Source organism: Candidatus Nitrospira nitrificans (genome assembly GCF_001458775.1).
In the GTDB taxonomy this organism is placed as follows: Bacteria; Nitrospirota; Nitrospiria; order Nitrospirales; family Nitrospiraceae; genus Nitrospira_D; species Nitrospira_D nitrificans.
On the sequence record NZ_CZPZ01000035.1, the window covers coordinates 1 to 56,421 of the forward strand.

At 55.1% G+C, this 56,421-nt stretch carries 61 protein-coding genes and 1 pseudogene; 27 read left to right on the plus strand and 35 right to left on the minus strand.

All coding sequences use genetic code 11. The annotated features are described in order from the left end of the window. On the minus strand, nt 1-182 hold a 182-nt coding region (locus COMA2_RS18005), incomplete at its 3' end, for a BACON domain-containing protein (RefSeq protein ID WP_139077482.1). 1,014 nt (nt 183-1,196) lie between these two features. On the opposite strand from COMA2_RS18005, the pseudogene COMA2_RS21465 reads away from it, so the two are divergent. Both COMA2_RS21465 and COMA2_RS18010 read left to right on the plus strand, forming a co-directional pair. Further along, nucleotides 1,197-1,403 (plus strand): annotated as a pseudogene (locus COMA2_RS21465) (IS3 family transposase); the annotation flags it as partial. Nucleotides 1,404-1,515: 112 nt separating this feature from the next. After that, nucleotides 1,516-2,811, plus strand: a complete 1,296-nt coding sequence (locus COMA2_RS18010; protein ID WP_090901731.1) for a nucleotide sugar dehydrogenase — start codon at nt 1,516-1,518, stop codon at nt 2,809-2,811. Between the two features lie 192 nt (nt 2,812-3,003). Here COMA2_RS18010 and COMA2_RS18015 read toward each other — a convergent pair whose 3' ends face one another. From COMA2_RS18015 to COMA2_RS20830, 4 genes are all read right to left on the minus strand, one after another. Then, nucleotides 3,004-3,540: a CBS domain-containing protein gene (locus COMA2_RS18015; RefSeq protein WP_090901734.1), complete on the minus strand. Its 537-nt coding sequence runs from the start codon at nt 3,538-3,540 to the stop codon at nt 3,004-3,006. A gap of 401 nt (nt 3,541-3,941) precedes the next feature. Beyond that, nucleotides 3,942-4,310: a hypothetical protein gene (locus tag COMA2_RS18020; protein WP_090901737.1), complete on the minus strand. Its 369-nt coding sequence runs from the start codon at nt 4,308-4,310 to the stop codon at nt 3,942-3,944. A 343-nt stretch (nt 4,311-4,653) separates the two neighbouring features. Next, nucleotides 4,654-5,298, minus strand: coding sequence for a DUF2238 domain-containing protein (locus COMA2_RS18025; RefSeq protein ID WP_245631109.1), 645 nt, complete (start codon nt 5,296-5,298; stop codon nt 4,654-4,656). A gap of 19 nt (nt 5,299-5,317) precedes the next feature. Next, a complete protein-coding gene (locus tag COMA2_RS20830; RefSeq protein WP_090901743.1) occupies nt 5,318-5,965 on the minus strand; it encodes a DUF2238 domain-containing protein in 648 nt (215 codons plus the stop codon). Nucleotides 5,966-6,417: 452 nt separating this feature from the next. Here COMA2_RS20830 and COMA2_RS18035 point away from each other — a divergent pair, with 452 nt between their 5' ends. Together COMA2_RS18035 and COMA2_RS18045 are read left to right on the plus strand one after the other, a co-directional pair. Next, nucleotides 6,418-6,663 carry a hypothetical protein gene (locus COMA2_RS18035; protein WP_090901746.1) on the plus strand — a complete coding sequence of 82 codons (246 nt, stop codon included), beginning with the start codon at nt 6,418-6,420 and terminating at the stop codon, nt 6,661-6,663. A 480-nt stretch (nt 6,664-7,143) separates the two neighbouring features. After that, nucleotides 7,144-7,806 (plus strand): response regulator, encoded by a 663-nt coding sequence (locus tag COMA2_RS18045; RefSeq protein ID WP_090901752.1) that lies wholly within the window; start codon nt 7,144-7,146, stop codon nt 7,804-7,806. A gap of 23 nt (nt 7,807-7,829) precedes the next feature. Here the strand turns inward: COMA2_RS18045 and COMA2_RS18050 are convergent, their stop codons facing one another. Next, on the minus strand, nt 7,830-8,471 hold the full coding sequence (locus tag COMA2_RS18050; protein ID WP_090901755.1) for a response regulator: 642 nt from the start codon (nt 8,469-8,471) through the stop codon (nt 7,830-7,832). Between the two features lie 607 nt (nt 8,472-9,078). Between COMA2_RS18050 and COMA2_RS18055 the strand changes: the two genes are divergently transcribed. Continuing rightward, a complete protein-coding gene (locus COMA2_RS18055) occupies nt 9,079-9,693 on the plus strand; it encodes an outer membrane protein (RefSeq protein WP_090901758.1) in 615 nt (204 codons plus the stop codon). A gap of 82 nt (nt 9,694-9,775) precedes the next feature. Then, nucleotides 9,776-9,943 (plus strand): DUF1328 domain-containing protein, encoded by a 168-nt coding sequence (locus COMA2_RS18060; protein WP_090901763.1) that lies wholly within the window; start codon nt 9,776-9,778, stop codon nt 9,941-9,943. An 85-nt stretch (nt 9,944-10,028) separates the two neighbouring features. Here COMA2_RS18060 and COMA2_RS18065 read toward each other — a convergent pair whose 3' ends face one another. From COMA2_RS18065 to COMA2_RS18095, 7 genes are all read right to left on the minus strand, one after another. Continuing rightward, entirely contained in the window at nt 10,029-11,687 is a 1,659-nt protein-coding gene (locus COMA2_RS18065) for a response regulator (RefSeq protein ID WP_090901766.1), read from the minus strand. A 45-nt stretch (nt 11,688-11,732) separates the two neighbouring features. Beyond that, on the minus strand, nt 11,733-12,182 hold the full coding sequence (locus tag COMA2_RS18070) for a response regulator (RefSeq protein ID WP_090901769.1): 450 nt from the start codon (nt 12,180-12,182) through the stop codon (nt 11,733-11,735). Continuing rightward, nucleotides 12,133-14,007 carry a sensor histidine kinase gene (locus tag COMA2_RS18075; RefSeq protein WP_090901779.1) on the minus strand — a complete coding sequence of 625 codons (1,875 nt, stop codon included), beginning with the start codon at nt 14,005-14,007 and terminating at the stop codon, nt 12,133-12,135. Before COMA2_RS18075 ends, COMA2_RS18070 begins: the two co-directional genes overlap by 50 nt. 164 nt (nt 14,008-14,171) lie before the next feature. Next, nucleotides 14,172-14,846 (minus strand): class I SAM-dependent methyltransferase, encoded by a 675-nt coding sequence (locus COMA2_RS18080; RefSeq protein ID WP_175304709.1) that lies wholly within the window; start codon nt 14,844-14,846, stop codon nt 14,172-14,174. Between the two features lie 54 nt (nt 14,847-14,900). Further along, complete coding sequence (locus COMA2_RS18085; RefSeq protein WP_090901786.1) at nt 14,901-15,857, minus strand: NAD(P)/FAD-dependent oxidoreductase; 957 nt, start codon at nt 15,855-15,857, stop codon at nt 14,901-14,903. A gap of 18 nt (nt 15,858-15,875) precedes the next feature. Then, the gene (locus COMA2_RS18090) at nt 15,876-16,094 is read right to left on the minus strand and encodes a hypothetical protein (RefSeq protein ID WP_090901788.1); all 219 of its coding nucleotides are present in this window, start codon (nt 16,092-16,094) and stop codon (nt 15,876-15,878) included. 132 nt (nt 16,095-16,226) lie between these two features. Beyond that, nucleotides 16,227-16,826, minus strand: coding sequence for a DUF1579 domain-containing protein (locus tag COMA2_RS18095; protein WP_090901789.1), 600 nt, complete (start codon nt 16,824-16,826; stop codon nt 16,227-16,229). A 648-nt stretch (nt 16,827-17,474) separates the two neighbouring features. Here COMA2_RS18095 and COMA2_RS18105 point away from each other — a divergent pair. After that, a complete protein-coding gene (locus COMA2_RS18105; protein ID WP_090901793.1) occupies nt 17,475-17,657 on the plus strand; it encodes a YHS domain-containing protein in 183 nt (60 codons plus the stop codon). Nucleotides 17,658-17,677: 20 nt separating this feature from the next. Here COMA2_RS18105 and COMA2_RS18110 read toward each other — a convergent pair whose 3' ends face one another. Both COMA2_RS18110 and COMA2_RS18115 read right to left on the minus strand, forming a co-directional pair. After that, nucleotides 17,678-18,232, minus strand: a complete 555-nt coding sequence (locus tag COMA2_RS18110; RefSeq protein ID WP_175304710.1) for a DUF4142 domain-containing protein — start codon at nt 18,230-18,232, stop codon at nt 17,678-17,680. Between the two features lie 134 nt (nt 18,233-18,366). After that, complete coding sequence (locus tag COMA2_RS18115; RefSeq protein WP_090901799.1) at nt 18,367-18,792, minus strand: OsmC family protein; 426 nt, start codon at nt 18,790-18,792, stop codon at nt 18,367-18,369. Between the two features lie 657 nt (nt 18,793-19,449). On the opposite strand from COMA2_RS18115, the gene COMA2_RS18120 reads away from it, so the two are divergent. Further along, a complete protein-coding gene (locus tag COMA2_RS18120) occupies nt 19,450-20,079 on the plus strand; it encodes an HAD-IIIA family hydrolase (RefSeq protein WP_090901801.1) in 630 nt (209 codons plus the stop codon). Between the two features lie 411 nt (nt 20,080-20,490). Here the strand turns inward: COMA2_RS18120 and COMA2_RS18125 are convergent, their stop codons facing one another. The 4 genes from COMA2_RS18125 to COMA2_RS18140 all read right to left on the minus strand — a co-directional run bounded on the left by COMA2_RS18125 (nt 20,491) and on the right by COMA2_RS18140 (nt 22,781). After that, nucleotides 20,491-21,039 carry a hemerythrin domain-containing protein gene (locus tag COMA2_RS18125; protein WP_090901804.1) on the minus strand — a complete coding sequence of 183 codons (549 nt, stop codon included), beginning with the start codon at nt 21,037-21,039 and terminating at the stop codon, nt 20,491-20,493. 140 nt (nt 21,040-21,179) lie between these two features. Next, on the minus strand, nt 21,180-21,419 hold the full coding sequence (locus tag COMA2_RS18130; protein WP_139077484.1) for a hypothetical protein: 240 nt from the start codon (nt 21,417-21,419) through the stop codon (nt 21,180-21,182). A 636-nt stretch (nt 21,420-22,055) separates the two neighbouring features. Further along, entirely contained in the window at nt 22,056-22,457 is a 402-nt protein-coding gene (locus COMA2_RS18135; RefSeq protein WP_090901809.1) for a hypothetical protein, read from the minus strand. Nucleotides 22,458-22,493: 36 nt separating this feature from the next. Next, entirely contained in the window at nt 22,494-22,781 is a 288-nt protein-coding gene (locus COMA2_RS18140; RefSeq protein WP_090901811.1) for a hypothetical protein, read from the minus strand. A 569-nt stretch (nt 22,782-23,350) separates the two neighbouring features. Here COMA2_RS18140 and COMA2_RS18145 point away from each other — a divergent pair. From COMA2_RS18145 to COMA2_RS18160, 4 genes are all read left to right on the plus strand, one after another. Further along, complete coding sequence (locus COMA2_RS18145; protein WP_245631110.1) at nt 23,351-24,166, plus strand: class I SAM-dependent methyltransferase; 816 nt, start codon at nt 23,351-23,353, stop codon at nt 24,164-24,166. 697 nt (nt 24,167-24,863) lie between these two features. Continuing rightward, a complete protein-coding gene (locus COMA2_RS18150) occupies nt 24,864-26,318 on the plus strand; it encodes a sigma-54-dependent transcriptional regulator (protein ID WP_090901817.1) in 1,455 nt (484 codons plus the stop codon). Nucleotides 26,319-26,418: 100 nt separating this feature from the next. Beyond that, the gene (locus tag COMA2_RS18155) at nt 26,419-26,847 is read left to right on the plus strand and encodes a response regulator (protein ID WP_175304712.1); all 429 of its coding nucleotides are present in this window, start codon (nt 26,419-26,421) and stop codon (nt 26,845-26,847) included. Between the two features lie 331 nt (nt 26,848-27,178). Then, complete coding sequence (locus COMA2_RS18160) at nt 27,179-29,518, plus strand: NAD-dependent epimerase/dehydratase family protein (RefSeq protein WP_090902154.1); 2,340 nt, start codon at nt 27,179-27,181, stop codon at nt 29,516-29,518. A gap of 52 nt (nt 29,519-29,570) precedes the next feature. Here the strand turns inward: COMA2_RS18160 and COMA2_RS18165 are convergent, their stop codons facing one another. The 4 genes from COMA2_RS18165 to COMA2_RS18180 form a co-directional block, all read right to left on the minus strand. Continuing rightward, nucleotides 29,571-31,292, minus strand: a complete 1,722-nt coding sequence (locus COMA2_RS18165) for an HAD family hydrolase (protein ID WP_090902156.1) — start codon at nt 31,290-31,292, stop codon at nt 29,571-29,573. A 229-nt stretch (nt 31,293-31,521) separates the two neighbouring features. After that, entirely contained in the window at nt 31,522-32,091 is a 570-nt protein-coding gene (locus COMA2_RS18170; protein WP_090901820.1) for a Slp family lipoprotein, read from the minus strand. Between the two features lie 71 nt (nt 32,092-32,162). Further along, a complete protein-coding gene (locus tag COMA2_RS18175) occupies nt 32,163-32,942 on the minus strand; it encodes a hypothetical protein (RefSeq protein ID WP_090901821.1) in 780 nt (259 codons plus the stop codon). Between the two features lie 123 nt (nt 32,943-33,065). Beyond that, nucleotides 33,066-33,623, minus strand: coding sequence for a PRC-barrel domain-containing protein (locus COMA2_RS18180; protein WP_090901823.1), 558 nt, complete (start codon nt 33,621-33,623; stop codon nt 33,066-33,068). Between the two features lie 375 nt (nt 33,624-33,998). Here COMA2_RS18180 and COMA2_RS18185 point away from each other — a divergent pair, with 375 nt between their 5' ends. From COMA2_RS18185 to COMA2_RS20370, 14 genes are all read left to right on the plus strand, one after another. Beyond that, complete coding sequence (locus COMA2_RS18185) at nt 33,999-34,376, plus strand: sensory rhodopsin transducer (RefSeq protein ID WP_090901825.1); 378 nt, start codon at nt 33,999-34,001, stop codon at nt 34,374-34,376. 71 nt (nt 34,377-34,447) lie between these two features. Then, complete coding sequence (locus tag COMA2_RS18190; protein ID WP_090901827.1) at nt 34,448-35,623, plus strand: AI-2E family transporter; 1,176 nt, start codon at nt 34,448-34,450, stop codon at nt 35,621-35,623. An 8-nt stretch (nt 35,624-35,631) separates the two neighbouring features. Beyond that, complete coding sequence (locus COMA2_RS18195; protein WP_217490818.1) at nt 35,632-36,684, plus strand: SDR family oxidoreductase; 1,053 nt, start codon at nt 35,632-35,634, stop codon at nt 36,682-36,684. Further along, on the plus strand, nt 36,681-37,139 hold the full coding sequence (locus COMA2_RS18200) for a hypothetical protein (protein WP_090901832.1): 459 nt from the start codon (nt 36,681-36,683) through the stop codon (nt 37,137-37,139). The genes COMA2_RS18195 and COMA2_RS18200 overlap by 4 nt, the downstream gene beginning before the upstream one ends. 72 nt (nt 37,140-37,211) lie before the next feature. Further along, complete coding sequence (locus tag COMA2_RS18205) at nt 37,212-38,561, plus strand: cytochrome ubiquinol oxidase subunit I (RefSeq protein WP_217490819.1); 1,350 nt, start codon at nt 37,212-37,214, stop codon at nt 38,559-38,561. Then, nucleotides 38,548-39,585, plus strand: coding sequence for a cytochrome d ubiquinol oxidase subunit II (locus COMA2_RS18210; protein WP_090901833.1), 1,038 nt, complete (start codon nt 38,548-38,550; stop codon nt 39,583-39,585). The genes COMA2_RS18205 and COMA2_RS18210 overlap by 14 nt, the downstream gene beginning before the upstream one ends. A gap of 159 nt (nt 39,586-39,744) precedes the next feature. After that, complete coding sequence (locus COMA2_RS18215) at nt 39,745-40,020, plus strand: hypothetical protein (protein WP_090901834.1); 276 nt, start codon at nt 39,745-39,747, stop codon at nt 40,018-40,020. An 88-nt stretch (nt 40,021-40,108) separates the two neighbouring features. Further along, on the plus strand, nt 40,109-40,567 hold the full coding sequence (locus COMA2_RS18220) for a DUF3015 family protein (RefSeq protein ID WP_175304713.1): 459 nt from the start codon (nt 40,109-40,111) through the stop codon (nt 40,565-40,567). 44 nt (nt 40,568-40,611) lie between these two features. Next, on the plus strand, nt 40,612-40,854 hold the full coding sequence (locus COMA2_RS18225) for a DUF6496 domain-containing protein (protein ID WP_139077486.1): 243 nt from the start codon (nt 40,612-40,614) through the stop codon (nt 40,852-40,854). A 174-nt stretch (nt 40,855-41,028) separates the two neighbouring features. Beyond that, nucleotides 41,029-41,310: a four-helix bundle copper-binding protein gene (locus tag COMA2_RS21200; protein WP_217490820.1), complete on the plus strand. Its 282-nt coding sequence runs from the start codon at nt 41,029-41,031 to the stop codon at nt 41,308-41,310. Between the two features lie 456 nt (nt 41,311-41,766). Then, nucleotides 41,767-42,132, plus strand: a complete 366-nt coding sequence (locus COMA2_RS18240; RefSeq protein ID WP_090901843.1) for a hypothetical protein — start codon at nt 41,767-41,769, stop codon at nt 42,130-42,132. An 8-nt stretch (nt 42,133-42,140) separates the two neighbouring features. Beyond that, complete coding sequence (locus COMA2_RS18245; protein ID WP_090901846.1) at nt 42,141-42,788, plus strand: superoxide dismutase; 648 nt, start codon at nt 42,141-42,143, stop codon at nt 42,786-42,788. Between the two features lie 58 nt (nt 42,789-42,846). After that, nucleotides 42,847-43,704, plus strand: a complete 858-nt coding sequence (locus tag COMA2_RS18250; RefSeq protein WP_090902168.1) for an SDR family oxidoreductase — start codon at nt 42,847-42,849, stop codon at nt 43,702-43,704. A gap of 279 nt (nt 43,705-43,983) precedes the next feature. Then, nucleotides 43,984-44,235, plus strand: a complete 252-nt coding sequence (locus tag COMA2_RS20370; protein WP_175304714.1) for a hypothetical protein — start codon at nt 43,984-43,986, stop codon at nt 44,233-44,235. A 353-nt stretch (nt 44,236-44,588) separates the two neighbouring features. Here COMA2_RS20370 and COMA2_RS18260 read toward each other — a convergent pair whose 3' ends face one another. The 11 genes from COMA2_RS18260 to COMA2_RS18310 form a co-directional block, all read right to left on the minus strand. Beyond that, nucleotides 44,589-45,026: a DoxX family protein gene (locus COMA2_RS18260; protein ID WP_090901851.1), complete on the minus strand. Its 438-nt coding sequence runs from the start codon at nt 45,024-45,026 to the stop codon at nt 44,589-44,591. A gap of 438 nt (nt 45,027-45,464) precedes the next feature. Then, nucleotides 45,465-45,800 (minus strand): BON domain-containing protein, encoded by a 336-nt coding sequence (locus COMA2_RS18265; protein WP_175304715.1) that lies wholly within the window; start codon nt 45,798-45,800, stop codon nt 45,465-45,467. Nucleotides 45,801-45,845: 45 nt separating this feature from the next. Beyond that, a complete protein-coding gene (locus tag COMA2_RS18270) occupies nt 45,846-46,178 on the minus strand; it encodes a YtxH domain-containing protein (RefSeq protein ID WP_090901854.1) in 333 nt (110 codons plus the stop codon). 32 nt (nt 46,179-46,210) lie between these two features. Then, complete coding sequence (locus COMA2_RS18275; RefSeq protein WP_090901855.1) at nt 46,211-46,657, minus strand: DUF2934 domain-containing protein; 447 nt, start codon at nt 46,655-46,657, stop codon at nt 46,211-46,213. Between the two features lie 24 nt (nt 46,658-46,681). Then, complete coding sequence (locus tag COMA2_RS18280; protein WP_090901856.1) at nt 46,682-47,398, minus strand: hypothetical protein; 717 nt, start codon at nt 47,396-47,398, stop codon at nt 46,682-46,684. A gap of 400 nt (nt 47,399-47,798) precedes the next feature. Beyond that, nucleotides 47,799-50,486, minus strand: coding sequence for a DNA ligase D (gene ligD, locus COMA2_RS18285; protein WP_090901859.1), 2,688 nt, complete (start codon nt 50,484-50,486; stop codon nt 47,799-47,801). Nucleotides 50,487-50,626: 140 nt separating this feature from the next. Beyond that, nucleotides 50,627-51,658, minus strand: a complete 1,032-nt coding sequence (gap, locus tag COMA2_RS18290) for a type I glyceraldehyde-3-phosphate dehydrogenase (RefSeq protein ID WP_090901862.1) — start codon at nt 51,656-51,658, stop codon at nt 50,627-50,629. Between the two features lie 40 nt (nt 51,659-51,698). After that, nucleotides 51,699-52,856 carry a transaldolase gene (gene tal / locus COMA2_RS18295; RefSeq protein ID WP_090901865.1) on the minus strand — a complete coding sequence of 386 codons (1,158 nt, stop codon included), beginning with the start codon at nt 52,854-52,856 and terminating at the stop codon, nt 51,699-51,701. Between the two features lie 18 nt (nt 52,857-52,874). After that, nucleotides 52,875-53,339 carry a DUF2892 domain-containing protein gene (locus COMA2_RS18300; protein ID WP_217490821.1) on the minus strand — a complete coding sequence of 155 codons (465 nt, stop codon included), beginning with the start codon at nt 53,337-53,339 and terminating at the stop codon, nt 52,875-52,877. A gap of 133 nt (nt 53,340-53,472) precedes the next feature. Then, nucleotides 53,473-54,084 carry an FKBP-type peptidyl-prolyl cis-trans isomerase gene (locus COMA2_RS18305; RefSeq protein WP_090901871.1) on the minus strand — a complete coding sequence of 204 codons (612 nt, stop codon included), beginning with the start codon at nt 54,082-54,084 and terminating at the stop codon, nt 53,473-53,475. A gap of 33 nt (nt 54,085-54,117) precedes the next feature. After that, nucleotides 54,118-54,615: a DUF6335 family protein gene (locus COMA2_RS18310; RefSeq protein ID WP_090901874.1), complete on the minus strand. Its 498-nt coding sequence runs from the start codon at nt 54,613-54,615 to the stop codon at nt 54,118-54,120. 494 nt (nt 54,616-55,109) lie between these two features. Between COMA2_RS18310 and COMA2_RS18315 the strand changes: the two genes are divergently transcribed. Further along, a complete protein-coding gene (locus COMA2_RS18315; RefSeq protein ID WP_090901877.1) occupies nt 55,110-55,703 on the plus strand; it encodes a hypothetical protein in 594 nt (197 codons plus the stop codon). 202 nt (nt 55,704-55,905) lie between these two features. On the opposite strand, the gene COMA2_RS18320 is transcribed toward COMA2_RS18315, so the two are convergent. Further along, a complete protein-coding gene (locus COMA2_RS18320; RefSeq protein ID WP_090902171.1) occupies nt 55,906-56,244 on the minus strand; it encodes a cupin domain-containing protein in 339 nt (112 codons plus the stop codon). Nucleotides 56,245-56,421 lie beyond the last annotated feature (177 nt).

A 56,421-nucleotide genomic window follows, 5' to 3' on the forward strand; every position in this document is an offset into this window, starting at 1 on the left:
ACGTTGGCGGCAATGGGGCCGTTGCCGATGCCGGCCCAGGGGCTGAGAGTCAGCCAGGGCGCACTGCTACTGGCCGCCCAATCGCCGTTCGAAGTGATCATCACATTCTGGCTCGCGGGATTCGCTCCGCCCTGCACTCCCGAGAACGTCACCGCGGCTGGGCTGACGGTAAGAGTTGGCATTGTCGGGCTGCTGTCTCCTTGCTGAACGCTTGGAGAACTCACTTTGATAACGGGCGTTTCTAGCCGAACGATGCCCCCTGATTGCGCGGGAGAAATAGTCGTGCTGGGGCTTGAAAATTGGGAAGGCATAACTCCTGACTGAGAATCGCCAGATCCGAACGATGTACTGGGTGAAGTCGACGGTGAAGACTGTAGTGATACATTATTGCTCATTTCGGTTTGCTTTTGAGGTGACGTAGTCTTCCCAATAAGACGATGTGGTGGAGTGGCTTCTCTCGTCAGCTCGCTCTTTTGTGCGCTTCCCCTCCGGTCGATCCGGCTAAAGTCTTGAGATTTCTCAGGAGAATTGTTCTGCTGAGCTGTAACCCTCTCCAAGCCGGTCGCCGCTAGTGCGGACTGTATCAATGGAACCATCGACTCACAAACGAACACAAGCGTGCTCATACCGACAGAGAAGAACAACAATCGCTGAATCTTCTGGCGCATTGTCGGAGTCCTCCATGAACGGGCATTACAACTTCTAGGCTCGTGCAGGCCATGAGCAAGTTAGGTGCCCTTTGCAAGTCGGAAAACAGTTTTACCCGGTGTATGTTCAAATGAAGAGATTCTTGTGGCTTTTGCTGAAAATCACCGCCCAAAGAGAGAGTTTCGAAGAAGGAGTCCTGGATGCGTGGAGAGGGTTCCGTATTTCCATGATGTACACATAAAGTGATTATTTATGTTTATACTCATAAACTTCGAAGGAGCCTATAATTGTGTTTACTTAGCAGACACGTGTACCCGGAGATCTCTTTGATATTATTGAGGCTGCTTGGGGACTTTCTTCTCCTGTCCTCTGAGAAGAGCGTCTGAAACAACAGTTACTGCCCTCTATTTCACAGACACCAAAGGAGCTTCATGAAATCGGAGGCAGCCTGACCAACAATACAAACGGCGATACACGGAAGAAATTAAAGCAAAAGCAGATCGATTCCTGAACGAGTCGGCACGGCCTGTTGCATGGCGCCCATCACGCATGGCATCACGGTCAGCATGAGCCGCAAGGGGAGCTGTTGAGACAATGCCAGTGTCGAAAGTTTTTTCGGGACACGCAAGCGCGAGTTCGTCTCCCATCGGCGTTACGTGACTCGTGACGAGGTGTTCTATGATCGACAGCGCCGTCAATCGATTCTCGACTATGACTCCTCGGCTGAGCGCGAAGTAAATGCGGCTGTGGCTTAGATATCTACGCGTCTACGAAATTGAGGAAGGTCAGCCTTTCCTTGACGGCCAAGGCGTCTTCTGCCATTGTTAGTCCCATTTGTACCATTTCGTCAGTCACCAGGGGGGCGGTATGAACAAGCAAGAATCGCGATCGATTGCTGTTGTAGGATTGGGCTACGTGGGCCTTCCAATTGCCGTGGCATTTGGGAAAATTGACCCCGTGATTGGTTTTGACATCAATAAAAGGAAAATTGAAGAATTACAAAAAGGAATCGATCGCACAGGAGAAGTATCACAAAATGATCTGGCTGCCACTCAAATAAGATATACATCCGAACCGTCTGACCTCAAAACAGCCAAGTTCATTATTGTTGCCGTTCCGACTCCCATTAATGAGGCATTGCAGCCGGATCTTACCGCCTTACAAAAATCCTCGGAGCTGATCGGGCAGAACCTCTCTCCAGGTACTATTGTGGTGTATGAGTCGACGGTTTACCCGGGTGCGACTGAGGAGGTTTGCCTGCCGATCCTGGAAAGAACGTCCGGAATGAAAGCGGGTGTAGAGTTCAAGGTAGGGTACTCGCCGGAACGAATAAATCCTGGAGATAAGGAACATACGCTTGAAAAGATTATCAAGGTCGTATCGGCACAGGACGCTGAATCTCTGGACATCATTGCGGACACATATGCGTTAGTTGTAAAAGCGGGGGTTCATCGAGCATCAAGCATCAAGGTGGCGGAGGCCGCCAAGGTCATCGAAAATACTCAACGAGACCTGAATATCGCATTGATGAACGAGCTCGCTTTGATTTTTCATCGCCTGGGAATCGATACTAAATCCGTCCTTGAAGCCGCAGGGACGAAGTGGAACTTCCTCAAGTTCTCTCCTGGTCTTGTCGGCGGCCATTGCATCGGAGTGGATCCTTATTATTTGACATCAAAAGCGGAATCTGTGGGCTATCATCCACAAGTGATTCTTTCTGGTCGTCGCATCAACAACGGCATGGGAAAGTTTGTGGCAGAACATACCATGAAGCTACTCAGCCACATGTCTCGCCCTGTGAACGAACTCAGGGTAGGAGTGCTCGGCTTGACGTTTAAGGAAAACGTGCCTGATCTTCGCAACAGCAAAGTGCCCGACATCATCTCCGAGCTTCGTGAATATGGAATCAAGGTATTCGTGTATGATCCGATTGCCGAGAGTGAGGAAGCCGTGGCAGAGTACGGCATTCACCTCGTCGGCTGGGAACAAATGAACGATCTTGATGGATTAGTCGTTGCCGTCGCGCATAAGAGGTTTTCCGATATGGGTATCGGAGATCTCCTCAAGCCTCTTCGCGATCAGAAACAAGCTGTCGTGATCGACGTCAAGGGCATCCTTGATCCAAGTCATATTCCTGCGTCGATAAAATATTGGCGGCTGTGAGGATGGGCTTGATTGTCACGTGGCCGGGCAAACTCATTTTTTTCTGACCCGTCATGTTCCAGATGATACCAAATAACGCCCACCCCTTTGACTGTCTCAGAGCCTGTTCATAATCTTTTGAGGACTTGGGGGACACGTCTTCTTTTTGGGAAGACGGCGTAACCCAATTCACTACCGGTTTTCGGCGAAGATCTATCCGTTCAGCATCGGAGATCGGTCCTTCGAACAGATTCGTCGCATCTTCGTTAGCCACTTGGCTGCGGCTTCCGGCGTCATGGCTCCCATTGCATCCATCAACGAGAGCGCTCCTACCGCATTGCCTTTTGCGTCCACTACCGGAATATGGCGAGCATGATGTTCCAGCATTGCCCTGACGGCATCCACAAGAAGAGCATCCTCATGACATCTGACCGCTTCGCGTTTTTTGATGATCTCATGAAAAGTAGCGAAAGCAGAATGCTCATCGGACTCTACCATGTTGAGCGCTATATCGTACTGAGTTACTGCTAAAACCGGCTCGTTTTTTAGGCAGATGATTAGTATGGATAGTTGTCTATCTTTTATTGTCCGGACTGCCTCTTTGAGACAAAGCGAAGCATCGCTGATTATGACGTCTCTCGTCATGATGTCCTTCACATAGCGATCTTCACCTTGAAGTACTCCATAGGCCTCATCATGGGTCGACTCCAAATAGATTCCAGAAGGACGTCGGGGAACTATTGTGATCATCGTATGCTAATAGCTGTCGAATTCACGCAAAATCTTAATCCAACTGTTTATGCGACCTTGGATTTTTAACTATACCCACGTGAGCGCTGACGACCGTAACACCACAGAGTCTGGGACTCGCCCTACCAGCGCGGCACCAGCGAACAGCCGACTGCGCGGCACTTGCCCACGTGCGCAAACATCTGTGCTGCACCCAGCACGCGTTGAACGCCACTGCCAATCCAATAGGCTGAACACACGCCCACGACAATGTCTCGACCTTGTGACGCCGCTGGAAGTCTTCACCGCGGCATCATGATTCACCCGTTGCATCTGGAACTTGACATACCTACATATTCAACCTGCACCACATCGGCTCGCTTCTAAAATACAAAGCGCTATGCCCAAGCCATGCAGCCCCGTTAGTGAGAGATGGGTTGGTCGGTCAAAAACGAAATGGCATGACCTTGACCGTCAACCTTTGCCTCAATATTGTCTCCGGGTTTTGCTTTCATGGACGACTTCGTATTCGTCGTGCGGTCAACGTGCATGCGCACTACTTTCCCGTCCTCATGTTGCTTGACGAAATAATTGTCTCCATCAACGCGCACCACCTCTCCCTTAACAGTTTTTCCAGGCTTCGAATCTCCGATCGAATCGCTGATCAGCATAGCTGAGGGAGCGATATTAAGCTGGTCGGAAGACCACGCCACAGTGGCCGGCGAGAACCCTGCCCACAACAGAAATCCGCATGAAAGATAACCGAATACTTTTTGAGATGATGTCATCATAAGTCTCTCCTGTGATGAATGAGTGTAAAGAAACAGAATGGTCTCTTCTGCCTCTGCTTCCTATCTTGGAGTATCCACAGCGTGCCTTGACCTAGGAATTGCCCTGGTTCAAAAAACGACTAAAAACCCAAGCGATCGTCGATTTGATCGGAACTTAGGCTCAGGCTCATTCTTTGAGGGAGAAGTGGCGGTTGCGGCACTGCAAATTTCCGAGAAGAAAATGTGCGCAGCGGACTGTAGCGCGTGGCGATGCGGCGTCTATCCTTGATACGGCCGAACATGATCTCGATTTTACGGCGCTGCTTATAGAACCGACGAATAAGGACGGAACAGAAGAAATCTGTCAGGAATGTTCTTGTAGACAAAGACTTTCTTTCTTGTCGATGCCGGGAAGCCAGTGATACCTCTCTCCAAGGCTCACGGCGACGATCGTGATAAGAGCCCCTGCCAGGGCAGAGCCCATATCCTTTTGCGCGTCCCACTCGTCACCCTGTGTGCCGAGATATGCACTCCCTAGTTCCGGGTTGACGATGTGAGCGACGACTGCTTCAATCAACTCAAAGAATCCGCTTTGTGCCACCACTCCACTGACGGAAAGATAATAAGACCACAAGCCTCGGACACCCGCTAGTCGTACCAGGAGTTCATGTAGGGGGTAGACCAAGAGCAGTCCATAAGAAAAATGGATCAGGCGATCGAACGGATTCCTTGTCAGATCGAACGTGCGTTGCAGCCAATGGCCGAACGGCACTTCCGCATAGGTGTAATGGGAACCGACGGCATGCAGCGTCAAAAAGCCGGTGAGGAGAACGTAAGAAGGAGTGGTAAATTCAAACCACCGATGGGACACCAGGAGCGCTATCACCGCTGCCAACGCCAGGAGATTCTCTAACAACCAATCCTGACGATCGTACGGAGAAATGGCCAATAGAGCCCAAAGAATCGTGTACCAAGCTCCCAGTCCTTGCAGCACTCTTGTCTTTGACACGGGATCCTCATGGAGAAGCTCAACGAGAAGAATCAGCGAGCCTGTCGACACCGGACCGTCGAGGCCAGGTTCGAATGCGACGCATGAGCAACAAAAGCGCCACACAAAACAAAGCCCCGTAAAGCGCGGCCGCCATGTCTCTCTGCGCATCCCACATATCGCCCTGCGAACCAAGATAGGTCATGCCTAACTCCGGATGGACGGCTTGCGCCACCCACGCTTCAATCATTTCCCACAATCCACTCAGGCCGAGGACCGTGATGACAGGGAGATAGTAGAGAAGCCACCCGCGCACTCCCGTCGAAAGACGCAACAGTTCCTCGAGAGGGTACGTCAATAAAAAACCGAAGCAAAAGTGTACGATTCGATCGTAATGATTCCGACTCACTGGCAAGACATATTCTATCCACCCACCTGCCGGCACTCGAGCGTAGGTATAGTGGACTCCAATGGCATGCATCGTTAAAAACACGGCGATTAAGATGTAAGAGGTGTGAGAGAGAGGAATCGCTCGATGCGTCACAATGAGGACGAATACAAAGACTGTCGGCAAAATACTCGCCAGCAACCAGAAATCCCGGTCGGCCGGTGCATAAGCCGTCCATAGAGACAGAACAACATACCAGCTGAATAGCGCGATCGGGACACCCATTTTCTGAAGATTCATCAGTTCTCACCGATCCGGTTCCGCAGTGAGTAGAGTACTTACTGTACCGGTCCAACGTCTGGCGTGCAACTCGGCGGGAATCCTCGTGAACCATGCCCCTGAAGTGGAAACTATCGGGAAACTCGACTGCGGCGAACGCCGTCATCTTTCCAATTTAAACGATCTGTGCAATGTGCCGAACCGGAGCCTAAAAGGTTTCCCCTCAATACGAATATCACTGAGGAGGGCCGACATCGGTTCACAAAAAGAGGGTGTACTGTAAGGCATTGAATAATGTCCATCTACTAGGAAGGTTCCTAGGCATTGACGGCTGAGAACTAGGTATGTCCCTAGGACGATTCGGCTTGGAACGTGACAATGATACAAACGATCACATGGATACAAACGGTCACATGCATGGCAGAAGATGATATAGAGTGGCAATCATGCCATTACGAACGAAGGAGCCGGCAATGGATAATTTAGCCTCATTTTTGGCTGGGGCACTTGTTGGATGTGGAGCCGTCTTGCTTCTGTCGCCTCAAAACAATGTTCCGATCCCCTTGGCCCTTGAGGAGTTGAAATCACAAGCCCAGGAGGGGTTCAACAAGCTCGAAGACAAGGGCTCGGCAGGATGGGGCATCGACGTAGGTCTAACGCAAGAGCACACCGTACGCGATGTAGAAATGAGTCGCGATGGTTCGCGCAGCGCTCTGTGAGTACGAAAGAGCGAACACGCACACACACTGCTCGACGTTGCGTGCTATGCCTAGAACAACCCGTTGCAAGCACCTATCCGGTCACTGGGTTGGGCAATCTCTTTCCCTGCCTCGTGTCTTGTCTTCATGATCTCTCGTTCTGTTCCATATCTTGGGACTCACTTTCACGAGCTTCGCTGAAAGTGGAGTCCATCCATGTTCCCGTTCGTGATCTTCGGCGTACTCTTCCCTGCGTTCCATCAGCTTTCTTTGGCATTCTGGTTGATCGTCTCTTGCCGCGTTGCCGCGGTTGCTTGTCCTGTTGCCCTTATGAGGCATGGTCGCTCCTTTCCAAGAAAGTTTTCATACGCTGTGAAAGAACTCTATCGAGAAATGCCACACAGCAGCGCTAGGGAATCCCCTCAATCAGCAGCCGATCGGACTTGTATCGTTGAAGCAGGAGGCGTTAGACTAATTTTTGCCGAAAGGAGCGACTCACCAATGGAGGCTAAATCAAAAATCTTGCTCGCGGACGACCATGTGTTAGTGGCGGAAGGTCTTCAAAAGCTCCTCGAAGCTGATTTCGAACTGACGGGAATCGCCGCAGATGGGCGCTCATTGCTGAAAGCCGTACAGGACAATCCCCCGGACGTGGCTGTAGTCGATATTTCTCTACCGCTTCTCAACGGATTAGATGCTTCGCGGCAGATCCTCAAACTCAATCCAGCCGTCAAGATTATTATTCTGACCATGCATTCTGAGTCGACCTTCGTGACAGAAGCGTTTCGTATCGGCGTGGCGGGCTATGTCTTGAAACAATCAGTCGGGTCCGAATTGGTATTGGCCATTCATGAAGTGCTCAAAGGCAATACGTATGTGTCTCCTGTTGTGGCTCAAGGTCTCGTCGAGCAAGCCGTTCATCCTTCGACGCCCGGTGTGTCTCACGAAGCGGTCGGTTTTGCGCAAGACCTCAGCTTACGCCAACGGGAAGTACTGCAACTGGTCGCGGAAGGCAAATCCATGAAAGAAGTGGCGGCCGTGCTGAATGTATCCATCAAAACCGTTGAATTTCACAAGACACGCATCATGCGGCAACTCGGTTTGCGAACCACCGCGGAATTGACGAAATACGCGATCACGAACGGATTGATCTCGATCCACTAACTGCGGGTTTTGGCGATGATCGATCAGAGCGAGGTCATCCCTTCCGCCAGCGCAAAGCGGATGAGATCGGAGGTGGTTCTAATACCCAGTTTATGGGTGATGTTGGCCTTGTGGAATTCCACTGTTTTCGTCGAAATGTTGAGATCCTCCGCAATGTGCTTCGTAGAACGACCATTGGCAAGCATGATCAAGATCTGCCGTTGACGTCCGGTCAAATTGCTCGAATATCCTTCCGGTCGTGACCATTCACATTCAATGGCGTCACGAACCTCCGGGTCAATTCCACTCGATAAAAAACGTCGATTGGCAAGCACGCTTTGAACGGCGGCATACAGTTCATCGGACGCTGATTGTTTGAGCACATAGCCCGAGGCGCCGGAACGAAACCCTTGGCTCACGGCGATCGCCTCCGCCAGCATGGTAAGAAACACGATTTTCACGCTTGGAAGCTTCAGATGAAGTTGCCGCGCCGCTTCGAAACCGCTCATCCCCGGCATGTTGACATCCAGTAAGACCACTTCAGGGCGAAGTTCCTTTGCCGCCGCCAACAATTCTTGCCCCGTTCCGACCGTCCCGACAACGCTGAACATCGGCTCTAACAATTGCCGGATGCTCTCGACAACGAGGGGATGGTCATCTGCAATGAGAATACGCGCACTATGCATTGGACACCCATATCCATCAACGGCACTCTTCGTGCTTCCTATTCAATACTTGTCGGTGTGAAACCGCAAGAGCTCTGAGGTCGATGTGACCCACTGGATTACTATGCATGATGGATAGGTTCTCTTGCTCGCAATACTAGGCAGAGCCCTAGCTATCATCATGAGGAGCGATGTTCTCCGCCTGAGTCCAGTCTATAGTCTGCTCCACCAAGAATATGGGGTTCCCTACTTGTTCGGATGCATCGTCCGCACGACTCCTTTCCTTTCCCCACATCAGTCAAAAGCGCGGTGCTTCCGAACACCAGCCGAAGGTTTCTCATTTCGGCTGCCCTTCACAACGCGAACCAGGTCAAGTCAGATCTTGCGGGTCTTAAATTTATGGAAGCGGCACTCGCGTTCCAATTCCCATTATCAGCAACTAAACATCATTCCTCCCGCAGCAGCATCCGTCAGGGCTAGGGAACAAGCTAGTCGTTCCGCACGATGCGGTGGGTTAAAAGAAAACATACAGCGAAGAGGCGGACAGCGGTTTGTGACGCGGGAACGATCCAAGCCGAAATGAAGCGAGAATAAAATATTAGACAGAGCTTCAACGAAGGAGCCGTCGATGCATTCAACCATGCCCGTTGGCGCAGGCCTCATATTTCGCTTTGCACTGCTGCTTGCACTCAGTGGTCTGCTGTATTGTCCTCAGCAAGCCGATGCAGCTGACACCAATTGGGCAGGGATACCACAGGTCGAGATTCCTTTCTTTTCAGTCGGTGGAAGAGCGACCTATTTCGACCCAAAAGAGGGAGAAGAGCGTTGGTTCGGAGGCGCACAGGTTCGAGTCCATCCGTCTCATTATGTTGCCGTCGAGGGATCGGCAGACTATCGACGCGAAGAGTTCGCAGGCGGCACCAAAACCCATACCTATCCCGTGCAGGGATCCCTGTTGATTTATCCAATCGGCACCACCAGATTGGCGCCTTTCATTTTGGGTGGCGGCGGATGGTACTTTACCTCGGTCGACGGTCCGGGCGGATTTTCCGACACTCAACACCGTTTCGGCGGCCACGTGGGTGGCGGAGTGCAGCTCTTTCTCACCGACCATATCTCCCTCGACAGCACCTATCGACACATCTGGCTCGAACGAGTTGAGTCGAAAGGCGCCGGCTTGGATGATAAGAAATTCGACGACAACGGACACATGGTGACCATAGGGCTGAACGTGCATTTTTAGATGCAGGGCTCTCGTAGAGCTCGAACATAAGGTGTTGTGGAGTCGGCCGCGCGTGTACATACATTAAAGGGAGGGTTCACAAATGTTAAGCTGGGCAGTCACATTCTTTGTCATCGCGATTATCGCCGGCGTATTGGGTCTTTCCGGTGTGGCAGGGACCGCCACCAATATCGCGTACATACTTTTCGTCATATTCTTGATCGTGGCCGTCGTGAGTTTTGCGACTGGTCGACGTCCCCCTGTGACCTAGTCAGACTATTATGATGAGCAGGCGTGGCGGTCTTCCTTGCCCGCCTGTTCATCATCTCTCCGCGACCGAGGGCATTAGATATCCTTCAGACATCTTTCGTCTTCACGCGCATGGCTTGCTCAATGGCTGAATAGAGTTCTTCCGTCACGGACCCTTTGGAGACGAATGCGACGGCACCCGCCCTGATGATGGCTTCTATCAGGTGTGGATTTTCGTGGACCGAGAGTCCGATCACGCTTACCTCGGGACACTGCTTGGTGATCTCAGTGGTTGCCGCAATCCCATCCAAGACCGGAAGATTCACATCCATGATCACGATGTCCGGCCGGAGTTGTTTCGCCAACGACACCGCCTCTAGGCCGTCCGACGCTTCCCCAATGACCGTAATGCTTTCGAGATTGTTGAGCATGCTCTTGATCCCTTTTCGGACCATGATATGGTCATCGACAAGCATGACCCGGACTCTTGGCGCATCGGCATCTTGGCGATTGGTTTCTGATTGACCCGACGCTTCCTCCTCGTTCTGTCCTCCATCCCCCGGCTCCAAGCGGTCAGATGGAGCCGTGGTCCTCAAACCTGGAATTTCACCGACTCCGTTGGATGTCACACGGGCATGGGAAGCAAGGACCGATGGTTTGTCGTCACTGCTCGGCCAATACGGCAGAATCATCGAGATTCGGGTTCCACGGCCGGGTGAAGATTCCATTTCGATTCGCCCACCCATGGCCTGCATCCGTTCGCTCACGCTGAAAAGACCGAATCGAGTCGAGCCGGAGTCACGCGCGGCCGGCTCCGCGGCATCGAAGCCGACGCCGGAATCTTCCACGGCCATTCGAAGCTCGCCGGTCGGCATGGTGTCCAATACCACGAGCGCCGCGTTTGTTTGGGCATGTTTGATCACATTGAACAACAACTCCCGCACCGATTGAAACAGGAGCACGGCCTGGTCCTCCGGCAGGTTAATACGGTCGATCTCCGCCCGAACCGTCACGGAGAGCCCGTGGCTTCGCATATGTTCTCTGAGCCATTTGAGGGCCTCCAGGAGACCGAAGTCTTGGAGGCTCGGTGGTGCAAGATCAGCGATCAGCGTCCGTGTATAGGTCAATGAATCATCAAGAATCTGATCCAACTCCTCCAAGCGCTTCACCGTCGTCGGTTCTCCGACTTGGTTGTGAGCTTGTCGCAATTTCATGCGACCCACAACCAAGAGTTGCGCGAGATAGTCATGCAGATCATGAGCGAGCTTTCTCCGCTCTCGTTGTTCGGTCAGCGTCAGATCGCTCGCCAACGCGCGGAGTCGCTCCTGAGACTGAAGCAGCTCGGTCGTTTTCGCTTGCAGGGCGCGGTGCGCCGCTCGATTATCGTCCCGCAGTCTCTTTTGCTCCAGGGCTTGCGCCACCGCGGCGCCCAAACGGTCCGGCCTATCCTTCATGAGATAATCCGCGGCGCCGTGACGAAGCAGGGAGACGGCCTGTTCCTCGCCGATGGACCCGGAGACAATGATCAAGGGAAGATCCACGTCACGCAGATGCAGATGACGCAACGCCTCCATCGCGCTGAAGCCCGGCATGGCATTGTCGGAAAGGATGATATCAGGCGGGCATTGAAGCTGTTCAAGGTACGCGTCTTCGGAGTCCACCCGCCGGCAATCGGGATCATACCCGGCTCGCCGGAGCTCACGCACCATCAGTTCAGCGTCATGCTCATCATCTTCGAGCAACAACACGCGCAGCGGCGTACCCACAATCACCTCCACCCTGACGGAACGCGTCTCGGACGCTTGTCCGTATTACCCCAGGCCCTGGTTCAAGACCAACCAATACAAATTCAGCTGCCGAATGGCCTCGACAAACTGATGAAAATCCACCGGTTTGACGATATAACTATTCACGCCCAACTGATAACTGTTCACCACATCCTGCTCTTCGCGCGACGATGTCAGAATGACGACCGGAATCGACTTGGTGCGAGGGTCCGCCTTGCATCGGCGCAACACTTCCAGCCCGTCGACTTTCGGCAACTTGAGATCGAGGAGGATGAGTTTTGTCTGGCGACACAGATCTCGCTTTTCATACGTGCCGGTGCTGAAGAGACAGTCCAGCGCCTCGGCGCCGTCTCGAACGACATGGATATGATTCGCCAAATGATACTGCTCGAAGACCCGGAGGGTCAGCTCAACATCATCCGGATTATCTTCCGCCAACAGCACTGAGATGTATTCCGGCCCCGTCGTGTTCATAGACTCTCTCGAGCATCATGGAAAAGGTTGCGCCGCCGTCGACACGCCCTTCCGCCCATGCCCGGCCGCCGTGGCGCTTCGCGATACGTTGGACGATCGCCAGCCCCACCCCGGTCCCTTCGAATTCTTCGGCGCGGTGCAGCCGCTGGAACACCGCGAACAATTTATGGACATATCGTTGGTCGAATCCGACCCCATTGTCGCGAATCCAATAGACGACTTCTTTGGAAGGCCGATCCTCTCCGCTCCAACCGATCTCGATTCGCGCGCGTGCGCGGGGACGGGTATATTTCAATGCATTGGACAGCAGATTGACCCACGCCTGTTTGAGCAGACGACGGTCGGCGCGACAGCGCGGCAGGTCATCGTTCACGATGAACTCGACCGTCCGCCCTTCGTGATCCTGCCGGAGCTCGAGCCAGGCTTCTTTGATGATATCCGTGGGATCGATGGAACGCAGTTCCATGGGAGAACGCGACAAGCGCGAGAAGGTCAACAGATCATCGATCAATTCTCCCATCCGATGAGCTCCCTTGTGAATGATGCCCAAGCATCGGCGAGCCTCATCATTCAACGCGGGACCGTGATCTTCGATGAGAATCTTGACAAAGCCGTTGATGGATCGCAGGGGTGCCCGAAGGTCATGAGAAACAGTGTAACTGAACGCCTCAAGTTCTTCGTTGGCCTCAAGCAGCGCCTGCTCGGCCCGTTTGCGCTCGGTGATATCCCGCATGGTTTCACACACCCCTAACAAGCGCCCTTTCAGTAGCACCGGAGAGAGGGTGATGGAAACATCCACCGGGCTCCCATCTTTCCGGAGACGCTGCGTTTCGATATGCTGGGGGATATGCTTTCGCAGCACGGTTTCAATCAGGGCCGTCGATTCCTTGAGCCGCACATCGGGCACAAACAGCCATTTGGGTTGCCCGACGGCCTGAGCCTCCGTCCACCCCAACAATTTCTCCGCCCCCTTGTTCCATGTGAGAATGCGCGAGTCCGGCGAGAACGAAATCACGGCATCATCCGTGGACTGCACGATCGCAGCCAGATGGGCCAGTTGCCGTTCCGCTTGCTTGATGAACGTAATATCACGCGTAAAACATCGTGAATGATTAAAGCGGCCCTTATTCCATGAGACATTGGCGACAATCGACACGTCGCGAGTGGTTCCGTCCTTGCACAAGAGTTTCGCTTCATAGTTGTACAGGGTGTGACCGGCGGACAACGCATTCAAAATATGTTCTACCACCAGAGGGTCGGCATGGAATTCGCGAATGGAGTGGCCCACATACTCCTCTCGGCTGTAACCGAGCAACTCCAACTCCGCTTGATTGGCCCAGAGAATCGTTCCATCGGAGCTTTCCCCGTGCAGGCCGATAGCGGCGCCCTCTACAAAATCCCGCAATTCAGCCTCGCTTCGGTGCAGTATTTCTCGCTGTTCCATCAATTGTCGCAACGACCAGGTCGTCATTCCCACGGCCAGTATGCCGATCAGTCGATTGGTGAATCCGATGGTTCGATCGATCCCGAGAGGCGAGACCCAGAATCCCAACAACATCATTCCCGCGCATATGCCGCCTATCATAAATATGAAGGAAGAAGGATGACGGACCGACATGCCGCTGGCGATCCATAAAGGAAAGAGATAGAGCATCCAGACGACGAATCCCAGCGGGGTCACACTGTCGAGAAAAAATATTCCACCGATACTGAGGACCAATACACCCCAGGTCCAGCGAGGGCCCGGGGTGAAGGCCCATAAAGGAGTGCGCCAGCGATGGAGGGACTGTGTCATATTCTCGAACAACTGTGGTCTCGATAGCATGGTCCGATGCCTCCACCCGGAAAGGGTGCGCTTGGGCTGTTTGCCACATCCTCGCTAATAGGGAACCGGAAGCACCATAGGCGATTCGTACCCGGCAGGCCTACTAGGCAGACCCCTAGTGCGACGACTTCCGCTTTCATCGGTTGAAGACGCCGATCTACAGGCTAACGCGAGAGGAGTGGAGATTTTTGAGCCGCGAACAGCACCAATGCCGAGCACCCCACTTTCATGATCCAGCCGGGATGGCGAGCGATCAGCGCGTGATCGATGCGTGGCTCCTGAAGACAGTGGAGCGTCAAGCCGGCGGCTCGCGCGGCCGCTGTCATGGAATCAACCGCATGTATGGTTCCAGCCATGGCATAGTTCCGTCCTCCGGCCGTGAATCGGACGGTCGATCCGGTGAGGCGCTGCATTTCCGGGTGTACCGCCGAGACGATGAATCTGCCGCCGGGCCGCAGCGCCGCGGCGGTCTCTTGGAAGAAAGCCCGGAGATCGTGGACATGATCCAACACCAAACCGGCAATCACTCGGTCGAATGAATTCGGCGCCAAAGGCAATTGTTCGATCGAGGCCTGGACGAAGCAAACGGGTGACGGCATGGGTAGAGTCCTTCTCGCGCGAGCGAGCATGGCGCGCGACAAGTCGAGACCCACGACTTGCACGGTCGGGTCGGCGATTCGACGCGCGTATCGACCAGTCCCGCAACCCAGATCCAGGATCCGACATCCATCAAACGGTTCGAGCATGGACAGCACGAACGGTTCGTCGAGAGCCGTGGTCGGATCCGCGTCATCGTATTCGTCCGCCCACTGATCGTAAGCGGTTTGAACAGGCAACATGTCAGAATCGCCCGATCCCCTTATCATCATGCCGATCCATTGCTCCCTGCATGATTACCATGTCATGGGCCAAATTGCGCGCTTATCCCCGACACGCGGCAATGCATGCCGCTTCAAGCTATCGTCGAATAGATCTCGATTGATCGCTTGGCCCGCCGTGGCGCCTTGTCCGGCGGCGATGATCATCTGGCAGTTCGCCGGAGTCACGCATCCCGCCGCATAGAGCCCCGGCACGGTCGTCTGTAAATAGTGGTCGACGATGACTTGGCCGTCTTCGTCCAGCATCGCTCCGGCGCATTCCGCCAGACTATTGTGATAGATATCGCCTCGTGTCGTGAACGCCCCGTCGACAGTCACGCGACTACCCTGTTCAAAAATGAGGGCCGTCAGCTGTCCGTTATTGTGCAGTACGGAACGGATACGATCGTGCCGGATCGGCACTTCATATTCTTCCAGCCATCCCGCATGGTCCGTATCCCATCGAAAGTGTCGTCCGTTCGTGCAGATCATCACATTCGGTGTGAACAGCAGCATGGCGAGCGCATAATCCGCCGCTTCATTGTTCACCCCGATGATGACGATCTTTTTGCCTTGCACGCGAAAAGCGTCGCAATCCTTGCAGAAAAACAGACTCTGTCCCAGACACTCCTTCACGCCGGGAATCTCGGGTGGAAGATGCGTCAAGCCGGTGGCGAGGAGCACGCGCCGGGCGCGATAAGCAGAGCTTGCTCCCCTGAGACAGAATGAATCGCCATCCCGGCTCAATGAGCGGATGTCGTCTTCTATCACCGTGACGCCGAAACGAACGACCTGTTCCATCCCTCGCGCGAGAAGATCCTCGCCGTCGATCCCCTCCGGAAAACCCAGATAGTTCTGGACATCCGCCTCCCATTTGGCCATGGACCGCTTGGTGTGGACCAGCAGCGTCTCGCGCCGGCTACGACCGAGGTAAATGGCCGCGGACAGTCCCGCCAATCCCCCTCCAATGATGATGACCTCATGCGCCTGCATCTGCCTGTCCGTCGTCGATCAATCCGCCGTTTCCTGAACAATGCCGGTCTGTGAAAACAAAGTCAGTTCACCTATGGCTCGCTCAAAGCGCGGCCTCCATTCCGACTGTGAGGCGAAATGCAGTGGAGTGTCGACGGCCTGTTGATAGAGATTCGCGGTGGACAGTGCCCATTGCCTGGCGATATCCAAGCCGTCTCGCGCGCTCAAAAGTTCGAGACGCATGCGCTCGGTCATCATGGTAATCCGTTCAGGCCATCAACGAACCATCCTTTGAGACCTCATGAACGTCCAATGGAATCGCATGACGGCTACATAATCCATTCGGGCGAGCAGTAGTCGGATTTGAAAGAAGTCCCGTGGAAATTTGGGTTACTGTTTCCTGGTGTACGTGATCTCCATCATCAATATCTCGTTGCCGTTCCCGTGCGGCCCATACATCTCGAGAATTTGAGTGTTGGCGTCAGGGAACTTCCAGACGGCGCGCTGCTTCAGGGTGCCGTCGAATGGATCCGCAAGATTACCGTGCAAGGTGATGGTCTTTCCGTCAGCACCGGCCTTGCTTTCCATAGAGAAGATGCCGGTTCCCAATGAATCGATCCACGTCGTCATATATTTTTTAGTGAAATTGTCATAGCCCTGCACGCCGATGCCCGTAAAGGCATGCCCCCTCATCGTGCCCGTGCAATCCTGCTGCATATAACGGCCGCCGAGCAGCGCTTTATATTCGCACGTGCCCGTGGATTCCGTCGGCGGCTTGCCGGGTTCCATCCATTCTTTCGTCTGCGTCGTCCACGTGCCCGCGAGACTCGCCAGGTGTTTATGCGGCGCTCCAGGCGTGGCCAGTTTTTGATAGGTATCCATCATGACCTTTGGGTCCACGGGCTTCTTTATCGTTGGCTCCTTCGCCAATGCCGGAGGCAACGACGACAACAGACTGACCACCAACCACGTGAGTACTGCGCGATGCACGACTGGCTCCTCCTTGAGGGGAAGGTTCAGTTCGAGTGAAGGCCTCGAACAAGCGCCTTGTCTCTGTACCGTTTGCCCGCTCTTTTGCCGTTTGACGATCCGATGCTGCTATTCGAGGACCACAGGTCCTTTACTTTCTTAATGTTCAACATCCTAGGTGATGCTGATCAACTAGGCACTTCCCTGGAAGGAAAATGGAAGGAATATGATGGACCGACTTCATGAACTTCCTGTTTCGACAAACTACAAACGTGGACCACTCTTCGCCTAGGGAACCAACCAGGTGTGCATGAAGGGACCGTTTGCTACTAAGATCTCTATGTCGGCGATGACGTGGCGCAGCAGTATGAGGACTATCGAACGCCCGGATCCGGATCCTATGCCGCCTGATCCCAATCCTTTTCCTTCTCCGCAGCCGCCTCTCCCTGATCCATCGCCGTCCCCTCCCCTTCCACGCCCGCCTATTCCACAGTTGTTGGAATTCGGGCCACCAGAGAACCCTCCATGTCGGTGTGCCGGCATCGACCATAGGCGGTTGTAGTAGAAGCGTTCATGAATAATGCGGGCTAGAGAGAGACCTAGTGCCTTTGTGGATCGAGTTGCGATAATGACAAATCAGGTTTTGTTGCGATGAGGAGGAGCCACGTCATGCAAACATCCAAAAAAGTGAAAGACCCGGTGTGTTTGATGGAGCTCGACCCGGATGAGGCAGTCGAGTCCGAAGATTATCTGCAACATCGATATTATTTTTGTAACGCGAACTGTCACGAGACGTTTCAGCTGGACCCCGAGCCTTATGCAAAGCGGTTACAGAGCCAAGATGACGCATAGATGAGGTCTGCGCGAGTGGGTCATTTGTAGGGGGTTGTCTGCAACGAGTTCTTGAGCGAGAGTGCCTTTTCCCGATGGGTCTGTATTCTGGGCAAGATCGAGGCAATCCATTGCTTGGCATCTAAGTCTTCCAACGTCTTTGCATCCAGGCCAAACTCTTCGACGTTGTTCTCATGATGTTGAATGACATATGACAGGTACGTGCGATCAAACGCATGTCCGGACAGATGAGAGAGTTCATCCATTCTCTGCTTGTGTTCCGGATTTATCCCCGGAGGAAGCGTCACCCCCTTCTTGGAGGCCAGTTCTTCGAGCTGTCGACTGATGTTCATGTGTTCATCCGCCATTTGCGTGGCGAACTCTTTCACGCGATCATTCACCGCATGTTGAGTCACGAGTAGACCCAATGCGATTTCGACCAACTGCGCTTCCGCGGCTTTCTTGAGAAAGGGCTCGGCATTGGCCTTGATGCCAGGCCCTGCGGCCTGTACGCCGGCAACCCAGAGGGAAACGGCAAACGATACGGCAGCAAGCCCGATGGTCATGTGAAGCATTGATTTCTCCGACCGAGTCATGGGCATCGATTCCTCTTGTCACGTCTCATTACTCCGGCCTCTTCACATCACAGTGCATCCGTGTTTGCGCTCGCCCGACTGCATGCCTACTTCCATGGACGGTGCCCCCATCCCAACGGCGCATGTGATGAATATTACACTTCGAGTTTGGCGTCCATTGTAATAATGGTGTTGAGGAGTTGCGAGATCGGGCAGCCGCTCTTGGCAGCCGCGGTTGCTTGATCCCAGATCGCCTGGTCTCCATGTGAGATCTTCCCTCGCACATTCAAGTGAATGCTCGTTATCCTCCAATCAGCCTCGACCTGTTCGATGTTCACCGTTGCGGTCGTGTCCAACCGCTCAGCCGGAAACCCTGCCTGCTCGAGCTGCGCGGACAATGCCATTGTGAAACAACCGGCATGGGCCGCGGCGAGAAATTCTTCCGGATTTGTACCGTTGCCGCGCTGGAACCGGCTGCCGAAGGAATACTGATTGTCCGATAGGGCGCCGCTTTCCGTGGACAAAAGCCCCTTGCCGGTTTTGAGATTTCCCATCCATTGTGCCGAGGCGCTTCGTTGCATGCGTTCTCCTTGGTTAGGCAGTTGTCCTGAGTCCTCTCCCGATACAGACATGAGTGCTCGCAAAACTTATCTTGATGCCGATCTGATCAGCGGTGAAATGGGATTCAATAACGTGCGGCTGTTCCTTTGCCCTCAAGAGGGTAACGGGGGGAGCGAGTCGTAGCGACAACCAGCGAACCTCCATTATGTATCCTAGCAATGCCGAGCTGACGAACAGTACTGGAGGACCACCTAGGTATCCCCGTGGGAAGAGAGTTACGGAGGCATCAGGGATGCCACAAGATATCACCAGGAATTCCTCGTGATTGGGGACATCACCATTTTCCTTGAGTAGCGTTTCGTACTATTGCTGTAAAAATCCGTTCAATCTGAGCTTCTCGAAAAGGGAATGTCATCGTGTGGTTTGATTCCACATGACAACCTGTCCTGAAGGCGACAGGTTGCTCCATTCGTTCCCCTTTGCCTCTACCACATCACACTTCGTTTCTCTGAATCAGAACCGACCGATAATCGGCATTCAGTCGTCTAACGGTTGACATGCGCGATCGGACTTCAGCGGGTCTAACATTTGCAGCAATAGAATTAGAACAAGAGAATCGATCATCAAGCGGCAACATACCCCTTGCCGTCGCATGACCGATCTACGAAGGAACCTTCATGGCCCGAACCACCAAAGCCGTATTTCTCGATAAGGACGGCTTGCTGAACATGAACCATCCGTGCCGTCTGCGCGAGGGACTTGGCGAATGGCTACCAGACACCATCGAAGGGCTGCGGTTATTATACTTGGCCGGCTATGCCCTTATCGTGGTCACTCAAGAAGATGAGGCCGCGCCGGGAAGATTTACGCGGGACACGATCTTTGATGAAGAATTCACATTTCGAATCAATCTGGCCATGTTGGGCGTACCGCTGCTTAATTTTTATCACTGTCCGCACCATCCCCAAGGCAAAATGGCGGCATTTGCGCATGAATGCCGCTGCCGCAAACCACACCCCGGGCTCTTGATTCACGCCGCCGTCGAATTCAACGTCGACCTGCAACGGTCCTGGATGATCGGTGATGTCTTGGACGTTGTGGAAGCAGGACAGTTGGCTGAATGCCGAACGATCCTCTTGGCGAACGGTCAGGAAACCAACTGGAACATGACCGAGCGGCGCTGGCCAAACTTTATCGCTGCGAACATGCTCGAAGCCGTCTCCATGATTCTTCTCGCCGATGTGGACCATTGGTTGGACGGATCGCTGGGAGCGCGCGGAGCTGAGGGCGAGGAAGCAAACTTGTGAACTGCAAAACCCGAACAACACTCGCCTACCCCTCTCCCGACGCCTAAAAACCCGATTACACGGCCCTCTCGCCTCAAACAATCTGAAACAGCTCAGGTCAGTCCCGTCATCGTCTCACCGTATCCCTGCTACTCCGGTTATGACTCTTGAAGAAAAATAAAAAAGCTCCGCTTTCATTCGAAAGCGGAGCTTCCCGGAACTTATAATTTTTACATTGCGTCTTATAACGTTTCCGTTATGTGTTCACAACGTTTCCATTACAAGTTCCGTTAACTTGAGCATACTATACGCGCCGTGCAGACCAACTGGGAAAATCCCCATAAATCACGAAACCGCGAGCCCACCAACGAATCGACGACCTCTTCGGTTTACTCGCTGAGTGCCGAGCCCGCTGAACCTACGTCGGATGGATCAGACGGCAGCGGAAAGAAGTTCTTGCTTCCGTTGCTGCATCTGCCTGCCGAGCGTTTTCGTATCCATGGTCAGCTGAGCTTCAGCGAAGAGCTCATCCTCTTCCTCGAAAACATGGTTCGCCACCGTCTGCTGTAACTCCGTCATTCTCTGCCGGAATTCTTGGCTCAACGCGTCTTTCTGTCTGAGCTGAGCGATGAGGGCGCGTATCACCCGATGCTCATCGAATGCGGAGGTGATCATATTGTTGGTCATTTCTTCAGAGCTATCGCTGCCTTCCCCACGTCCCGCCTCCACCTCCCCTGTCTCATCGAGCTCAGGGGTGTGCATCGTCTTTTCTTCGCTGAACTGCGTGTCCTCATCGGCCGCTTCAAATTCTTCAATTTCAGCCGGATTTTGAAGAGCCGGATAGAAGAGTTCCTCTTCCAAGGTACTGTGTACTTCAAGTTCTTGAAACAGCTGCTCTGCGATATGAGGTTTCTTTCCATTCTCTCCGTTCAGGAACCGCTCGAAGAGCGACTCAACTCGACGGTGATCTTCTTTCAACATTACAAGCGCGTCAGCGGAAGGATTCGTTTTGGACGGAGGTCTAGGATTGGCTGTGACTGAATCGTGCTTTGGCATAGGTCCTCCCTTAAAAACTTGAGAGAAGGGAATTATGCGAGGCGGGAGACGCGTGTCTCCCCGCCTCACCAAGGTGTGTAGAACCGGACAGGACAACCTTTCCTAATAACCGCCTCCTCCGCTCGAGGCCCCCGTTCCACCGGATGAACCCATGCCGCCCGAACCGGATCCCGAACCGAATCCCGAGCCGGAGCCACTCCCCCCGCTCGATCCTTTTCTCTGAGTGTTTGTACCAGGATCTGCCATTCTTCCTGACCCTCCCATCGTCGGGTCACCGCCTGTTTTCGGTACGTCGGATCGGCCATCAATACCATGTCTTTGATCCGGCCTTATAGTCCCACTGGGGCTACCGGCATTTTCCGATCCGGTTCCTGATCCACTTCTCATGGCGCCCCCGGAAGGGGTTCCACTGGTCGATTGTTCAGCCCAGGATGGTCCCCCGGAGAATAACATCACTCCGCCTACGATCATCATGTACGCGCATGTCTGTCGCATCTTCATACAAATCCTCCTTGGATGAAAAAACGGTTTTGGGCAAGACACGATAGAGATCTAAAAAGAGCAAGATATGGACCTCTTGCGATCATTTCAGAGTCACAGAACTTTTAAACGAATACTGGGGTCATTCGCGCTGTGGGGGACCAGAATCGACCCTCACCGAGCAGACATGCTGTCTTGAGGTGGACAAACCATCTTTGTTACGATGCTGCTGTTGTCTGCGGTGCGGGCCTGGACGATCACCACAATCCTCCCCTGAAGACGCATCAAGAAAGAACAGAGGGCGACGGCAACCGCGTCATCGTTTTGTCCGTATCCGACGCGATGCTTCGACGTGTTGCCTGGAATGGGTCTGTGGTTCGGAGTAAGAGCGTCGCACGTCCACGGATGATCACCCAGACCCGTTGAGGGCGTGCCACACTAATCCGGCCAGTTGTTCCTTATCACTGAGCGCCCGGAGGTAGGACTTCCGCGGGCGGAGTTTCCATGACCTTCACCGCTTGACCCTGTTCATTCAACACAATACTCACGCGCTGCCCGACGGAAATATTCTGGAAAAGGTCAGGTCTGGTGAAATCAAAAAACATCGGCTTCCCGAGATCAGTCTTGAGCATGCCTTTCCTGGATTTAAAATCCAAGTTGCTCAGGACCCCCGTTACCGTGTGCTGATCCGGCGACTGCGACGCGCCCTGATCGTCGGCGGCCACTAAGCCATCGGCATGTGCGCGGTGCCCTATGAAATCTGCAACCATGATCATCACCGCGCACATTACCACCGGGGCCAGGATCCAACCCCGACCGGCTCTCTCGCGCTTGGGCAAAAACATGAAGAGAAAATCAATCATTGGATTCCTTCACCGCCAAATACCTGGCCGGAAAAATCAGGCGGCTTGGCCGCATTCCGTGGCGGATGGTCCAGGGACAGTCACGTGGTATTCACCGGATGGAGTTCGTTTGAGCAGCAACTCACCGCTACGGCTCATGCGATCCACTTCAAGAAACACCTGATTCCAAGTAAAACCGGGGTGGGCTTTCAAGAGCGATTCGAGACAACATTCTTGTCCGGCCATCACCGTATGCCTGATCACATCGGCCAATGCTCGATCCTCCATGATGGATACGATTGGTTCCGATGGCTGTAAAGCTGAATGATTGAGCGTGATACTCATCGGTTCCCTCCTTTACCATGGAGATGACTAACCCAACGCGATTATAGCTTCGGTACCCGACACAACCACTGGGAACGACCCTAGCAGGCTGTGGACGCGAGAGCGTTTCCTACGGATAAGCTGCGTGAATAAACACCATGACGGCAAGGGTGCCGCCTAGTCGAACGCCACGCGAGACCTCGATATGATGGGGACGATCCTACGAATGCACGAAGATAAGTCCGCAATCATAAACCGGCTAAACCGGCACGTCCCCAATGTCTTGTCTCGATACCTCCACGGCTCCATCTCCTGTCCGGCTCAGCGAACAGACGCACGTCTATACCCCCTGTCTTCTGTGTAGATCGACCAGTTTCAGCATGATCAGTTCACGCGAGAACATGGCCGACCAGCGCCGTTATCTGACGGCATTCCATCGACAACGACTGCGGAATCCACCTGACACACATCACGGCTCAGAAGCACTCATGGACAGAAGTCGATTTACCCAGGATTACGACACGCACATCGTTGCCTGCAGAAGATGCGGGCTGATTTGTCGCAATCCACATCCTCGAGCTAATTCCGTGATGCAAGCCTACGCCTCAGATCAATATGACCGGGATCATTTGCGACAGGAATTCAACACGCAGCTCAGGTGGGCCCGCACGAAGATTCCCGTGGTGCGGTCGTGGCTCGCGGAAAAACATCGTCCGCGGCTGGTGGAGGTCGGCAGTTTCGTCGGCGGTTTCCTGGCGGCTGCGCGGGAAGAGGGCTGGAGCATTACCGGTGTGGATCCCGGTGAAACGGTCACTGATTTTTGCTCCGAATACAAATTGCCGGTCTATCGAGGCACGATTGAAAACGCTCCACTGCGTCCCGGCGAATTGGATGGCATCATGGTCTGGAACACGTTCGACCAATTGCCGGATCCCTATGCCCTGTTGGCGTCGGCAGCCGATAGCCTGAAAAGCAGAGGTTTGCTCGTGATTCGCATTCCCCATGGGACTTGTTATCGTATGTCTATTTCCCTGGCAACGCGGCATCGATGGATGCAACGTGTGCTGTACCCTCTGCTCGCGTGGAACAATCTCCTGAGCTTTCCCTATCTACACGGTTATGACGTGAATAGTCTCGATCGTTTAGTCGCTCACCACGGTTTCCGGCGGGAAGCGGTATATCCGGACACCTTGATGACTTCCTCCACGCCGACCACTCGATGGTGGGCTCGACTTGAAGAACAGCTGCTGAAAGCTCTCTGCAGGTCGGCTTGGCAAATCGAAGGCGTGGTCGACGGACATCGATATCGAACGGCGTGCTGGTTGGACGTCTACTACCGACGAACGGCAAAGAGAGAAACACAATTTACTAGGGGTTGCACCAGTAGGTTTAGTCGCCGGGTTTGAGCAGACTATACGTTATCAGGAATGCTATGCGATATATTTCTCGACCTGTGCCGGAGGGGTTGGTCTCGCGCTTGATGAGAGCGGGCGTGTTGCGATTGTGCTCTCGCGAAGATCGCGCGAAACCAACCCCTCCGGCTTCGTCCTTCAGTATCCGACTCCTTCGTGTACTGAATCGGATATCACCGCCCTGGGGCTGAGGTGCCTACGGCAGTGTGTTTCCTCCTGTCGCGCCTTAGCCGCGAGGCGGATCGGGGGCCGGACGTTTGTTCGATGGGATGAATGTTCGTGACGGACCCGCAGTTGACACAGCGCAAGCCATGACATTGCCAGGCAAAATAATCCGTCGCTCCATAAAAGTAATCATGAATCGTAAACCCTCCACAGCGTGTGCACGTCATGTTGGCTTCTCCCTTCTGTCTGTTAGAGCTGAGTTCCATCCGTCACATGAATTGTGCGGCTCGCCTTTGAGGTGGTACCCAAGCAGGAATACTGCCACCGAGCGCCAAACCTCTAAGTCGGTGACATTGCACGCAAACTTCTTGAAACACATGCAATCACTCCGGGCGCGGCGCGGGACAATGTGTTCCGATCAAGGAGAATCAGTCGGAAATTCAAGTGCGATGTATTGCCGTGGATCGAGCACCTCGTCGGCAAGTTCGAGGCAGTACGTATTCTTCTACGCATAGGAGTTATGGATATGGCACAACATCCCCGCATCCTTGTCGTGGACGATGATCGCGACACCTTATCCTTTCTTCGAGAGGTCCTCTCGCAGGAAGGCTACGAGGTGGAAACCACCAAGAGCGCGAAGGCGGCCTTAGGCATGGTGGCTCAATGCCGACCCGATCTCATCATGTCCGACATTCATATGCCTGAGCTCGACGGATTGAGCCTGCTCTCGGAACTTCGTTCCCGCCGTCACGACATGCCGGTGATCTTGATGACAGCGTATGGTTCCTTGAAGACCGCAGTGGACGGCATCCAGGCCGGAGCGTTTGATTACCTGAGCAAACCGTTCATGTTGGATGATGTGCGCTTGGTGGTCCATCGAGCCCTCGAACATATGCAGGTCCCTCCCCACAACCAGCAGCTCAAGAACCAACTGAACGATCGATTCGATGGTCTCATCGGCAGCAGTCCGGCAATGGTCCAGGTCTATAAATCCATCGCTCGGGTCTCGCGAACAGACAGTACCGTGCTCTTGCAGGGGGAGAGCGGCACAGGCAAGGAACTCCTCGCTCGAGCCATTCATGCCAACAGCAACAGGAAGACGGGACCATTCGTTGCCGTGGACGGCGGGGCGTTGACTGAAACCCTGCTCGAATCGGAATTGTTCGGCCATGAGCGGGGGGCCTTTACCGGGGCGGTGGGCGTGAAAAAAGGACTCCTCGAAAAAGCCCATCTGGGAACCTGTTTCTTGGACGAGGTGGCCGACTTATCCGCAACATTGCAAGGGAAGTTACTGCGTGTGATCCAGGAGCGGGAGATCCGCCGGGTCGGCAGCACGACACCCATGGATGTGGACGTGAGGATCATCGCCGCGTCCAAGAAGGATCTCAGCGCCCTCGTGAAAGCGGGCACATTTCGAGAAGATCTGTACTATCGGTTGAATGTGGTGACCATTGCCATTCCCCCGCTGCGTGAGCGGATGGAGGATGTGCCGCTTCTGGCGGAGCACTTCGTTCAAATCTACGGCGCCGCAAAAGCCCCGCAGGTGACCGGAATTTCGACCGACGCCATGACGGTGCTTACTCAATACTGGTGGCCCGGCAACATCCGAGAATTGGAACACGCGATCGAGCGGGCGGTGGCGTTGAGCCCACATCCCATTCTCTGTCCGGAAGATCTTCCCCTGGCGGTGCGTACTGCGACGGTGCGGGAGGCGGACCACGCAAGAGGATGGATGACGGTGGAAGAACTGGTGCGCGAACATATTGTTCGTGTGCTGAAGCACCACAATGGTGACTTGGGTCGTTCTTCATCCATACTCGGCATCCATCGGAAAACCTTGCTCAGAAAACTGCGTCAATATGGTCTCGTCGGCGGCCCTCGGACAGGCTATCCAAGCCCGGACACTTTGTCCGTCCCAGCCGGAGACGAACGATCGCCTTTGGAAGAACAATCCTTCGAAGAGTCGGCCTATACGTCCTAATCCTACTAATCCTAATTGATGCGCTCACTGACACATGTCAGATGTTGGACGAGAACGGTTATTGCACATGCGCGTACAACACATCGGAAGGAGGTGCGCGATGCAAGGTTACGGAAAGCGAATCCTGATCATCGATGACGCGGAGGACCTCCGTTATCTCACGAGCATGGCGCTTTCAACCGCCGGCTATAATACCTACTCAGCCTCGGACGGAGCCGAAGGTCTCGATGCCATGACAAAGCGACGGTACGATGTGGTTTTGGTCGATCACCACATGCCGCGAGTCAACGGCCTCCAATTTATCGAGACGAGTCGAGCCAAGTGGCCGGACACGCCGATTATCTTCATGTCCGGGGACCACCGGTTCTACGGTCACGGCGATCTGCTCGAAGGAACTTTTGCGTGCGTTGAGAAACCCTTCGAGTTGCCCCATCTCATTGAGTTGATTGGTTGTGCCTGCCGGAGGAGGGCGCGACAAGAACCGGCCCAGATGCCGGCCTTTTCATATCTCGGCTCTGTGCCTCTCTAAGGCGCACGACGGTCATCCAAGAACGATTCTCGGCGGTGCTCATGCTCATTTGACATCGATTTGCCGCCGCAAACTTCGGGACCCTGTCGGATAGAAACCATGCCCTGATCGGCGGGCGCGGTCACGTTTTCCGCGAGAACTCACACGTCTAGGGTTTGCTCCAGTATTCCCTGCTGAGAACAGAGCGCACAGTCATATCCAGTACCTGCTTGATCCGGACCTGTCCGCGACTCTGCGGACAAACCATTTCGGCCCTCGGACTTTTCGACGATCCTGCGAAAGCGGGTCGGACTGGTTCGGGGGAATAGTCGAGGACGAAGGCATGGGAAGCATGAACAAGACAGCGACGATTGAACAGGGGTTGGGCACATTAATTATTACCGGCAGCAGCGGTCGCATCGGCAGCTCGTTTATTGATCGCGTCGGCGAACGCTTTATCGAGATGGGGTTCGATCGAGAAGGGCCGCCCCATCCGCCGCCGGACACCGAACACGTCATCGACTGTGATCTGAGCTCGGATCACAGCGTGCAGAGTGCGTTGGACAAAGTGCGCGGGCTCGGACATACACGAATTACCTCGGTGATCCATCTTGCCGCCTACTATAGTTTTTCCGGCGAGCCGAGTCCCTTGTATGAGCAAGTCACCGTGCGCGGCACCGAACGGCTGTTGCGCGGGTTGCGCGATTTCGAGGTGGAGCAATTCATCTTTTCCAGCACCATGCTGGTGCACGCGCCGTGCGAACCGGGAGAACGCATCAACGAAGAGTGGCCCCTCAAGCCGAAATGGGAGTATCCCAAGTCGAAGGTCGCCACCGAGCAACTGATTCTGCGCGAGAGAGGGGATGTGCCGGTGGTCCTCCTGCGTATCGCCGGTGTCTATGATGATCACTGCCACTCGATTCCCATCTCACACCAAATCAAGCGCATCTATGAACAGCGACTCATCGGCCGTCTGTATTCGGGCGACCTCACGCATGGGGCCTCCTTCGTGCATATGGACGACATGGTTGAGGCCTTGGTGCTCGCCGTCGAGCATCGCAAGGACCTTCCGCCGGTCACGACCCTGCTCATCGGCGAGCCGGACACGCTCAGCTATGACGAACTCCAACGAGCCATCAGCCGCGGGCTTCACGGTCATGAATGGACCACCTATCGCATTCCCAAGCCGATCGCGAAACTTGGCGCCTGGCTCCGGACCTTGCTGCCGGGCGCCGATCCCTTCATCAAGCCGTGGATGATCGACATCTCCGACGACCATTATGCCCTCGATATTTCCCGCGCCCGCGCGCTGCTCGGTTGGAATCCGCGACATTCGCTGCGCGAAACATTGCCGACAATGCTCGCCGCGCTTCAATCCGACCCCGTCGATTGGTATCGGGAAAACGATTTGAAATCGAAGACCGTTTCCGACGGCCCGTCCTGGCCGCATGTGGCGAACATGCTGCTCGGATTGTGGCTCATCGGCACGGTGCCGGCGCTCGGCACGATCGACCCGGCGCTGACCTGGAGCGATCTCGCGAGCGGCGCGGCGATTATGCTGTTCAGCGCGCTCGCTGCTCGCCATGCCTGGGCGGCTTGGACCGTATGCGGACTGGGCCTCTGGGTGATGAGCGCGCCGTTGGTGTTCTGGGCGTCGAATGCCGCCGTCTACAACAACGATCTGCTCGTCGGCGCGCTCGTGATTGCGTTCGCTGTCATTGTCCCGCAGTTCGGTCGCGACGATCCCGGCTCGGGCGCTCCGCCGGGCTGGAGTTACAACCCTTCCGGCTGGGTGCAACGATCGGCGATCGTCTTCCTGGCGATGATCGGATTTTTTCTCGCTCGTTATCTGGCGGCGTTTCAACTCGGTCACATCGTCTATCCGTGGGACCCCTTTTTCGGCGAGGGCACGAGACGCGTCCTCACCTCGGACGTTTCGAAAGCCTTTCCGGTGTCCGATGCCGGATTGGGAGCGCTCTCATATCTGCTCGACGCTCTGGCCGGGCTGATCGGAGGCGTGCGACGCTGGCGCACCATGCCGTGGATGGTGGTGCTGTTCGGGGTCTTCATCATCCCTCCCGGTGTGACCAGCATCGTCCTGGTGATTCTCCAACCGGTCGGCATCGGCGACTGGTGCACGTTGTGTCTGGTGGCCTCGGTGGTGATGTTGCTGATGGTGTCTCCCGCTTTGGATGAGGTGATAGCCACCGGCCAGTTTCTCCTTCGCGCGCGACGTACGGGCGCCAGTGTCTGGCACGTCTTTTGGCACGGGGAACACGGCGCGGTGGATGAGCCAAAGATACGAACACGCTCGCTGCTCTCAGAAATGCTGCACAGCATTGAAGCGTTCTCCGCCCCATGGAACCTGTGGCTGAGCACAATGGTCGGAGTCTGGTTGATGGCTGCGCCGACAGCGTTCCACTTGGCCGGAGCCGTTGCCGATAGTACTCACATCGTGGGGGCGCTGGTCGTGACATTCTCGGTGGTGGCGTTCGCCGAACCCGCGCGTCCGGTGCGCCTGTTGAACATGCTGTGCGGCGCATGGCTGCTCCTCGCTGCCTGGATCCTTGACGGCGGCGCGCCGAGTTGGACGTGGATCGGCATCGTCAGCGGGCTCGCGCTCATTGCGCTCAACGTTCGATGTGGTCCGATCGAGGATCAGTATGCCGGCTGGCAAGGATTGATTCGTTGAGGGTTTAGACGACGAGCCGGATCGATGAAAACGTGACAAGGCGTACGAACTCCTATGGGCCCGTGGAGGACACGGTGTACCGCTCTTCGATCGCGGAACGCACCAATTGTCGGCTTCGCTCGGCACTGAGGGAGGACTGCTGCTCGATCAGCCGAACCGCGGCAGCCAAGTGGGGATCTTTAATGCCTTCTTCCATCCACTTGCTGTAATCCCCCTGTCGTAGGTGATGCAACCAGGTGGCCTCATCGACCCCCTCCGCCGTTTGCATAAACAAAATCAGGTTCTGCGCCCGCAGATTCAACACATTCTCCGGACCGCGGAAAAAGAAACTCCGGTCCGACGGCAATTCCCCTTCGGCATATTTCCGCCGATGACGTCGACGATCCGCTTCACAGGGGGCGATGCGCACCCGATAGGGTGGCGTGCGGGCCCGCCGATCCCAAAAGATCGCTTCACCATGATTCAGCGTCGTCGGTTCCATCTGAGGTACCGGCACATCCAGCGTCCCGCACAATCGCGCGATCGTGCCGCCCGGATCATCTCCCAACGCCGCCATCGCCTCCACCCGTTGAAGGACCGGTTTTGCAATCTGGTCCGGATGCACGGTGACGTAAACGATGCCGGTCCAATCTTGAGCCAAGACACCCTGTACCGGTTGCCAATCGCGCGGCATCAAATGATGGGTTTCGTCGATGAGAATCCAATGGGGTCGACCGAATTTTGCCCGCCGCTCTTGAAGGGCCGGCAACAGCGCCAGAAAAAAGTCCGGACGATCTTGTAACGATAAGCCTACGAGATTGACGATCAAATTCGTGTTCGGGCTGTCCAAAGCAGTGAGGATTTCCGCCATTCCCGGACCCCGTTGCGAAGTCCCAAACATGACCGCTCCCGCAAAGCCCTCGTAATCCCCCTCGGGATCGATCACGCAGAACTGATACCCCTGTTCGATGACACGTTCGAGCAGTCCGGTAGCCAGGGTGGATTTTCCACTCCCGGAGGAACCGGCCAGCAAGAGGTTGAGTCCCGTGGCAGGAATTGACACTTCCTCGCCGTTCTCTTGCATGCCGATGAGGATATTACGGCGGTTCGTGTTGAACGGAGGCACAGCGAGGTCATGTTCAACCAGTTCATCGATGATTTCGGCGACGCCGACTCCTGCCGCTCCGGTGGTGACCCGATCGGCAATGTCCTTGAGGGTCGGCACGGCGTTCGCCACCGCCACCGCGTACTCACAGTGATTGAGCAAGGCATGGTCGTTTTCCGCGTCTCCGATCGCCACGACGTTGCGCGGAGATAAGCCCATCTCTTGCAATGCGGCCACGAGGCCGGTGGCTTTGTTGACCCCGGACGGGACGACCATGACGGCATCCCGATTGAAAATAACTTGTAATTCGAGACCCAGATCTCGAATGACCTCGAGCACTGTCAGCTCATGCGGTCGAATCGTGCCGACGATCGACTCCCCGACCGAAAGCTCAGCAACTTGTCGGCGGCGAAGCTCATCGACGAATCCCGGAGGAATCGGAGTGGCCAACCTGATCTGTTCTCGTGTGGCGGGGCGATAAAGCGCGGCCCCATTGTCCGCGACGACTCGCTCGCACAGTCCGATTTCCGGAAAGATATCCAGGATGTCCGGCAATCGGCGGCCCGTTACCAGAATGATTTTCCGTCCGGATTGATTGAGACGTTCAAGAGCGGCGATTGTCTCTTGTTCCACCCGGCCATCCACGGCCAGCGTGTTATCGTAATCCGTCGCTACGGCAACGTACCTCATGGGAATCGCCTGAAACACCGGGCATGTTTCACCGGCGGCAACTGCATGATATCCGCAATCCGGTCCTGATCCGCCGACTCTACATGACTCCTCGTGTAGGCTTGGAGAGATAGGAATTGCGACGAGCGCGAACCGTCACAGGCGTACGAAACATGTGTTTCGTACGACCTACTCGGCTCGGTAAGTCCTTCAGCGCTTGAATCCGGCCGTATACACCGAGGTCCGTACATTAGGATTGACTTCCTGACACACGAGCGCCCCCGACATAAGGCCGGTATCCGTAATAGCCGTACCCATAATAATTATGAAAACCGGCAAATGGGTAGTGCGATCTGGTGCGTTCGTCCCAGATGGTCATGTCACGGATGGCCAGCACCGGGTAGTCATACCCCGCCTTGTGAGTCGTTTCCATCCGGACGCCGAGAATCTCGCCGATGACCGTAATCCTGGCTCCTTCCTTGAAAATAGCCGGGTCGATGAGTTCACCACGACTGTCCACCGCGAAGAACCTCCCTCGTGACGACGCTCGTCCCTCCAGCGGAAAATGGTCTTTGCCCAACGGTATCTCGAGCACTTCGACCGTGGTCTCTCCCCTATCGCGCGCGGCATGAAGCACTTCTCCACCCCAGACGACTATTTGTCCCCGATAGCCTTCCGGTGAACTTTTGACTTGCTCATACGACAATTGAGCATTGACGTGTTTCGCCAAATGATCCGGGATGACCTGATACCGGCTACAGCCGCTCAGGATCGCCGAAAGAAGTGCGCACCCGATCAAAAATGCGCCATTGCTTTTCATGGAACATCTCCCTTCTATCTATTTTCATTCAGCAATAGAATGAGCATGCCCATTATGCGCCAGCAGAGGGGTTACCGTTTGCTGCTCGGGTGGCCGCCTTCATAGCCTGGAGCCGGACCGGGCGGGGGGCCTGACGACCCAAAACCACCCACAGAGTTAAACGGAAGGCCTGGGGCACCTGGACCTCCGGTTTGTGATTGGTCGCCTTCATGACCTGGGGCCGGACCCGGGGGCAATGCGCGAGTCCCGCTCGGTCCTTGGCCGCCCACCGCGGATTCACCCATCGGACCTGCGGCCGCCGGCCGATCCGTGCCTCCTGCCGTCGAATCTCCGCTCTTTGCCTTAGGCTGGCTACGGACCTTGTTGATTTCCTCCATGTAATGGGAAACATCCGGCGACATATCCTTGGAATGGATGGAACTGTTCGAGGGGCGCAGATCGTTCTTCGTGGCATTCAACGTCAGATTGCTCCCTTCGTGTTTAAATTGGCTCCATTGAAGCGGCAACTGATATTTTGTGTCCTCGAGCTCAAGCACCGCGTACTCGATCTTTCCCGTCTTGGTGTCTTTCAATAACTTTTCAATCGTCCCTAACGTCTCGCCCTTCTTGTTTTTGACGATCTGATCGAGATGCTTCCCCTTTTCGTCGACCAACTCCCCTCGACGGACGGGAACGACGTCATAGTGTCCGACCACGCCTTGTCGGCCCCCGGTCATATCGGTCGCTTGTTTTTCCACGGATGATTTCGGTTGATTCATCTTTTGTCCGGGATCAACATCGCCCGGGCTCCCCTCGGCGGAGACCCAATTCGGCATCGCTAACATCCCCATCACAATCATCATGTAGGACATTCGCTGACTTCTCTTCATAACAAACCTCCAGTCACATTAGATGGATGGACTTTCGTACCTCACTTGACGGACGAACGACCCTGATCCACATGTTCTGGTCGCGTCACGATGTTCGTCTGATGTTCATCTGTGGAACTCCTCTTTCACCGCATATTGCATGGGGAACGATCTCGCGACCGAGACATTCAGATTGGACCCCATGTCCCTCTTCAGGGCGTGGGCAGATTGAGCGCCGGAGGATCGACCGGCACGAGGGGCGGCGACCGACGATCGATCATAGAAGCGATAGACGACGAATCCTGGAGAGTTTTTGAGATGTTCTTCCATCATATCCAGCACGTAATGTTCATTTTTATGGCTTGGCATCAACGCTTCCCATGGCACGGCAAAGTATTCTTCGCCTAAACCAAAAAATCCCCCGACGGACAACACGGCATATTTGCTATACCCGTCGCGTCTCCAATTCATCACCAGATCTTTGATCTTGCCGAGATTCTTCCCGTCGATACTTTTCACTGAATTGCCGATCACCTCCCTGGAATTCGACATCTCTGGTTGATCCTCGGCGTGGACCGGAGTTCCCCCCCAGGCCGACACCAAAAGGATCATGATGGCGATCCCGTGACCCATTCCTGGAATTGGGATCGGTCGGATAGAGGCTGATGTTCTGTTATCGTTCATTTACTCTCCCGCCTGATTTTGACTCCAACCCTAAACAAGTCGGCACAAACACCCTGCAAACATAGGCGCTGGCTCTGCAAAACACAGGCCGCTTGGTTGACGTTCCATTTTCTTGCTTTTCACATAACGCCGCGCTCTTCTTAATCCTATTCGCTGAACGCTTCACTGACAGCCGTCAGGGCAGAACGGACGAGTACGGAAGCACAATCTAATGAGCCGTTTCCTCGGACAAGATGTCTATCCAGAGACAAGTCTTCCTAGTAGGCATGGTTCAGAGATGCAGGAAAGACGTAGAGAGTGAGCCCTATGGAGAAAAGACACGATGCCTATACTAGGCACTTCGCTTGCACGGCTTTCTGTGAGGTGATTGCGACTATGGAAAGTATCGGACGCAAACGATGGGCCATTGCCGAGGGCTATATCCCCGCCGGCAGCCATGGACCCTCGCCACAGATGACCAGCCACGAAACAGTGTGCCTATTGAACACCTCAGATGGAGATGCCCATATCCGCATGACGGTCTTTTACACCGACCGTGAACCGGTGGGGCCCTATCAGCTCGTGGTGCCGGGACGACGGACGAGGCATATCCGCTTCAACGATCTCACTGATCCGGAACCGATTCCCCTCGACACTGATTTTGCCAGTCTCATCGAATCAGATACACCGATCATCGTGCAGCACACTCGCTTGGATTCGCGCCAGGCGGAAAATGCCTTGCTCAGCACCATCGCGTTCGCGGGAGACGTGTGATGCCGGAATCCATCAATCCCAAGTACTGTGCGGTCACGTGATGGTCCTACGGTCGGGGACCCGGTGATTGCATGAGTCCACTTCGTCCGACGTCCGAGACTACGCCGGCTTCCTCTGCTCCACCACAGGACGCTCGGTCGAGCAAGCCCGGAATCGACCGGCATTTATGGGAAATCCGCCCCGTCCGCGACCTGATGATTTTCGTCGCCATGGCCGGGCTGCTCTGGTTTCTCTACGAATTACGCAGTGTCTTCTTGCCGGTGTTTATCGCCCTCTTATTCGCCTATCTGGTCGATCCGTTTGTCGGGCATGCGTTCACACGTTGGTCGATTCCGCGCCCTGTCACCGTCGGGGTTCTGATGTTCGTGTTGGCTCTCGCCGGCATCGGGATAGGACTGTGGCTCGTGCCGCTCTTGATCGAGCAAGCCCAGACGCTCATACAGAAGATTCCGGTCTATGCGCATAATATTTCAGACCGGTATGAGTCCCTGTTCAGCAGCTGGTCGTTCAACTTCGGTGATTTCATCGGCCGCGTGCAGAATGATCCGTTGGCGACGCTCCAGCCCCTCCTCTCGGGGACCGGTCACGCATTCGGCTTGCTGGGACAGCTGCTGGGGGTCACGTTCAATGTCGCTCTGTATGCGATCTTGATCCCGATCTACTTTTTCTTCTTCTCGTGGCATTTTGACGGCATGAGTCGAACCGTCGTTCGCCTGATTCCTATCACGCATCGACCGCATCTGCTGCATGTCTTGCATCGCATGGATACGGCCGTGCGTGGCTTCTTTTCCGAACGACTCCTCATCGCGATGATCACCGGGGTCGTCTATGCAATAGGGTGGGCATTGACCGATGTCCCCTATTGGTTCCTGCTGGGAGTGGCCACCGGCATCGCCTCCCTCGTGCCCTACCTGTCAGCCGTCGGATGGCCGTTGGCCGTGGCGCTGAAGTATGCCGATGCCGTGACCGCCGGCCAGCCGGCCGAAACCGGATGGATGGCCATCCTCCTATGGCCAAGCGCGGCCTACCTGATCGGACAGTTCATCGAAAACTGGATCTTGACTCCCTGGTTGCAAAGTCACTCCACGGACATGAGCGCGGTCACGATCCTCGTCGTCGTCTTTCTGGGCGGCGCCATCGCCGGCCTGTTCGGACTGATCTTTGCCATCCCAGTGGCAGCCTGCATAAAAATTGCCATAGAGGAGTTCGTGCAACCGCGATGGCAGCAGTGGGTGCGAGAGACATGAAGAGAGACATGAACGGGCTCAGAGGAAAGACCAAGATGGAGAATCGTACTCAGCACGAGGAGAAACGCCGGACGCGGAAGGTTGTCGTCGTCACCGGCGCGTCGGCCGGGGTCGGTCGCGCCATTGCCGTGGAGTTTGGGAGGCACGGGCATGCGGTCGGATTATTGGCACGTGGCCGTGATGGACTGGAAGGCGCTCGACAGGATGTCGAGCAAATGGGTGGGACCGCCTGTCTGGTCCAGGCGGACGTCGCCGATCCGGATCAAGTTGAACGCGCCGCGGCGCAGATCGAAACCGATCTTGGACCGATCGATATCTGGATCAACAATGCCATGGTCTCGGTGCTATCCCCCGTGAAGGATATGACAACCGATGAATTCAAACGCGTGACCGACGTCACCTACCTTGGCTATGTCCATGGGACCCTCGTGGCGCTGCGTCGCATGCTTCCGCGCGACCGAGGCGTCATCATTCAAATCGGATCGGCTTTGGCCTATCGAGCCATCCCGCTTCAATCGGCTTATTGCGCCGCGAAACATGCCGTTCAAGGCTTTACTGAATCGCTGCGATCGGAACTGATTCATGATGAAAGCCGCGTACAAGTGGCGACGGTTCACCTCCCCGCGGTCAACACGCCACAGTTTTCGTGGGTGAAGACCCGCATGCCACGCCATTCCCAACCTGTGCCGCCGATATTTCAGCCGGAAGTCATCGCCCGGTCCGTGTACTGGGTCGCGCACCACCCGCGACGCGAGTTCACGATCGGACTCTCCGCGGTGAAAGCGATCATCGGCGATAAGTTCATCCCCGGACTCTTGGACCGTTATTTGGCCGGCATGGGATACGACGCTCAGCAAACACACGAATCGATCGATCCCCATCGTCCGAACAATCTGTATGCCCCCGTGCCGGGCGATTACGGCGCGAGAGGACGGTTCGACGACCGATCCGCCGATTATAGCCCGCAGGCTTGGGCCAATCGCTATCGCGGTTGGCTGGCGCTTGGAGGGTTGAGTATTGCAGCCTTATTCGCTCATCTGAGAGCCAGGAGGTCATCATGAAACGCGCGACCGCTTCGCGGTTGATTCTCGTGATTCCATTCGTCTCGGCGATCTCGATGCCGGCCGGGCAAGACGGCTACGGACATGCGCGGCTTGCCGCATCGCACGCACAGGCGCAAGAACGACCGTCTTATCAACACAAACAGGAACGCATCGTCCGCGCGACCGAGCAAGAAAAGGAAGCGTTCGACAGGTTCGTCGCGCACGAATCGCGTTTCAAGGACCATTACCAGGCGAACTTTTTGGCATCGCATTATGAATACCACCAATATCGTCCGGCCTACCAACATGGATTCGAGCTCGGCCTTGACCCGCGTTATGAGAGAGCGGACTGGAACAGCGTAGAGCCGGACGCACGGCGAACCTGGGTTGAAAGCACGATGGGATTGTGGAGTCAGTATCGAGATGCCGTGCGCTACGGATGGGAACAGGGTGTCGCATTGAAACGGAAATGACGACACACTCGAAGCGAAGCGGTCAGCGCCCATCCGACGACCCACCTTCACGAGTCAGGACACGACAGGGTTATGATGTCGGATCTTATGGCTGCCCGCTCTCAAATGGCGATGTCCTTGGGCTTTCACATCGTCTTTGCCGTGTTGGGCATTGCGATGCCGGTGTTGACGGCGACTGCCGAGTGGAAATGGCTCAAGACGCGGGACGACACCTATCTCGCCCTTGCCAAGCGCTGGTCGAAGGGCACCGCCATTTTATTCGCCGTCGGCGCCGTGTCCGGAACCGTCCTCTCGTTTGAACTCGGCTTGCTCTGGCCTTCGTTCATGGAGCGGGCCGGTCCTGTCATCGGCCCCCTCTTCGGCCTCGAAGGGTTTGCGTTCTTCACGGAAGCGATCTTTCTCGGGATCTATCTGTATGGCTGGTCGCGCATCTCACCACGAGCGCACTTTCTTGCCGGTCTTGTCGTCGCGGCGAGCGGGATGGCCTCCGCGATTTTTGTCGTCACGGTCAACGCCTGGATGAATGCCCCGACCGGTTTCGATATCATTGACGGGCGAATCGCCGATGTCCGTCCGTTGGTCCCGTTGTTGCACCCGCTTGCCTTCCATGAAACGGTTCATATGTTGCTTGCGGCCTTCGCGGCGACCGGCTTTCTCGTGGCCGGCATCCATGCATTCTTTCTCTTGCGACGCCCGTCCGATCGGTTTCACCGACAGGCGTTGGCCATCGCTCTCGTCGTCGGCGGTATTCCTGCCGTCCTTCAACCGTTCAGCGGAGATCTGATCGCTCGGGCGGTCGCCGCTCATCAGCCGGCCAAGCTGGCCGCGATGGAAGCGCTCTTCGTTACGGAAGCCGGAGCGGATTTCGTGCTGTTCGGACTTCCGGACGCTTCTACGCACACAGTCAATTATGCGCTGACGATCCCTCGCGGGTTGAGCCTCCTGTTGCATGGCGATCCTCAGGCTGTCGTTCTCGGACTTGACAAGATCCCCCCTGAAGAGTGGCCTCCCGTCGCCGTCACCCATGTGGCCTTTCAACTGATGGTGGGCTGTGGGCTAGTCATGGCGGGAGTGGCAATCTGGGCGAATGTACGCCGGCGACAAGGAAGTCTTGAAAAGGATCGAGGGCTTTTACGCACGTTGATCGTTGTCGCCCCGTCGGGATTCATCGCCATCCAAGCCGGTTGGGTCGTGACCGAAGTCGGCCGCCAACCATGGATCATACAGGGACTCATGCGCACCTCGAAGGCTGTGACTCCCATGCCGGGCCTTTGGATTCCCATGCTGACTTTCACTCTCTTGTATCTGCTCCTGGCGGCAGTCGTCGTCTGGGCTATCCGGCGTCACATTGCCGCCGCCGACGTCGCCTCTTCCTCTGCGGAACATACAGTAAGGAAGGAGTCGAGCGATGCTCTCGTATGAGCTCATAGTTGCCGCCGCGCTGGTAGGCGCCCTGACTTTGTATCTGTTGTTCGGTGGAGCAGACTTTGGGGCAGGGATCTGGTCTCTCTTTGCCATGGGTCGTCAAGGGCGGTCTCAACGCGCGCTCATCGATCAGGCCATCGGTCCGATCTGGGAAGCCAACCATGTCTGGCTCATCATCGCCGTCGTGATTCTATTCACGGCTTTCCCGCCGGCCTTCAGCGTAATCTCCGTCAGACTCCATATCCCGCTGAGTTTGATGCTCATCGGAATCGTGTTGCGGGGGACCGCCTTCGCCGTTCAAACTCACGACATCACATCGCGTCCGGACGGATTCACGGGTGCGCCGCTGATCTGGCATCGAATATTCGCCTGGTCCAGCTTGCTGACCCCTGCCATGTTGGGCCTGATCCTTGGAGCGATCGCATCGGGACGCGCATCCGGGCCGACCGACACGATCCGAGAAACCTTCGTCGATCCTTGGCTGGCGCCGTTTCCTATTGCAGTGGGTCTCCTCACGACGGCCTTGGTCGCCTACCTCGCCGCGGTGTATCTGGTCCTCGAGAGTCGAGAGCCCACCTTGCGCCGTCTGTTTCGACACCGGGCCATGGCGAGCGGGGTGCTTGTCGCCATACTAGCGACCATCGTCCTGTTCCTCGCCCAGGAAGGAGCGCCGGAAATCTATCAAGATTTGGCAAGAACGGCGTTGGGTCGCGCCTCCACCGTGGCGACCGCGCTGGTACATGTGGGAGCCCTCTGGGCGTTGATCACCGAACGCGATATTCTGGCTCGATTCCTGGCGGGAGTCGGAGCCGTCGCTATCGTATGGAACTGGGCTCTGGCGCAATACCCCTATCTCGTTGAGCCTTCCGTTACGATCTATGATGCGGCCCCTCACGGAACATTGGACATTTTGCTGGCGAGCCTGCTGGTAGGATCCGTCGTCCTCCTTCCCTTTCTGTTTTACTTATACAACCTGTTCAAGGGAGATGTCCTCTCGCGTCCGGCCCAATTCAAGCGCTAACAGGATTGACGCATTCCGCCGGACGACGTGCATGGCACGACACGATGTTTATATTTATGAAGTTCACTCGGGACAATCCTAGTCCCTCGTGCCTCTTCATCCCGGTATGATCAGTTACTGATTCATCCAGCTTGATCGTTTATTGAAAAGGAGGATGCGATGAAATTGGTGATGAGATGTCTGGCGGCGACGGTCTGCGTCATGGGCATGGCGACGACGGGTAATGCCGGTGAAACCAAGGCCGAGATGGAGAATGCGAAAGGACAGGTGAAGGGCGAGATCGAAGAAGCCAAGGGTGAAGCGAAGGAGTTAAAGGAAGAAGCCAAGGGCAATGACATGAAGGCGGCAGGAGAGCGGGCGAAGGGCGATATCAAAGGAGCGATGGAGAAGGGAAAAGGGAAAGCAAAAGAATTGAAAGAGAGAATGAAGGACTAGGCGAGCCGATACATTTTGTCGCCATTCCGAACCGGTCAGCGAGAACAAGAAACATCGGCAGGCCCACAACGTTGTTATGAGGTTGATCATGAGACCCCTCTATTGTCGACATATTGTGTTAATCCTTGGGCTAAGCGGGTGTTTAGGCTGCGATGCCACTCGGGAGTTAGTGAAAGCGCCTTTTGATGCCACCACGGCGGTTTCCAATGGAACAACGCAAGCCACCGGGGAACTTACTCAACCCTCGAAAGAGTTTACCTCCAGTACGACCCCCGGTTCTTTGTTTAAAAACGAACAGCAATTGCGGGCATTTATTGCGCACAATTTCAACAATCTTCAACGCGATGTTGCGCAAGGTCGCGGCGAGTATCTCACGTCGATGGCCACTCTCGCCGATATTCCGCTCGATCATCACGGGCGGTTATTTGTGGAGCTGCAGCATCGGTACCCGGTTCTCTATTCTTACGAGAGTTCTCCGTCGGAATCCTTACAGCATCTCATGGATACCATGAGGACTCAGCGGTCCCATGTTGTCGCTTTACAATAAATCATGATTTCCGCGCTTCATGGAGACAGGGAAACAAGGAGCACATGATGCCTACGGCACGACCCAGACGACGAGCCGAGAAAGCCAAGCGAGAGGGGAAAGCGCCCACGACACAAGCAGGCGAATTCGTGAAGGAGGAAATGCACGATCTCAAGCGAGGAAAACGAAACGTCACCTCCCGCAAACAGGCGATCGCCATCGGCCTCAGCAAGGCTCGCCGGGCAGAAGTCAAGCTCCCAGGACGAGCGCGGAAAGCGAATCGCAAAGGTTCCCGTGACGATCAATGAAGAACCGGCGTGCCGGAACTGTGTCATCGAATTTTAGATTTCCCATGGACCTGAAACAGGAGGCCATTTATGCATCATGATAATCGCTCGCTGACCGAAAAACAGAAGCAATGCGTTACAGCCTGTTTGTCCTGTGCTCAGATATGCGAAACCTGCTCTGATGACATGATCGGCATGGGTCAACATCAGGATGATCATGAACTCCATGAACTCATGGTGCGGTGCATTCGGTTGTGTCGAGACTGTGCCGACATTTGCATGCTGACGGCACAATGGTTGAGTCGAGTATCCTCATGGTCCGAGGACATGTGCCGGTTCTGTGCGGATGTCTGCGAACAATGCGCCCATGTGTGTGAGCAACATGCCCCCCAACATCCGCTGTGCGGCCAATGCGCTGAGGAATGCCGCCGGTGCGCGGCATTGTGCCAAGAAATGACCAATGCACATGCCCGTTGAGAAGCACTAGTCGTGCCGGTGAGTCTAATCAGATGTACTGAACCTCCACTCAAAGTGGAGGGAATTTTTATTGAATCCCTCTCGACCGGGGGGACGCCGATACATGATGCCTATCTGATCAGAGCCGGATACTCTGCTGCGGACGTCCGGGAGTCGATCTCGACCTCTCACCGTGGCTTGCGTTGAGAGCGGACATTTTTCGTACGCCCGGAGGAGGGAGAATATGCGCCACATTTCTTCGACGATCATACTACTGGCCATCATTCACGGTACGTCGGCGCCTTCTTACCCGGTGGCCCAAACGGATCCTTTACCAAAACCCAGTCCTGGCCCCACGGATCCGATTCCCAAACCCGTACCAGGTCCGATTCCCAAACCAGGACCTACTCCGCTTCCTCCTTCATCCACCCCGGTGCCACCATCCACTTCGTCCATCCCCTTCGTTGGAGCACACTCATGAGATCTTCATTCGCCGCGGTTCCGACCTATTCTGAATCCCTTCGCATCGGATGGACCCTGCTCTGGCGTGGGACGGGAAGTGTTTTGCTCCTTCTCATTCTCTGTAATATTCTCCTAGTGACAGCGCTGCCCGAATTGCAGCGAACCGGCCCCTCGTTGTGGGCGACGGTATTTTCGCTTGCCGTCGTGACCTGTGTGGCCGCCTTCGGCATCATGCCCTTCGTCGTTCGGACACTCTTCACGGCAACTTACACGAGATTTCATTTGCAACTCGTTCGGAACGTTGAACCGACCATCCAGGAAGAGATTGCTTCCCGCGACACCTCAAGTTCTCAACCGACATCACTCACTCACATTCAATGAGGTTCCACATGCACGTCTCATCTTCTCCTCGATTGTACGAAGCCAAAACCTATGACCTCCATGGATTACAGGGCATATCCGACCGGACTCTCGAAACGCATTTTGCGCTCTATGAAGGCTATGTAAAGGAAGCCAACAATCTGACTACCCGCATTCGGAACCTCTTGGCCGACGGCCGAATCGATCAAGAAGAACAGCCTGGCTATTCAGAACTGAAGCGCCGCTATGGTTTTGAATATAACGGCATGGTTTTGCACGAATACTACTTCGGCAATCTCATGATGCATGGATCGCCTGATCCACCGGCAGAGTCACCGTTTCGACAAGCGGCCGTGGAGAGTTTCGGGACGTATGACATATGGAAGGTCGATTTCATTGGGGTCGGCAAGATGCGTGGAGTCGGCTGGGCGGTCTGTTATCTCAATCCTTACAACGGACGGCTGACCAATCATTGGATCACGCTACATGAATCCGGCAACATTGCCGGATTCATTCCGCTCCTTGTCATGGATGTATGGGAACACGCGTTTATTCTGGACTACAAGCCTTCGGAACGGGGGTCTTATATCGAATCGTTTTTCGAAAATGTGTGTTGGAAGACCGTCGAGCGCCGGATGCAACGCTCAGCCACCCCGACTGTTCCCGCGCTTGCATGAGGCCAAACGATCGTCCGATTTCCTGACCTATGGCTCGTCAGACTCACAGGGGATTGTGATGAGTAAAGTCCAGCGTCCTCCGCAACAGCAGGCCAGACCAGGAGAGGAATCCAGAATGATGCCTCGACCGATCTCCACGGGGGAGACTTCCCAGGAGAAGATCGGCGACAGGTTGCAAGGCAAAGTGGCTCTTGTTACCGGAGGCGACAGCGGAATCGGTCGTGCCGTGGCATTTGCGTTCGCAAGAGAAGGCGCCGATCTCGCCATCGTCTATCTCAGCGAAGATAAAGATGCGGAAGACACCAAGCGATTCGTAGAGGAACTAGGAAGACGGTGTATCGCCCTGCGAGGCGACATCGGCGATGAGGCATTTTGTATCGAATGCGTGAGTGAGACCCTCACGACATATGGCCGGCTGGACATTCTCGTGAACAATGCCGCCGAACAACATCCTCGGGATTCCATCGGCGACATTACTGCCGTTCAGCTGGAGCGCACCTTCCGCACCAATGTCTTCTCAATGTTCTACCTGACAAAGGCCGCGCTTCCCCACCTTCGGCAAGGAGCCTCGATCATCAATACGACGTCGGTGACGGCGTATAAAGGCAGTCCGAAGCTGCTCGATTACGCATCCACGAAAGGCGCGATCGTTTCCTTCACCAGATCCTTAGCGTTATCCTTGGTCGAGAACGGGATTCGCGTTAATGCCGTTTCCCCCGGACCGATTTGGACTCCCCTCATCGTATCGACCTTCCCTCCGGATAAGGTGGCCTCATTCGGATCCGATGTTCCACTGAAACGAGCGGGGCAACCGGCAGAAGTGGCCCCGAGTTATGTATTCCTGGCATCCGCGGATGCCGATTATATGACTGGTCAGGTGCTCCATCCAAACGGGGGAACTATCGTGAATGGATAAGCGGTGCCCGTATGAGCCATGATCGAGACCCTTTCATTGACTAGGGGGCAACCTAGCATCGTATCGCAGTCGGCCGACGTACAATACAACCATGTCGAACTCTTCCCATTCTCAACGTAGGAGGCCCATATGTTATGTAAAGTGCACGGCAAGTATGTCGTGATGATCATGCTCTTGTTTTTCCTTACCAGCATAATGACTTTGCCTGCGTTGGCAGAAGACCGTAAAGGATCGGGACCGAAGGGGGCGCCTCCAGGGACAGAACACATGAAAGGCAGCATGAAAGATAGTAAGGAGGGAAAGTTGGTCCTCGGAGAACTGTCGAGGATTGAGGGGGAATATTATTTCGTCAAGAAATCAGACGGAAAAGAAGTCAAACTACATGTCGCGCAGTCCACACAACAGCCAGGCCCCATCAAACCAGGCGATCAAATTGAAGCTAAAGTCGATGACAAAAACCATGTTCTCTCGATCCATGGACAGGGCAGCACTGATCGCCGAGATTTGAAAGACCCAGAGGCCGCTCCTTAATAGCCCCTAGAATGGGACGACCAGTTCTCGCGTGGTGGACGATCGAGTGCCTCTATTCTTCGGATGGAGCCAGCCTTTATCCCGGCTCCATCCGTGATCGCTCCTTTCATCGGACAATAATATGATATTGGCCAAAAACAGAAACGCGCGGACAGCGCCGAGGAGAACCTTCGCACATTAAGAGATTGCAGGTGGCCCCCGAGTAGCACGAGTGATTCAGAGGACGACGCAGGTGTCGAAACAAGCACTCCCTCAAGGGGTCTTGAGGCCTGTATACTTGCGTCAGGAAGAACCTTCCTTTAACCGGCTTGTTGCATAACTTAAGACTAATGATGATCAAACAATAGCGGCTCTCACTGGTTGACTGCCTGCTTGATGGTCACATGATCGGTCGTTGTCAGCGTACGCTGCGCCCCCGCATCTATGCTCAAGTTGCCAGGCCCGTAGGCGTAGACATATAACAGTCCACCAATCATGGCGAGATTTTTCATGAAATGGATCGTCTGATTAGGGTCGTCGAAGTTGGCATGAAAGATCAACGTCGTGGGAATCATGAACAGCGCCAGCAGTGCCGCTCCGATTCGACTCCAAAGGCCGAGCAGCAGGGAAACCCCTCCGACGAGTTCGATCGCGATCGCGCTTAAATAGAAGAATGTCGTGGCCCAGGCTATCCCCATGGCCTCCATAAATACTTGCGTTCCTCCTGGGTCGGCCACTTTCCGAAATCCTGATATGACAAAAATCATTCCCAATAGCAAACGTCCGACGAGGCTGATGTATCGATCGCTCATAAGGCCTTGTCTCCCATGTGAGAGTGAAGGTATGGGACTAGCTATTTATGCTCACCACGTCGGCTGAAAGAGCCGTCGCCTATCTGCAAGTCTGCTCGCCCTTGTGAAGGGGGCATTGGAGCTTTTTTCCTCATGGCGGTATCAGTCATCCCAGTGAAACCGCTCTATGGCCACTACGAGGTTTATATGCGCAGCTCGTCACGATTTTTCCATCCATAACAGAAAAAACGTTATTGGCAGAGGTTTGCTTCACACGGGCTTGCGACTCAGCCTTTACTGGAAACCAAAGGAGAGCGTTAATTGCGAGAGAACTGAGCTTGAGGGCAGCCCTATTTACCGTCATCCATCACGTCGGCCCGCCCATACGATGGCGATGCTGCATCATATGGGCTGGCTGATCGTGTGGGTCATACAGGATCTCTTTGACTTTACGATCGACTACTTTACCGTCGACCGGTCGGGATCCTGAGAGGCCTGAATTTGGAGATTGTTGTTCACCTGTCTGACTCCATTCACTTGCTTAGCCAGTTCCTCAGCTCGAGATTTATGTTCCCAAGACGGCACCACTCCGCTTAATTGAACGATTCCGCGTTCCGTATCCACATCGACCCGGGTGAAATTCGACACCCGATCGCCGGTCAGCTTGGTTTGAACAGCCGTGCTGATCGAGGCATCACTGACCGTTTGCCCCATTGTCTTTCCCGTGGTGGATTGACAAGCCGTTACTGCGCCAAGCATGACACCTACCGTCAAAAGCATCGCCATAAAGCGCATGGAATTCTCCTTCATGTATGGGCGGCACCCGATCGTTCGAAAACCTTACCCGCGTGATTGCGTGGCTTCTTTTCCCACTTCCGCCATTTTATCTTTTCCCTGCTTCGCAAACTCCTTGGCCGTTCGGCCAGCTTCATTTAAAGTTTCCTGCCCTTTCTCGTAATAGTCCTTGCCACGTTCGACTGCGGCATCCCACGCTTCCTGACCACGCTCGACAAGCTCATCCTTGGCATCGGAGGCATAGTTTCGCAACATGCCTCGCAGTTCAGAACCGGCCTGCGGCGCAAGCAGAAGCGCCACGCCGGCGCCGATGAATGCCCCCGCGATGAAAGCCGACCATCCCGCATTCTCTCCATTATCATACTGATCGTAACCCATCGTGATGACCTCCTTGTAGTTAATGTGACCGTTCAGTACCGAATCGTGATGTCCCGCTCGGCTTCCAACCAATGATCAAGATCATGTCCATGTTGGAAGCCGCCCTCCGCATATAAAAAAAACGCACGTTCCGCGATACGGCTATGAGCATCCTCTCCCGTGGCTCTCGCCGTACGCTCATCCCGAGAAGCCTGAATGGACATATCCGCTCCTCTGCCATCATCGGACTCCATACCACCTTGCGGTTCGAGATCGCCGCCATACCGTGCCGAAGCGGCTCCATCGGACGGACCGGTTGAACTCTCCATATTCGGCTGCGTCCGTGAAGGAGAGCGCGAGGCACTCGCCTGCTCCCGTTCGGAAGGGCGAGCGGGCATCGGAGACGCACGTAACAGTTGGTTGTCTTCTTCCGCCTGCATAGGTGAAGCCACCTTGGCCTTACTTTTGGTTTTACGCTTTCCTTCGAATGTCTGTGCCATGATTTGCCATGTCCTTGGTTGTGATCATTTCGTTGATAACGATCGGCTGCTCAGCTGTTTAATGGTGGTGACCGTTCCCATATCCGACCCCTCGACTCTGACTTGATCTCCCACTTTGAATTCGCATGGACCAACCGAAAAACCTGACCCTTTCGCCGCATCCTTCTTTGCTTCCGAATCCGTCGTGCCTACCACGGCTTTCATCTGTGATGGGTCTTGCCGTGGCGTGGAGGCCTGTCCTCCTTCAGAAGCCTGCCGCTGATGCGATTGTCGCTGCTCCCCCATCGAGCGACCGGACACAGCAGCCTCCTCCATGGCGGGAGTCGGTGGAATCTCGGACTGTTCTCGAACTTGTCCATGGCCTGTCGTCACTCTCGCACCGTCGCTATAGCTACAAACCTTGTTGGTGTCTTTGGTCACGTTTAGACGAACATGCTGGCCCTGATTTCCGCGAATCGCGAATTCGTTCCCTTGTATGTGCTCAATGGTTCCCACGATAATTTCCGGCCCACCCATGATCACGTTTGACGACTCTCCCCCTCGCAGTCCCAGGCTTTGTTGCCCTGCCTGTTGCGATGTTTCGCCCCCTCCGGTTCCGGATGCCCCTTGTGTTGTGAGCGCTGGAATGAGGCTTAATGCGCTGACTGTTCCAGCCACAACCAGCACGACGTTGAGTCTCCCCGTTACGGGGCGGGTCTGTCTGTTGCTGCCATTGTTTTGCGGGTGATGTGGTTTGGTCATTGGATCCTCTTCGTGCTGAGACTAGGCCCTCATCATTGGCTGTCTACACCTGCCTGTCAGTATGCTGTACAAAGGCAAGATATGCGCCGCAAAGCCATCCGAGTGCATTTTATGAGTAACTGCGCTGACACATGCGTAGTATGGGAGTGTCCCGCGGCATCTCGCTGTCCTTCGTCATTCACCGCAACGGCCAACTTGTCTCTCAGAGTCCAATTCGTCTCTCGTTCATCTTTTCCATAGTCGTTGCTCGCTGATGATCATTCCATTCTTTCGTTCACAACTTACTCTGCAATGACCGCGGACACACCTAGGAGAACGCCTAGAAAAGTATCCTGGCGCATAAAAGAAACAGTATCCGGGGTGCTATTCGTGTCGGAGTTGCCGGCGAGACGGTCCAGTCCTATCCCGAAGACCGAGTACCTTCCTGCTCGAGTCGCAGCATGGCTGTCATGCGGACGGAAATGTGTTGTTTGACCCTGGAATAGTCGATCCAAGGATCTTGGCGCAGTTGCTGAAGACGTTCCAGGATGTTCTGAACAGTAAAGCGATGGGGCGATACTTCTCGTGGTAGCTCGTCCCAGGCAAGCGGAACGCTTATGGGAGCTCCGGGCCTGGCCCGCGTGGAATAGGCCGCCACGGCCGTCGCCCCATAGGAGTTGCGGAGATAATCGATATAGATTTTCCCGCGACGCGCGCGTTTAGCCATATTGGCCGTAAACAGAGACGGGACGACATGCGCCAAGTGTTCGGCGACCCTCTTCGAAAACGCCTTGACCTCCTCCCAACCTTTTGTTTTCTGCAAGGGGATGACGATGTGTAAACCCTTTCCACCTGTGGTTTTCACAAACGAGACGAGCCCAAGGCTATCGAGCAATGTTTTCGTCAATTGCGCAGCTTCAATCACCTTTTTCCAAGGCAAGTCCGGGTCCGGGTCGAGATCCAATATCATGCGGTCCGGGCGATCGAGTCGGTTCCGACTCGATCCCCACGTATGAAACTCCAATACCCCCATCTGAACGAGCGATATGACGGCTGGAAGAGACGTTGCGATCATATAGCAGGCGTAACCGTCTTTCTCCTGGATGACGATCCGACTGACCGCGGGAGCGACCTGTTCCGTGACGTGTTTCTGGTAAAAGCACCCGCCTTCATGTCCTTCGGGACAACGGACCAAGCTCAGCGGACGGTTCTTGAGATGCGGCAGAATCCATTCGGCGACGCCTTCATAGTACCGAGCCAACTCCAGTTTCGTGACCCCGATGCTCGGAAACAGCACCCGATCGGGATGGGTGAGCGTCACGCCCGCAATCTTGGTGCTACGGGACGTCTCGAGATTCACCCGTGCCTTTGCGGCGAACCGCCGGCGTCCATGGGATCGTGGGGATCGTGATGAAGTTTCGGTTGGTTGGGCAGGCGCCTGAAGGAGGGCCGACGTTGAATGGGCCTCTTCCCGCACGACTTGGCGTGGAGATTTGTCCGGGCGCAGCCCAAGAAAGGCCGCATGACGCAAGAGTCCCTCTTGAGTCCACTCCGCAAAACGCACTTCCGCCACTAACTTCGGGCGCACCCAATGCACGCCTTTGGCGTCATACCCGGACGGCGGATTGATGACAGGGGCTTGTGATCGCGCGAGCTTTTTGAGCCTGCGGTGCAATCCTATCAAGCCTTCCTCTGAAAAGCCCGTGCCTACTCGACCGGCATACTTGAGTGCCCCAGACTCTTCGTACACACCAAGCAGCAAGGCGCCAAATCCCTGCCGTGCCCCGGACGGATCGGTAAAGCCCACGATGACGAACTCTTGCCGACGTTGGCATTTCACCTTTACCCAGTTGCGATGACGTCCGGAGACGTAGGCAGCGTCGCCTCGTTTCGAAATCAAGCCCTCCATATTTCGACGGCAGGCTTCATCAAAGATGGTCTCCCCTTGGCCGACAATATGCGCGCTGTACCGCAACACCCCCTGCTTGGGTTCGCCTTCCAGCATCGAGGCCAGTCGACCCTTGCGTTCGAGGAGAGACTTCCCCCGACAATCTTCTCCGTCGAGATAGAGCAGGTCGAACAGGTAATACACCAATTGGCCGCCGGTCATGCCGTCAACAAAATTTTGAAGGGCTTGGAAACTCATCGAGCCGTCGGGCAAAAGAACGACGACTTCCCCATCCAGCCAGGCCTCTGTGACCGGAAGCTTGCTCGCGGCTGCCGCCAGCGCGCCCAGCTTGTGCGTCCACTCCAAACCGTTTCGTGAATACAAACGCGCCGTGCCTTTCTGAATACGGCACAGCATGCGATACCCATCGTACTTCAATTCATGAAGCCATTCGTTTCCCCTCGGAATCGTATCGACAAGCGTGGCCAATTGAGGCCGGATCCAATCAGGAAAGCGTGCCTGCGTATCGTCCGTTCTCGAAGATGTTGTTCCTGAAACACCCACCTGCTGACGCGGCACGGGAGCGCCCCGTAAGAGGGGCTCACTCCCCTTCCGGTCAGCCGGTCTGTTTGAGTGCCAGACATCTGCTTTAGCCTCCGCGATGTCCTCCAGATCCATCCCGCTCTTCACGCTCCGTGTCTGAACCGTCGTCACATCGTTGCCGTTCGTTCGGGCCTCCCCGTCTCGCTCCTTGATCAGCAGCCAATTTTTCCCGTCGGCATCCCGGCCCTGAGCCATGCGAACCAAACTCCATCCGCCATGTAATTTTGTGCCGTCCAGATTAAACTTCAACCGTCCCTTGCGATAGGCGGCGAGAGCATCTCCTTCGGCTTTCCATCGTCCCTGATCCCATACCATCACCGCGCCGGCTCCATATTGTTTGGGCGGAATCACGCCTTCGAAACCGGCGTACTCCAGCGGATGATCTTCCACATGAACCGCCAACCGCTTATCGGCAGGGTTGAGACTTGGCCCTTTGGGGATCGCCCAACTTTTCAAGGTCCCTCCAAGCTCAAGCCTAAAATCGTAATGGAGACGTCGTGCCGCATGTTTCTGAATGACGAAGAGTCCTTCCGACTTGCCGGCGGTTCGCCCTCTTTTCCCAAGCGGCTCGGACGTCTTGGTGAAATCTCGCTTGCGCGTATAGTCTCGAAGACTCATGGGCCCTTTTTCTTTCTACCCTGGGTGATCGGAATCAACAATCCCGGCAATTCATGGAACCTCGGCGCAAACATGAATGCAACCTCCTCGCTTGGCGCTGTGACGGGGAAGACGGATTCGAGAAAAGCGGGAGCATGATCTCAATGGTGCGAGGACAACGTCGGTTCAACCGGAACGATCAGCGCCATGCTCATGGCTTGGCGCACCATCTGGCTGGCATAACCCCACTCATTGTCATACCAGCTCATGACCTTCACCAGATTGCCGTCGACCACTTGAGTCATATCGAGGTCGACGATGGAAGCGCGAGCATCGTGAATGATGTCGGAAGAGACGATCGGTTCTTCGGTCACACCGACCACTCCTTGATATCGTTCACTCCGAGCCTCTTCCAGAAAGATCGCATTGACACGTTCGACGGAGGTCGCCTGCTCGGTCACCATGACGACATCGGCGATGGAACAGATCGGAACGGGAGCCCGGACGGCAGTGCCTATAAATCTTCCGTTGAGCTGCGGCAGCACGCGCGTGGTAGCCGCAGCCGCCCCGGTGCTGGAGGGGACGAGATTCATCGCGCCCGCCCGACCTCGGCGCCATTTTTTGTTTGGTTTATCAACGATGGCTTGGCTGGCCGTGTAGGCATGCGTGGTATTCATGACGGCTTTTTGAATTCCCAATCGCCGATCCATGATCTCCACGATAGGCGCGATACAATTTGTCGTGCAGCTCGCGCAGGAGAGAATGGGCCCGTCCGCCTCTCGGTAGGGATTCACGCCATATACGACAATGGGAATGTCCTGATCTTTGGCCGGCGCAGAAAGAATCACGCGTTTGGCGCCGGCTTGAAGATGCCGTGCCAGTTCGTCCTTGGCGTTGAATCGCCCCGTACATTCAAACACGATATCGACTCCCAACTTGCCCCACGGTAGCCGAGCCGGGTCGCCTTCGGCCAAGACGCGATAGGATCGGTCGTTCATGGTCAACATTCCGTCGCCGGCTTTGACTCTGCTGGGGAATCGCCCGTAGATCGTATCGTAGTTCAGAAGATAGGCGAGGTTGTCCGGAGAAATAAGATCATTTACCGCGACGACGTCGAGTTCAGGAATGCCGGCCGCTATCTTGAATGTTGCCCGACCGATTCGCCCCAGCCCATTGATGGCGACCTTCACCATGTCGCTTCTCCCTCATGATGATGAGCGACGCTATTCGTCCTCACCGCGCCGCCGCTTCCGCGGCATTTCCCAATGCTTGCGTCCGCTTCGTTTCCAACGCGGCGAGAGCCGCATCGAATGAATCGACGAACTGCTGAACGCCTTCGTGCTCAAGCTGCCATACGACACAGTTAAGATTGATTCCGACTGTCTCTAAATCCCGCATCACTTGCGACGCCGCATCCAGGTCGGCCTCCACGGCATTCTCCCTGACCTGCCCGTGATCGACGAAAGCCGACCAGGTTTTCTCAGGCATGGTGACGACCGTCTCCCGACCGATGAGGGGTTCGAGGTAGCAGAGGTCACCGTACGCGTGGTTCTTTGTGCCCACACTGGCCCATAACGGCCGTTGAACGCGCGCCCCCTTTGCCGCGAGCCGATTCCATCGCTCGCTCGTAAACGATTGCGTGAAGGTGTGATAGGCCAGCTTCGCGTTGGCCACCGCCGCTCGTCCCAATAGCCGAGACGGCAATGATTCTGATTCGCGATGGGCGGACGGAATGCGCCGGATCAACAGGCGATCGACCAATGTATCGATTCGACTCACGAAGAAGCTGGCCACTGAGGCGACCGGCCGCAGTGGGAGGTTATCGGTGGCTCTTCGCTCGAGAGCGGACAGGTAGGCCTCGATCACCGCTTGATAGCTCTGAATGGAGAATAACAATGTGATGTTGACAGCCACTCCTTCACACAAGAGTTGCTCGATCGCCGGAATGCCGGCCTCCGTGGCGGGAATTTTGATGAACAGATTCGGTCGATCGACGAGCTCTCTGTATCGGCGCGCTTCGATCATCGTCTCGTCCGTGTTGTAAGCCAGGTGCGGCGCAATTTCCAAACTGACGAAACCGTCCAGTCCATCCGACGATTCGTAGACTTCCCGCAACAGGTCGCAGGCAAGTTGAACATCCCGGATCAGCAGGGCTTCGAAGATGTGCCGCGTGGTTTTCTTTTGCTCTGCCAATTCTTGTATATCGCTGTCGTAGTCGTTGCTTGCCAACGCGGCGCAGAATGTGGTCGGATTGGCCGTAATTCCCCGGAGGCCCTGTTCACGGACTAATCGCCTGAGTCTTCCGCTGGTGATCATGTCTCTGGTGAGATTATCCAGCCAAGGGCTTTGCCCGCATTGATAGAGCCGCCGTATGGTGTTGTTCACTGGCATCGGTCGTCCTCTCGCTTCTTATTTGCTCGCAGCCGCCATAAGTGGACCGGCATTTCCGACATCCTCCTGACAGAAATCCTTGAAATCTCCTCGCAGAAATTTTAGAGCTATTCGCTCAATATAAATTTCCCTGGCCGTCCGGAATCCGAGTCGACGGAAGAGCGGAAGAGGAGGACACCACCCATGCAGCGCGTGCTGGAGAAGAAAACCGGCCACGACGGCAGGAACTACAAACGCACGCCGGTGCCATATGGCCCCAGCGATCAGACCGATCAATGAGACCGATGCGGCGTTGATTTCGAGGACACGTTCAATGTCCCATTCGTGGTCCAGATCGCGCAGTCGGCGCGTGATTTCATAGTGACTCTTGGCATAGTGCCTTGCAACACTCCGCTCGGTCTGTCGGCGGATGCGCAAGTTGTGTTGAGCGGCAGTCTGCCGCTCAACACGGGTGCCGGTAGCCGGGATCATATTGGACCTCATTGCATCTCCTTGAGCGAGCCTATTGGCACTGGTAGTTCTTTAGGCTCGGATTCCATCTCAGAAACGCCTACCCGTTGGGAAAGCGGCCGGCACCCTCTTGAAAAACAGCGCACGAAATGCAGCCTGTGCGATATCAAACTCGAAGCTGTATGCCGGTCCCGTCCTCCTGTAGCGGATGCAACCCATCGCCAGGCGGCACCTCGACGTCTAAAATTCTCACGTCGATGACCACTCGTTTTCCGGCCAATGGATGGTTGAAGTCTATTGTGGCCGTGTTCTCCGACAGATCTACGACCATGCATGGTGTCCCGTCTTCCATGGACAGCATCATTCCCGGCTCAACGTCTTCCGGCAAACGATCCTTACTGATCTCTATCTGCTTTGATTCATCGTATGGGCCGAATGTCTCTTGGGAACCGAGGTCGACTCGTTTGACTTCACCTTTTTTCATTCCCGTGATCGCCTTTTCAAGGTGGGGCAGGAGTTCTTCTTGGCCGAACGCGAACCGGCTGAAGTTGGATGGGATGGTGAGGTTGTATTCGGGAATTGAAATGGTATAGACGACCAATGCCACGGTTCCTGCCGCGATCGGAGGACCTGGGTCATCCTGTCCCGCGCCGGCTGACGCCGGAATCGTTTGAGGTGTTGACGAAGATTCAACGGACAGGTAAGAGACGACCAAAACGAGAGCGCAGATAGAGACAATCGAGATATAAATTAGAACCGCGGATCTCAAACCCTTCATAACCACCTCCAATCGATCATTTCCGGGCTCACGCTACTTTCGTTTAGGTCGCTTTTTAAACGAGGGCGCCTCATCCTTGAGTACGTTCTGTTTGGTCTCGACTTGCGACGGTTTTTCGTCGGTGGCTTGCCGTTCTGCATAGTCTTCCGACGAGACCGGATTGAGCTCCCAACGCTCCTGGTCGCGCTGGGCGATTTTCTCCTCAGGCCGCAGAGGTTCCGTGTCCTCATACGTCACCCCCACGGCATTGCCGATTTCATCTACGATATCTTGGTCGGGTGTCGGGTTAGATCCACCGACCACCTCATCCCCACCGAAATGGGCCTGCCTCCAATCCGCATCGATATCGCCTCCGGTCAAAAGAGTCTCCGGTGGTTCCCCTGTATCCTGTTTCGCTTGCTCATACCATTCCACCTCTACCTGATCCTCATCTTGCCCCAGAGCGGCAGGCTCCTGTTCCTCGTAATCACGAATAACCTGATCGGCATCGATCTCCTCATCGTTCCCGTTTGTCCTGTCCCGATTCATCATTTGATGCCCTCCCCTATCCCAGTCAGAACCAGCGTCACTGATATGCGCGAGACGGCCATGTGTGGTTCACGCCCCCTCGCAACATCTTCGATCACATGAACCGAGCCTCTTGGCCGATTCGTGTTTCGTACTACATTGTGCAAGTGCAAGAGATAGGCCTTGATTGATTCAAGCTCTTTTCTGCGTACTCGAGAGCGCAAACCGGAGGAAATGACAGGAAACTTTGACTCATTATGTCTTAGGGTAGAGTTAGAACGTTCCGTCCGACTACCATCAATATTCTGCATGTGCAGATAGGCGGTCCGACAGGGGACAGCTTGTCCATCGTAATGTCTCTGATCAACTGAAGTACGCAGCGCTGCGGGCGACTTCCGGGCATCTTCCTGTTTGTGACAAGCGGCACCCGACTTTCGCCTATAACTAGGGGGCGACCGAGTGGTCTTCGAATCAGACTTTTCGCATCATGGGATCGGTATTCAAGGTCGAGATACCTTATGGTCGATCCCGCCATTCTGGTTCGTCAGTATCTGCTGTACTTCATCTTGCCGCTATGGCTTCTGGCCGGCCTGACCGACTATTTCCTGCATAAACGTACGCATATCGAAGACAATTCAGGCACCAAGGAGTCGGTGCTTCATCTGCTCCAACTCGGGGAGGCTGGAATTCCGGTTGTCGTGGGATTGTTGTTCGACATCAACGCGCTGATCATCGCCGTTATGATCGTTGCTCTCGTGATACACGAAGCCACGGCTTTGTGGGATGTCGGTTACGCCCACACCCGACGGTACATCGGCCCGCTGGAGCAGCATGTGCATAGTTTCCTCGAAGTGTTGCCCATCATGGCCGTGTCTTTTGTGACCGTCTTGTATTGGGACCAATTTCAAGCTCTACTCGGCATGGGAATCCAGCCCGCACGCTTTGAGTTACGCCCCAAAGCCGATCCTATCGCTCCTCCCTATTTGATCGCGTTCTTCAGCTCCATCGCTATCTTCATCGCGGTCCCTTATGGAGAAGAATTGTGGCGTTGCCTCAGAACCGCCCAGCGGCGCCGCGGGCTCGCCGCTTCCATGGGACGAGTGACATCGTGATTCATCTTTCCTTCAGACGGCTGTTTTAGATTCGTGACCTGCGGACAGACGCACGAAGATTGTGCCCGGCGCCATCACCGCCTAATCACGAGCGAGAAAATGATGAGTGGGGTTTTACTTCTCTCCCGAATGGTTTTCGCACTGCCGGCGATAGAGGCGAACAAACGTCTCGCCCTCTTGTGACGACAGGACCCTAGCAGCGCTACTCGTCTCTTCCGTGAACCTCCGCCGGAGGAGCCGTGGCTTCCACCGCGGTGAATGGCTCGAGGATGATGAAACTGTGCCGACTACCCTTCGGTACAACCCACGAATCGCCGGTTTCGAGCAGGATCGTCTGGCCTTCGATATTGAGCTGAGCACGCCCTTTGATCGCGTAGCCTACTGTTTCATAGTCACGCATTTGCATGTCCTTCGGCGCGCCTGGTTGCAGATCCTCCCAGAGCCTCATCGAAACGGATTTTCCTGACGCCAGGTACTTTTGTCCCATGTCGCCGCTTGGAGAATGGCGTGAATCGACTTTCTTCACTGTGCTATCGGGCATGATCCGCCTCCGGTACATTCGCCTCTTCTGAGAGATGTGTTATTTCCTTCAATGCGGCACATACAACATCTTTCATGAATGTGGGTCTCTGATGAGAGAGAGTATTCATTATCTTTAATCCATAGACCAGACCGACCTTTTTGGTCTACCGGTGATTCCCCTGGTTTCTGGAGTGAG

Coding starts and splice junctions, on each gene's coding strand:
- COMA2_RS18185 (WP_090901825.1), top strand. CDS start 33,999: ATGGAAAGTATCGGACGCAAACGATGGGCCATTGCCGAGGGCTATATC.
- COMA2_RS18115 (WP_090901799.1), bottom strand. CDS start 18,792: ATGCAACGAAGCGCCTCGGCACAATGGATGGGAAATCTCAAAACCGGC.
- COMA2_RS18070 (WP_090901769.1), bottom strand. CDS start 12,182: ATGAACACGACGGGGCCGGAATACATCTCAGTGCTGTTGGCGGAAGAT.
- tal (WP_090901865.1), bottom strand. CDS start 52,856: ATGCCAGTGAACAACACCATACGGCGGCTCTATCAATGCGGGCAAAGC.
- COMA2_RS18315 (WP_090901877.1), top strand. CDS start 55,110: ATGGTCGATCCCGCCATTCTGGTTCGTCAGTATCTGCTGTACTTCATC.
- COMA2_RS18060 (WP_090901763.1), top strand. CDS start 9,776: ATGTTAAGCTGGGCAGTCACATTCTTTGTCATCGCGATTATCGCCGGC.
- COMA2_RS18010 (WP_090901731.1), top strand. CDS start 1,516: ATGAACAAGCAAGAATCGCGATCGATTGCTGTTGTAGGATTGGGCTAC.
- COMA2_RS18225 (WP_139077486.1), top strand. CDS start 40,612: ATGATGCCTACGGCACGACCCAGACGACGAGCCGAGAAAGCCAAGCGA.
- COMA2_RS18020 (WP_090901737.1), bottom strand. CDS start 4,310: ATGATGACATCATCTCAAAAAGTATTCGGTTATCTTTCATGCGGATTT.
- COMA2_RS18110 (WP_175304710.1), bottom strand. CDS start 18,232: ATGACTCGGTCGGAGAAATCAATGCTTCACATGACCATCGGGCTTGCT.
- COMA2_RS18195 (WP_217490818.1), top strand. CDS start 35,632: ATGAACGGGCTCAGAGGAAAGACCAAGATGGAGAATCGTACTCAGCAC.
- COMA2_RS18145 (WP_245631110.1), top strand. CDS start 23,351: ATGCAAGCCTACGCCTCAGATCAATATGACCGGGATCATTTGCGACAG.
- COMA2_RS18300 (WP_217490821.1), bottom strand. CDS start 53,339: ATGAGGTCCAATATGATCCCGGCTACCGGCACCCGTGTTGAGCGGCAG.
- COMA2_RS18105 (WP_090901793.1), top strand. CDS start 17,475: ATGCAAACATCCAAAAAAGTGAAAGACCCGGTGTGTTTGATGGAGCTC.
- COMA2_RS18055 (WP_090901758.1), top strand. CDS start 9,079: ATGCATTCAACCATGCCCGTTGGCGCAGGCCTCATATTTCGCTTTGCA.
- gap (WP_090901862.1), bottom strand. CDS start 51,658: ATGGTGAAGGTCGCCATCAATGGGCTGGGGCGAATCGGTCGGGCAACA.
- COMA2_RS18080 (WP_175304709.1), bottom strand. CDS start 14,846: ATGTTGCCTGTTCAAACCGCTTACGATCAGTGGGCGGACGAATACGAT.
- COMA2_RS18215 (WP_090901834.1), top strand. CDS start 39,745: ATGAAATTGGTGATGAGATGTCTGGCGGCGACGGTCTGCGTCATGGGC.
- COMA2_RS18205 (WP_217490819.1), top strand. CDS start 37,212: ATGATGTCGGATCTTATGGCTGCCCGCTCTCAAATGGCGATGTCCTTG.
- COMA2_RS18270 (WP_090901854.1), bottom strand. CDS start 46,178: ATGGGTTACGATCAGTATGATAATGGAGAGAATGCGGGATGGTCGGCT.
- COMA2_RS18240 (WP_090901843.1), top strand. CDS start 41,767: ATGAGATCTTCATTCGCCGCGGTTCCGACCTATTCTGAATCCCTTCGC.
- COMA2_RS18220 (WP_175304713.1), top strand. CDS start 40,109: ATGAGACCCCTCTATTGTCGACATATTGTGTTAATCCTTGGGCTAAGC.
- ligD (WP_090901859.1), bottom strand. CDS start 50,486: ATGAGTCTTCGAGACTATACGCGCAAGCGAGATTTCACCAAGACGTCC.
- COMA2_RS18180 (WP_090901823.1), bottom strand. CDS start 33,623: ATGAACGATAACAGAACATCAGCCTCTATCCGACCGATCCCAATTCCA.
- COMA2_RS18175 (WP_090901821.1), bottom strand. CDS start 32,942: ATGTCCTACATGATGATTGTGATGGGGATGTTAGCGATGCCGAATTGG.
- COMA2_RS18085 (WP_090901786.1), bottom strand. CDS start 15,857: ATGCAGGCGCATGAGGTCATCATCATTGGAGGGGGATTGGCGGGACTG.
- COMA2_RS18275 (WP_090901855.1), bottom strand. CDS start 46,657: ATGGCACAGACATTCGAAGGAAAGCGTAAAACCAAAAGTAAGGCCAAG.
- COMA2_RS18200 (WP_090901832.1), top strand. CDS start 36,681: ATGAAACGCGCGACCGCTTCGCGGTTGATTCTCGTGATTCCATTCGTC.
- COMA2_RS18090 (WP_090901788.1), bottom strand. CDS start 16,094: ATGATGACCGAGCGCATGCGTCTCGAACTTTTGAGCGCGCGAGACGGC.
- COMA2_RS18120 (WP_090901801.1), top strand. CDS start 19,450: ATGGCCCGAACCACCAAAGCCGTATTTCTCGATAAGGACGGCTTGCTG.
- COMA2_RS21200 (WP_217490820.1), top strand. CDS start 41,029: ATGGGTCAACATCAGGATGATCATGAACTCCATGAACTCATGGTGCGG.
- COMA2_RS18075 (WP_090901779.1), bottom strand. CDS start 14,007: ATGCTATCGAGACCACAGTTGTTCGAGAATATGACACAGTCCCTCCAT.
- COMA2_RS18045 (WP_090901752.1), top strand. CDS start 7,144: ATGGAGGCTAAATCAAAAATCTTGCTCGCGGACGACCATGTGTTAGTG.
- COMA2_RS18130 (WP_139077484.1), bottom strand. CDS start 21,419: ATGGCCGATCCGACGTACCGAAAACAGGCGGTGACCCGACGATGGGAG.
- COMA2_RS18190 (WP_090901827.1), top strand. CDS start 34,448: ATGAGTCCACTTCGTCCGACGTCCGAGACTACGCCGGCTTCCTCTGCT.
- COMA2_RS18015 (WP_090901734.1), bottom strand. CDS start 3,540: ATGATCACAATAGTTCCCCGACGTCCTTCTGGAATCTATTTGGAGTCG.
- COMA2_RS18260 (WP_090901851.1), bottom strand. CDS start 45,026: ATGAGCGATCGATACATCAGCCTCGTCGGACGTTTGCTATTGGGAATG.
- COMA2_RS18310 (WP_090901874.1), bottom strand. CDS start 54,615: ATGATGAATCGGGACAGGACAAACGGGAACGATGAGGAGATCGATGCC.
- COMA2_RS18245 (WP_090901846.1), top strand. CDS start 42,141: ATGCACGTCTCATCTTCTCCTCGATTGTACGAAGCCAAAACCTATGAC.
- COMA2_RS18035 (WP_090901746.1), top strand. CDS start 6,418: ATGGATAATTTAGCCTCATTTTTGGCTGGGGCACTTGTTGGATGTGGA.
- COMA2_RS18155 (WP_175304712.1), top strand. CDS start 26,419: ATGCAAGGTTACGGAAAGCGAATCCTGATCATCGATGACGCGGAGGAC.
- COMA2_RS18305 (WP_090901871.1), bottom strand. CDS start 54,084: ATGAAGGGTTTGAGATCCGCGGTTCTAATTTATATCTCGATTGTCTCT.
- COMA2_RS18210 (WP_090901833.1), top strand. CDS start 38,548: ATGCTCTCGTATGAGCTCATAGTTGCCGCCGCGCTGGTAGGCGCCCTG.
- COMA2_RS18165 (WP_090902156.1), bottom strand. CDS start 31,292: ATGAGGTACGTTGCCGTAGCGACGGATTACGATAACACGCTGGCCGTG.
- COMA2_RS18250 (WP_090902168.1), top strand. CDS start 42,847: ATGAGTAAAGTCCAGCGTCCTCCGCAACAGCAGGCCAGACCAGGAGAG.
- COMA2_RS18150 (WP_090901817.1), top strand. CDS start 24,864: ATGGCACAACATCCCCGCATCCTTGTCGTGGACGATGATCGCGACACC.
- COMA2_RS18265 (WP_175304715.1), bottom strand. CDS start 45,800: ATGCGCTTTATGGCGATGCTTTTGACGGTAGGTGTCATGCTTGGCGCA.
- COMA2_RS18050 (WP_090901755.1), bottom strand. CDS start 8,471: ATGCATAGTGCGCGTATTCTCATTGCAGATGACCATCCCCTCGTTGTC.
- COMA2_RS18135 (WP_090901809.1), bottom strand. CDS start 22,457: ATGATTGATTTTCTCTTCATGTTTTTGCCCAAGCGCGAGAGAGCCGGT.
- COMA2_RS20830 (WP_090901743.1), bottom strand. CDS start 5,965: ATGAATCTTCAGAAAATGGGTGTCCCGATCGCGCTATTCAGCTGGTAT.
- COMA2_RS18280 (WP_090901856.1), bottom strand. CDS start 47,398: ATGACCAAACCACATCACCCGCAAAACAATGGCAGCAACAGACAGACC.
- COMA2_RS18160 (WP_090902154.1), top strand. CDS start 27,179: ATGAACAAGACAGCGACGATTGAACAGGGGTTGGGCACATTAATTATT.
- COMA2_RS18320 (WP_090902171.1), bottom strand. CDS start 56,244: ATGCCCGATAGCACAGTGAAGAAAGTCGATTCACGCCATTCTCCAAGC.
- COMA2_RS18170 (WP_090901820.1), bottom strand. CDS start 32,091: ATGAAAAGCAATGGCGCATTTTTGATCGGGTGCGCACTTCTTTCGGCG.
- COMA2_RS18125 (WP_090901804.1), bottom strand. CDS start 21,039: ATGTTGAAAGAAGATCACCGTCGAGTTGAGTCGCTCTTCGAGCGGTTC.
- COMA2_RS18140 (WP_090901811.1), bottom strand. CDS start 22,781: ATGAGTATCACGCTCAATCATTCAGCTTTACAGCCATCGGAACCAATC.
- COMA2_RS20370 (WP_175304714.1), top strand. CDS start 43,984: ATGAAAGATAGTAAGGAGGGAAAGTTGGTCCTCGGAGAACTGTCGAGG.